Source organism: Lactiplantibacillus mudanjiangensis, from assembly GCF_005405385.1.
Classification (GTDB): Bacteria; Bacillota; Bacilli; order Lactobacillales; family Lactobacillaceae; genus Lactiplantibacillus; species Lactiplantibacillus mudanjiangensis.
Genome location: NZ_BJDY01000003.1, coordinates 634,387 through 692,057, shown reverse-complemented (window position 1 = coordinate 692,057; position 57,671 = coordinate 634,387). Strand labels below are relative to the sequence as shown.

The 57,671-nt window shown below is 42.9% G+C and carries 48 protein-coding genes and 1 other annotated feature (2 of these 49 only partly in view); of the genes, 11 read left to right on the top strand and 37 right to left on the bottom strand.

Annotated features, from left to right (window positions below; genetic code table 11):
- Positions 1 to 564: the 3' portion of an HD domain-containing protein gene (locus FFM84_RS07980; RefSeq protein ID WP_130844143.1), read on the top strand. 756 nt of this gene lie to the left of the window's left edge; only the last 564 of its 1,320 coding nucleotides appear in the window; its start codon lies off the left edge, out of view; its stop codon occupies positions 562 to 564.
- Positions 565 to 577: 13 nt separating this feature from the next.
- Entirely contained in the window at positions 578 to 1,387 is an 810-nt protein-coding gene (gene yidA / locus FFM84_RS07975; protein WP_130844144.1) for a sugar-phosphatase, read from the top strand.
- Between the two features lie 89 nt (positions 1,388 to 1,476).
- Here yidA and FFM84_RS07970 read toward each other — a convergent pair whose 3' ends face one another.
- The 7 genes from FFM84_RS07970 to FFM84_RS07940 form a co-directional block, all read right to left on the bottom strand.
- Positions 1,477 to 2,472: a hypothetical protein gene (locus tag FFM84_RS07970; protein ID WP_130844145.1), complete on the bottom strand. Its 996-nt coding sequence runs from the start codon at positions 2,470 to 2,472 to the stop codon at positions 1,477 to 1,479.
- Positions 2,473 to 2,543: 71 nt separating this feature from the next.
- The gene (locus tag FFM84_RS07965; RefSeq protein ID WP_130844146.1) at positions 2,544 to 3,566 is read right to left on the bottom strand and encodes a YdcF family protein; all 1,023 of its coding nucleotides are present in this window, start codon (positions 3,564 to 3,566) and stop codon (positions 2,544 to 2,546) included.
- 136 nt (positions 3,567 to 3,702) lie between these two features.
- Positions 3,703 to 4,683, bottom strand: coding sequence for a ribose-phosphate diphosphokinase (locus FFM84_RS07960; RefSeq protein ID WP_130844147.1), 981 nt, complete (start codon positions 4,681 to 4,683; stop codon positions 3,703 to 3,705).
- An 813-nt stretch (positions 4,684 to 5,496) separates the two neighbouring features.
- Positions 5,497 to 6,879 carry a bifunctional UDP-N-acetylglucosamine diphosphorylase/glucosamine-1-phosphate N-acetyltransferase GlmU gene (gene glmU, locus FFM84_RS07955; protein WP_130844148.1) on the bottom strand — a complete coding sequence of 461 codons (1,383 nt, stop codon included), beginning with the start codon at positions 6,877 to 6,879 and terminating at the stop codon, positions 5,497 to 5,499.
- 112 nt (positions 6,880 to 6,991) lie between these two features.
- Positions 6,992 to 7,828 (bottom strand): pur operon repressor, encoded by an 837-nt coding sequence (gene purR / locus FFM84_RS07950; protein ID WP_130844149.1) that lies wholly within the window; start codon positions 7,826 to 7,828, stop codon positions 6,992 to 6,994.
- A 227-nt stretch (positions 7,829 to 8,055) separates the two neighbouring features.
- Positions 8,056 to 8,853: a metal ABC transporter permease gene (locus tag FFM84_RS07945; RefSeq protein WP_130844150.1), complete on the bottom strand. Its 798-nt coding sequence runs from the start codon at positions 8,851 to 8,853 to the stop codon at positions 8,056 to 8,058.
- Positions 8,846 to 9,538 (bottom strand): metal ABC transporter ATP-binding protein, encoded by a 693-nt coding sequence (locus tag FFM84_RS07940; RefSeq protein ID WP_130844151.1) that lies wholly within the window; start codon positions 9,536 to 9,538, stop codon positions 8,846 to 8,848. Before FFM84_RS07940 ends, FFM84_RS07945 begins: the two co-directional genes overlap by 8 nt.
- Before the next feature lie 199 nt (positions 9,539 to 9,737).
- On the opposite strand from FFM84_RS07940, the gene FFM84_RS07935 reads away from it, so the two are divergent.
- The gene (locus tag FFM84_RS07935) at positions 9,738 to 9,926 is read left to right on the top strand and encodes a hypothetical protein (RefSeq protein WP_130844152.1); all 189 of its coding nucleotides are present in this window, start codon (positions 9,738 to 9,740) and stop codon (positions 9,924 to 9,926) included.
- 257 nt (positions 9,927 to 10,183) lie between these two features.
- Here the strand turns inward: FFM84_RS07935 and FFM84_RS07930 are convergent, their stop codons facing one another.
- From FFM84_RS07930 to FFM84_RS07855, 16 genes are all read right to left on the bottom strand, one after another.
- On the bottom strand, positions 10,184 to 11,131 hold the full coding sequence (locus FFM84_RS07930) for an alpha/beta hydrolase (protein ID WP_130844153.1): 948 nt from the start codon (positions 11,129 to 11,131) through the stop codon (positions 10,184 to 10,186).
- A 126-nt stretch (positions 11,132 to 11,257) separates the two neighbouring features.
- Positions 11,258 to 12,124 (bottom strand): 4-(cytidine 5'-diphospho)-2-C-methyl-D-erythritol kinase, encoded by an 867-nt coding sequence (ispE, locus tag FFM84_RS07925; RefSeq protein WP_130844154.1) that lies wholly within the window; start codon positions 12,122 to 12,124, stop codon positions 11,258 to 11,260.
- A gap of 285 nt (positions 12,125 to 12,409) precedes the next feature.
- The gene (locus tag FFM84_RS07920; protein WP_024623954.1) at positions 12,410 to 12,661 is read right to left on the bottom strand and encodes a Veg family protein; all 252 of its coding nucleotides are present in this window, start codon (positions 12,659 to 12,661) and stop codon (positions 12,410 to 12,412) included.
- Between the two features lie 106 nt (positions 12,662 to 12,767).
- Positions 12,768 to 13,655, bottom strand: coding sequence for a 16S rRNA (adenine(1518)-N(6)/adenine(1519)-N(6))-dimethyltransferase RsmA (gene rsmA, locus FFM84_RS07915; RefSeq protein WP_130844155.1), 888 nt, complete (start codon positions 13,653 to 13,655; stop codon positions 12,768 to 12,770).
- A gap of 4 nt (positions 13,656 to 13,659) precedes the next feature.
- The gene (gene rnmV / locus FFM84_RS07910) at positions 13,660 to 14,220 is read right to left on the bottom strand and encodes a ribonuclease M5 (RefSeq protein ID WP_130844734.1); all 561 of its coding nucleotides are present in this window, start codon (positions 14,218 to 14,220) and stop codon (positions 13,660 to 13,662) included.
- Positions 14,207 to 14,983 carry a TatD family hydrolase gene (locus FFM84_RS07905; RefSeq protein WP_130844156.1) on the bottom strand — a complete coding sequence of 259 codons (777 nt, stop codon included), beginning with the start codon at positions 14,981 to 14,983 and terminating at the stop codon, positions 14,207 to 14,209. Before FFM84_RS07905 ends, rnmV begins: the two co-directional genes overlap by 14 nt.
- Before the next feature lie 116 nt (positions 14,984 to 15,099).
- Positions 15,100 to 16,188, bottom strand: coding sequence for a PTS sugar transporter subunit IIC (locus FFM84_RS07900; protein ID WP_130844157.1), 1,089 nt, complete (start codon positions 16,186 to 16,188; stop codon positions 15,100 to 15,102).
- 589 nt (positions 16,189 to 16,777) lie between these two features.
- Positions 16,778 to 18,832, bottom strand: coding sequence for a methionine--tRNA ligase (gene metG, locus FFM84_RS07895; RefSeq protein ID WP_130844158.1), 2,055 nt, complete (start codon positions 18,830 to 18,832; stop codon positions 16,778 to 16,780).
- A gap of 770 nt (positions 18,833 to 19,602) precedes the next feature.
- Positions 19,603 to 20,445 (bottom strand): DUF72 domain-containing protein, encoded by an 843-nt coding sequence (locus FFM84_RS07890; RefSeq protein ID WP_130844159.1) that lies wholly within the window; start codon positions 20,443 to 20,445, stop codon positions 19,603 to 19,605.
- A complete protein-coding gene (locus FFM84_RS07885; protein WP_130844160.1) occupies positions 20,442 to 21,143 on the bottom strand; it encodes an NAD-dependent protein deacylase in 702 nt (233 codons plus the stop codon). The genes FFM84_RS07890 and FFM84_RS07885 overlap by 4 nt, the downstream gene beginning before the upstream one ends.
- 175 nt (positions 21,144 to 21,318) lie before the next feature.
- A complete protein-coding gene (locus tag FFM84_RS07880) occupies positions 21,319 to 22,278 on the bottom strand; it encodes an IpaB/EvcA family protein (protein ID WP_130844161.1) in 960 nt (319 codons plus the stop codon).
- Positions 22,279 to 22,280: 2 nt separating this feature from the next.
- Positions 22,281 to 23,549 carry a hydroxymethylglutaryl-CoA reductase, degradative gene (locus FFM84_RS07875; protein ID WP_130844162.1) on the bottom strand — a complete coding sequence of 423 codons (1,269 nt, stop codon included), beginning with the start codon at positions 23,547 to 23,549 and terminating at the stop codon, positions 22,281 to 22,283.
- A gap of 28 nt (positions 23,550 to 23,577) precedes the next feature.
- Positions 23,578 to 24,495: a Ppx/GppA family phosphatase gene (locus FFM84_RS07870; protein ID WP_130844735.1), complete on the bottom strand. Its 918-nt coding sequence runs from the start codon at positions 24,493 to 24,495 to the stop codon at positions 23,578 to 23,580.
- Positions 24,496 to 24,611: 116 nt separating this feature from the next.
- Entirely contained in the window at positions 24,612 to 25,607 is a 996-nt protein-coding gene (locus FFM84_RS07865) for a tRNA dihydrouridine synthase (protein WP_130844163.1), read from the bottom strand.
- Positions 25,608 to 26,200: 593 nt separating this feature from the next.
- The gene (gene trpS / locus FFM84_RS07860; RefSeq protein ID WP_130844164.1) at positions 26,201 to 27,220 is read right to left on the bottom strand and encodes a tryptophan--tRNA ligase; all 1,020 of its coding nucleotides are present in this window, start codon (positions 27,218 to 27,220) and stop codon (positions 26,201 to 26,203) included.
- Between the two features lie 385 nt (positions 27,221 to 27,605).
- Positions 27,606 to 28,382, bottom strand: coding sequence for a carbon-nitrogen family hydrolase (locus FFM84_RS07855; protein ID WP_130844165.1), 777 nt, complete (start codon positions 28,380 to 28,382; stop codon positions 27,606 to 27,608).
- A 352-nt stretch (positions 28,383 to 28,734) separates the two neighbouring features.
- Between FFM84_RS07855 and helD the strand changes: the two genes are divergently transcribed.
- Entirely contained in the window at positions 28,735 to 31,044 is a 2,310-nt protein-coding gene (helD, locus tag FFM84_RS07850; RefSeq protein WP_130844166.1) for an RNA polymerase recycling motor HelD, read from the top strand.
- 495 nt (positions 31,045 to 31,539) lie between these two features.
- On the opposite strand, the gene FFM84_RS07845 is transcribed toward helD, so the two are convergent.
- From FFM84_RS07845 to FFM84_RS07835, 3 genes are all read right to left on the bottom strand, one after another.
- Positions 31,540 to 32,715: a cation:proton antiporter gene (locus FFM84_RS07845; protein ID WP_130844167.1), complete on the bottom strand. Its 1,176-nt coding sequence runs from the start codon at positions 32,713 to 32,715 to the stop codon at positions 31,540 to 31,542.
- Between the two features lie 45 nt (positions 32,716 to 32,760).
- Positions 32,761 to 34,137, bottom strand: a complete 1,377-nt coding sequence (gene brnQ / locus FFM84_RS07840) for a branched-chain amino acid transport system II carrier protein (protein WP_165450281.1) — start codon at positions 34,135 to 34,137, stop codon at positions 32,761 to 32,763.
- 149 nt (positions 34,138 to 34,286) lie between these two features.
- Positions 34,287 to 34,665: a binding site (T-box leader), on the bottom strand.
- Positions 34,666 to 34,723: 58 nt separating this feature from the next.
- A complete protein-coding gene (locus tag FFM84_RS07835) occupies positions 34,724 to 35,551 on the bottom strand; it encodes a Cof-type HAD-IIB family hydrolase (protein WP_130844169.1) in 828 nt (275 codons plus the stop codon).
- Between the two features lie 124 nt (positions 35,552 to 35,675).
- On the opposite strand from FFM84_RS07835, the gene FFM84_RS07830 reads away from it, so the two are divergent.
- The 4 genes from FFM84_RS07830 to FFM84_RS07815 all read left to right on the top strand — a co-directional run bounded on the left by FFM84_RS07830 (position 35,676) and on the right by FFM84_RS07815 (position 39,212).
- Positions 35,676 to 36,548 (top strand): AraC family transcriptional regulator, encoded by an 873-nt coding sequence (locus tag FFM84_RS07830; protein ID WP_130844736.1) that lies wholly within the window; start codon positions 35,676 to 35,678, stop codon positions 36,546 to 36,548.
- 93 nt (positions 36,549 to 36,641) lie between these two features.
- Entirely contained in the window at positions 36,642 to 37,439 is a 798-nt protein-coding gene (locus FFM84_RS07825; RefSeq protein ID WP_130844170.1) for a Cof-type HAD-IIB family hydrolase, read from the top strand.
- Complete coding sequence (locus tag FFM84_RS07820; RefSeq protein WP_130844171.1) at positions 37,436 to 38,605, top strand: MFS transporter; 1,170 nt, start codon at positions 37,436 to 37,438, stop codon at positions 38,603 to 38,605. The genes FFM84_RS07825 and FFM84_RS07820 overlap by 4 nt, the downstream gene beginning before the upstream one ends.
- The gene (locus FFM84_RS07815) at positions 38,592 to 39,212 is read left to right on the top strand and encodes a sugar O-acetyltransferase (RefSeq protein ID WP_130844172.1); all 621 of its coding nucleotides are present in this window, start codon (positions 38,592 to 38,594) and stop codon (positions 39,210 to 39,212) included. The genes FFM84_RS07820 and FFM84_RS07815 overlap by 14 nt, the downstream gene beginning before the upstream one ends.
- A 600-nt stretch (positions 39,213 to 39,812) precedes the next feature.
- On the opposite strand, the gene FFM84_RS07810 is transcribed toward FFM84_RS07815, so the two are convergent.
- Positions 39,813 to 41,024 carry a neutral/alkaline non-lysosomal ceramidase N-terminal domain-containing protein gene (locus FFM84_RS07810; RefSeq protein ID WP_130844173.1) on the bottom strand — a complete coding sequence of 404 codons (1,212 nt, stop codon included), beginning with the start codon at positions 41,022 to 41,024 and terminating at the stop codon, positions 39,813 to 39,815.
- A 142-nt stretch (positions 41,025 to 41,166) separates the two neighbouring features.
- On the opposite strand from FFM84_RS07810, the gene FFM84_RS07805 reads away from it, so the two are divergent.
- Positions 41,167 to 42,513: a PTS sugar transporter subunit IIC gene (locus FFM84_RS07805; protein ID WP_130844174.1), complete on the top strand. Its 1,347-nt coding sequence runs from the start codon at positions 41,167 to 41,169 to the stop codon at positions 42,511 to 42,513.
- Between the two features lie 79 nt (positions 42,514 to 42,592).
- Entirely contained in the window at positions 42,593 to 43,372 is a 780-nt protein-coding gene (locus tag FFM84_RS07800; RefSeq protein ID WP_130844175.1) for a MurR/RpiR family transcriptional regulator, read from the top strand.
- Positions 43,373 to 43,483: 111 nt separating this feature from the next.
- Here FFM84_RS07800 and FFM84_RS07795 read toward each other — a convergent pair whose 3' ends face one another.
- The 10 genes from FFM84_RS07795 to FFM84_RS07750 all read right to left on the bottom strand — a co-directional run bounded on the left by FFM84_RS07795 (position 43,484) and on the right by FFM84_RS07750 (position 56,602).
- Positions 43,484 to 43,795, bottom strand: coding sequence for a hypothetical protein (locus FFM84_RS07795; protein WP_130844176.1), 312 nt, complete (start codon positions 43,793 to 43,795; stop codon positions 43,484 to 43,486).
- Between the two features lie 29 nt (positions 43,796 to 43,824).
- Complete coding sequence (locus FFM84_RS07790; protein WP_130844177.1) at positions 43,825 to 44,439, bottom strand: hypothetical protein; 615 nt, start codon at positions 44,437 to 44,439, stop codon at positions 43,825 to 43,827.
- 43 nt (positions 44,440 to 44,482) lie between these two features.
- Entirely contained in the window at positions 44,483 to 45,691 is a 1,209-nt protein-coding gene (locus FFM84_RS07785) for a hypothetical protein (RefSeq protein WP_130844178.1), read from the bottom strand.
- 34 nt (positions 45,692 to 45,725) lie between these two features.
- Entirely contained in the window at positions 45,726 to 46,169 is a 444-nt protein-coding gene (locus tag FFM84_RS07780) for a hypothetical protein (protein ID WP_130844179.1), read from the bottom strand.
- Between the two features lie 406 nt (positions 46,170 to 46,575).
- Entirely contained in the window at positions 46,576 to 47,427 is an 852-nt protein-coding gene (locus tag FFM84_RS07775; RefSeq protein ID WP_130844180.1) for a hypothetical protein, read from the bottom strand.
- A gap of 210 nt (positions 47,428 to 47,637) precedes the next feature.
- Entirely contained in the window at positions 47,638 to 48,861 is a 1,224-nt protein-coding gene (locus FFM84_RS07770) for a hypothetical protein (RefSeq protein ID WP_130844181.1), read from the bottom strand.
- Positions 48,862 to 48,990: 129 nt separating this feature from the next.
- On the bottom strand, positions 48,991 to 50,214 hold the full coding sequence (locus tag FFM84_RS07765) for a hypothetical protein (RefSeq protein WP_130844182.1): 1,224 nt from the start codon (positions 50,212 to 50,214) through the stop codon (positions 48,991 to 48,993).
- A gap of 129 nt (positions 50,215 to 50,343) precedes the next feature.
- Complete coding sequence (locus FFM84_RS07760; RefSeq protein ID WP_130844183.1) at positions 50,344 to 51,564, bottom strand: hypothetical protein; 1,221 nt, start codon at positions 51,562 to 51,564, stop codon at positions 50,344 to 50,346.
- Between the two features lie 15 nt (positions 51,565 to 51,579).
- A complete protein-coding gene (locus FFM84_RS07755; RefSeq protein ID WP_130844184.1) occupies positions 51,580 to 52,953 on the bottom strand; it encodes a hypothetical protein in 1,374 nt (457 codons plus the stop codon).
- Positions 52,946 to 56,602 carry a MucBP domain-containing protein gene (locus FFM84_RS07750; protein ID WP_130844185.1) on the bottom strand — a complete coding sequence of 1,219 codons (3,657 nt, stop codon included), beginning with the start codon at positions 56,600 to 56,602 and terminating at the stop codon, positions 52,946 to 52,948. The genes FFM84_RS07755 and FFM84_RS07750 overlap by 8 nt, the downstream gene beginning before the upstream one ends.
- A gap of 314 nt (positions 56,603 to 56,916) precedes the next feature.
- On the opposite strand from FFM84_RS07750, the gene FFM84_RS07745 reads away from it, so the two are divergent.
- A protein-coding gene (locus FFM84_RS07745) for an Rgg/GadR/MutR family transcriptional regulator (protein WP_130844186.1) crosses the window boundary here: on the top strand, positions 56,917 to 57,671 show its 5' portion. Its footprint extends 136 nt past the window's final position; 755 of the gene's 891 nt are visible here — the first part of the coding sequence; it begins with the start codon at positions 56,917 to 56,919; its stop codon lies beyond the right edge, outside the window.

The window sequence follows — 57,671 nt, the reverse complement described above, 5'->3', positions numbered from 1 at the left end:
GACTTGTACCAAAGTCATTCAGTTGACGCTGAAGCCACCCCGCACATGTTATTGCCTTTTTTCAATAATAACTTTACGTTGCAAGATTATTTACGGCTTGATGATGGCGTCTTGAATACGTACTTCAATCATTGGCGTGACAGCAAAGATTCGATTCTCGCCGACTTAGCGACTCGTTTCTTAGATCGTCGGCCTTTAAAATCAGCGCGCATTGACAACACCACCAGTCAACTCGTCCCAGAACTACAAGCGCTCATTGAAAAAGCCGGCTTTAACAGTCATTACTATACCGACATTAATGACAGTTATGATTTACCATACGATGCTTATGATCCAAAGATGAAGAAACCCCGGACTCAAATCGAATTAATGCAAGAAGACGGTTCACTTGTCGAACTCTCTACCGTTAGTGATTTGGTCCACGCAATCACTGGCAAAGTCTCCGGTGATCAACGCTTCTTCTTCCCTAAGGAAATGTTAAATGGCAGTGAACAAGTCGACTTATTCGAGGCTATCTACCAAACTTTTCAGCACCACATTCAAAATGATCGGTTAATTATTTAGGAGGATTTTTTACATGTCAGTCAAACTTATCGCCATTGATATGGATGGCACCCTACTCAACGAACACAGTGAACTCAACCCCGCCACCATCGACGCGATTCAAGCTGCGCGTGACCAAGGGATTAAAGTGGTCATTTGTACCGGTCGCCCACTAAGTGGTGTGAGCCCATTTTTAAAGCAACTCAACATTAACGGCGACGATGAATACGCGATTACGTTCAATGGGTCCATGGCCCAAACAACCAGTGGGCGCATCATTACCAGTCACACCTTAACCCATGAAGACTACATCGATATTGAGGCCTTGAGCCGTAAACTCAATATTCATTGTCACGTAGAAAGTGAAGACCACATCTACACGGCTAACCGCAATATTAGCCCCTACACGGTTGGTGAAAGTGCCTTGGTTAACATGCCAATTCGTTACCGGGCACCTGGCGACATGCGGGTCGACATGCCAGTTGTTAAGTGTATGTTTATCGACAAGCCAGAACTTTTAGCAGTAGCTAAAGATCAGTTGCCACAAGCCTTCCGCGATAAATACTATATCGTCCAATCCGCACCTTACTTCTTGGAATTCATGAACCCTAACGCTAGCAAAGGCGCTGCGCTAAAAGACTTAGCCGAACGATTAAATCTTACGGCCGATGAAGTCATGGCAATTGGCGATCAAGGCAATGATTTGAGCATGCTTAAATACGCCACCAACAGTGTCGCCATGGGCAATGCCATTCCACAAGCCAAGGCTTTGGCCAAATACGAAACCAAAACCAATGTTGAAGACGGGGTTGCGCACGCCATTCGGACTTGGGCTTTAGCTTAACAAGCGTGTATCCACACTTACTCTAAGCAAAAAGGGTTAATTCAGAATTTCAAATTCCGAATTAACCCTTTTTGTATACAAACTTATACTTATTCAAATTCACCAGTTGAGCTATTTTGTTTCGTCACTCGACCACTGGTTGGATAATAACGATAGATATCCGTCAAGTTCGTTACATCCGTGTCTTCACTATCATGCATGACTTCAATTTGATAATACTTATCCGTTTGCTTGATGACATTGAATTGATCATCTTGTGCAAAACTAACTCCAGCGGCAGCCCGGAAGTTGCTTAACACTTGCTTGGTCGTTAAAGTGCTGGTACTGGTGCTACTAGTCGAACTCGTGGCATCACTGGTGGCCGTACTACTGCTATCGGCACTGCTACTGTCACTAGTGCTGGACGCACTCGACGAACTAGTAGAACTGCTGGTCGTTGTACTCGACGAACTACTGTCACTTTCAGTCACCGTTGAGCTTTCACTGCCCGAACTCGTTGACTGCGAAGCTTCATAATTCATAATGGCTTGCTTCATCGCCAGTGTTTTCTTTTGTAACTGCTTAATGACCGGATGACTCGCCGGAATTTTATCCAGCTTGTCGATATTGGTTTTAGCAGCGGTCAAATCGTGAACACTCAATTCATCACGAGCCGTATTATAATAACTATTGGCTTGTTTAACTTGCTGATATTCCTTTATTAACGCGGTTTTGGCCGCATTAAAAGATGCATCCGTTGATGCTTGATAATTCGATAACGTATTAAAATACGTCTTGGCAACGCTGAGTTGATTTTTATTCAAAGCGGTCGCGGCTTTTTGATAGTGATGCAACCCAGTTAATAAATTTTTAACGGTTGTATTACTCGTATCCGCAGTCTTTAACGTTTTAATCGCAGCATTGATTTGTCGATGTGAAATTTGTTGATCTGCCTTGGTTAAAATTTTGGCTGTGCCACTGGTCGCAACTGATGAGGTCGGATTATTACTCGTTCCGTTCGTCATTTTTGCACAGCCTGCTAGGGTAAATAGTCCAATAAAGAGGACTATCAAAACCCCAAAATGTGGTCGACGCGCATTATCCACGGCGAATCCCTCCCTTTTAACGCTTTCCATTATACCATAACCAAAATTTTTTCCTGATGACCGTCAATTCATTAGATTATTTTAAAAATCATGGCCACATACCACAGCGTCAATCCCACGACAGCGGCGAGATTCGCCCAGCGATACATGACGATTAATGCTAAATACTCACGAAAAACCGCAAAGGGCAAATAGTACCACGGTGTTCGGGCACCATACCCATAGACATTTAACCGTAGTTGACGTGCAATGATATTGGCCCGTAATACATGATAATCACTCGTCACCATCATTGCTTGATAGAACGGTTGTTGTTTAACCAGAATCGTATGTGTAAATTTTAAATTTTCAGCCGTTGATGTCGACCGATTCTCTTCCACAATCACATCTAGCGGCAATCCCAATGCGACTAAATAATGCCGCATGGCCGTGCTTTCGGGCACAACCTCGTCAGCACCTTGCCCACCAGAAACAACCATTTTAATCGGCTGATGCTGTTTAACACGCTGCTGATGATAAAGCTTGGCAGCTGCTTTTAAGCGATAGCTCAATGTTCGCGTTGGTCGACCATCAGGCATTAATCCTGCTCCTAACACAATAATCGCGTCAAGTTGTGGTCGCCGTCCTAACCGCGTCGTGCCACAAGCAACCAAATAGGCTAAGAAGCCAAACGTAAAATACGCCGTCAACAATAGCGCTAAGCCCAATAGTTTCCACAACCAAGCCCATCGCCAACTCAACGCATTAATCGCCGATAACCCTAACATTAAGACTAATAAAACGCCAACGATCGCTAACAACGTGTAATGCAGATGCCAGCCTTCTTTACGTAACAGACGATAACTATAACGCACAAAACTAACCGCGACCACTAAAATGATCACTGGTAAAACCAAATAGGCCACTACTTTTAAGCCAACAATGACGAATTGCCAAAACGGACTCGCTTGCGCACTGACGGACCGATAGCCAGCCAAAGCTAGGCCAATCAGCGCTGCCAATAGCAAATGCCCTGTCAGCCAGCGGCGACGATCGGTCAATTGTAACGTCACCGCGCTCACCAAGGCGAGACTTCCCCAATAAAACCAATTCAATTATGGCACCTTCTCTGTACAACGACTTTCACTTATATTATACGCAAAACCCTAAACCGATACCAATGCTCAGTTTGCTGGGATAGTAAAACACGCCTAGCAGGCAAAGCCTACTAGGCGTGTGATCCGAACCAACTTAGTTTTCTTCGTTATGGAAACGATTCTTGAACAATGGACTAACTGGTTTATTTTCGTGGATGAACTTAATGGCTTGACCCATTAATTGACCAACGGAAACTTGGACGATTTTTTCGATTTGTTTTTCAGCTGGTAACGCGATTGAATCTGTGACAATCAACTTCTTGATTGGTGACTTTTCAATCCGTTCGATCGCTGGTCCTGAAAGGACTGGATGCGTACAACTAGCATAAACTTCGGTTGCACCAGCATCCATTAAGGCTTGTGCCCCTAAGGTAATGGTCCCAGCGGTATCAATCATATCATCGATCATGATGGCCCGCTTGCCTTTGACATCCCCGATAATATTCATGACTTCAGCCACATTGGCACGTGGCCGACGTTTGTCGATAATCGCGATCGGTACTTTTAACAATTCTGCTAATTTCCGAGCCCGCGTCACACCACCATGGTCAGGTGAGACCACGACAGCATTTTCATCTAAATGATGGGTTAAGAAGTAGTCAGCCAACAGTGGCGCACCCATTAAATGATCCAAAGGAATATCAAAGAAACCTTGGATTTGAGCAGCATGCAAGTCCAATGCTAGAACTCGTGTAGCACCAGCCGTTTCAAGCATATTAGCGACTAACTTAGCGGTGATTGGTTCCCGTGAACGAGCTTTACGATCTTGACGGGCATACCCATAGTAAGGAATAACCACGTTAATGGTCTTAGCACTCGCGCGCCGTAATGCATCAATCATGATCAATAATTCCATTAAGTTGTCATTAACCGGAGCGGAAGTTGATTGAATGATGTACACTTGGTCACCACGAATACTTTCCTCAATGTTAATGCGAATTTCGCCATCACTAAAACGATCAACTGAGGTCTTACCTAGTTTAACCCCAACGGCTTCAGCGATCTTTTCTGCCAATGGTTTATTTGAATTCAAAGCAAAAATCTTTAACTTTGGATCAAAATACTGTTCTGACATAATTTCCTCCATTCGAAAATTTATTACTTCTTAAATAATATGCATTTTAGCGTTGAAAATCAAGTCCCTTTAGCAGTTAGAAATTGCGTCAGACTGGGCTAGGAGCGGATACTTCGGGTTTTGTGCGCCCTTAACTTTTAAATATTAAAGTTTCGTGAGCTTGGCTTGTCAACTAAAACGCTTGACCTGTGAGCCCCATGGGATGTAAATGGTACCGGTAACAAGCGCTAATTGAACCAATTCATTTACATCAGCCGACAAAAACCGAACATTAAGTCATAACTTCCTCAACAACGACAAAGTTAGCACAGCTTGCCGCCTGTCGTTCGCCCAATTTGGGCCGGAACGCTGTGGGCGGACTGGTCAAGCCTAAGTGCGGTCTTGACCATCGTTTTGAACTGCCCAACCCGCGTTTCAAAAACGCCAGTCTCTAAGCGATAAATCGCTAAGAGACTCCCACGGCTGGGCCCAATTGGACTCACTTTCGGCTATGATAATGACTAACTTAGTCTAATAGCGACAAGAGCCTAACCGGAGCTACCCAGTGATGGCGCCAGCTGTGAGCACCTCGTTAGTCCGGACGTTTTTCCGGGCTTACGAGGTGGACGACTTTTAAGCCTAGCGGTTTTCGCTAGGCTTAAAAGCGAAGTGGAAGCCCGATCTTTGGCTGGAACTGTTCCCCACAGCAGGCAGAATCACTGGTTAGCGCAGGTGCTAACTAAAGTCATCACTAGTAAGCAGGTATACTCACAAGGCGTGATCTTTAACTGACAAAAAAACGTTTGAGCCAAATAGCTCAAACGTTCAAAAATCTTATTCGTTTTCAGGTTCGTGTGGTAAACGACCCCAGAAATCTGGTTTATTTGTTTGTCGTGCGCGGGCAATCGCCATGTCATGGAAGTTAACATCATCGGTGATTGTTGACCCAGCAGCGATAAAGGAATGATCGGCCACTTCAACTGGCGCAATAATGTTTGAGTTACTCCCAACAAACGCGGAATCACCCACATTGGTATGATGTTTATTGACACCGTCATAGTTGACGAAGACCACGCCACAACCAACATTGATGTCTTTGCCTAAAGTGGCATCACCAACGTAAGTTAAATGACCAACCTTAGTCCGGTCGCCAATCTTAGCCTTCTTCACTTCCACAAAGTTACCTAAGTGAACGTGTTCGCCAATTTCAGCTTGGGGCCGTAAATGACTGTAAGGGCCAATGTTACTATCAGCATGCATGATAGAGTCTTCTAAGAAGGACGACGTGACCGTCACCCGATCTTCAATCGTCATATCATGAATTTCAGAATGGGCCCCGATGAAACAATCTTCACCAATGGTCGTCTTCCCTTTAATTAACACACCAGGTTCGATAATCGTATCCGCGCCAATCTTAACACCAGCATCGATATACGTATCGGCTGGGTTGATGATTGAAACCCCGTCTTCCATGTGTTGGGCGTTAATCCGTTGTTGCATCACTTTGGTAGCTTGTGCCAAAGCGGCCCGCGTATTAACCCCCATGGATTCATCGAAATCGTCCATCCGATAAGCGGCCACGATATCGCCTTGGTCCTTCATGATTTGAATCACGTCGGTCAAGTAATATTCACCTTGAGCATTATCGTTGGTCACTTGATGTAATGCCTTAAATAAGGCCTGGTTGTCAAAACAGTAAACCCCAGTATTGATTTCGTGAATTTCTTGTTCTTCTTTTGAAGCATCTTTTTGTTCCACGATCTTTTCAACAATACCCAAATGATTGCGAACAATCCGACCATAGCCTTGTGGATCAGGCGCTTCAGATGTCAAAATCGTCCCAGCAGCTTTTTTAGCTTGATGATATTCAAATAATTCTTCAAGGGTTTCAGCCCGAAATAGTGGTGTGTCACCACTAATAATCAAGGTCATCCCATCTTGGTCTTTCAATAATGGTTCAGCTTGTAACACGGCGTGGCCGGTCCCGAGTTGTTCGGTCTGAGCGGCATACTTGGTGCGGTCACCTAACGCGGCTTCCACATCTTTAGCGCCATGGCCAACGATCGTCACGATGTTATCCATCGAAACAGCTTCAACTTGGGTCAAAACATGATCGACCATCGACTTGCCACAAACCTGATGTAACACTTTGACTAACTTGGATTTCATCCGCGTCCCTTTACCAGCGGCGAGGATAATTGCATTTTTAGTGGTCATAATAAAAAGAACTCCTTAGTCTTCAGATATTTTAATGATACCAGAGATTACGACCCGTGTCGCAACCGATGCTAACATTTCACTGACATGTGCCCAAAGACAATCGGTCTAGCTAAACTTCGGCGCCAAAAACCGTTTCTAAATAATTTCCAGGAACGACTTTAATCGCCTTTTCGTTATCATTAACGTTCGTAACTCGCAATAATGACGTATAGTCGTCGATCAAACGGTTACCCGTAAAGGCAGCTTCCGCAAAGACGGTAATCCCAATCAAATTGGCATCGAATTCTTCGATCAAGGTCTTCATTCCGTTGATCGTCCCGCCACCCTTCATGAAGTCATCGACGATTAAGACGTTGGCGCCTTCGCTCAGGCTACGCTTAGATAATTCCATCTTCTTAATCCGTTCTGAAGACCCGGACACGTAGTTGACACTGACCGTTGAGCCTTCGGTGATTTTGGAATCGTTACGTACGATCACAAATGGCACGTTTAAGTAAGTCGCGACACTTTGCGCAATCGGAATCCCTTTCGTGGCCACCGTCATTACAGCATCGATCTTTTGGTTCAAGTATTGCGTGGCAATGACCCGACCCACTTGCCGTAAAATTTCTGGTTGGCCTAAAATATCTGATAAGTAAATATACCCACCAGGCAAGACCCGGCTCTTATCCGCTACTAAATCGGTCATTTCATCAATGAACGTTTGCGCTTCTTCTTTTAAAATATAAGGGATAAATCGCGCACCACCGGCAGCGCCCGGAATCGTTTCTAAGATCCCAGTGCCACGCATTTGGAACGTGCGCTTTAAGATCGTTAAATCTTCACTAATGGAAGATTTAGCGGATTCATAGCGTTCCGCAAAAAATGTTAACGAAACTAACGCATGCGGGCGTTCCAATAAATAACGTGTCATATCGATTAAACGTTCGCTTCTACGTACTTTCATATTGCCACCTCTACCTAAATCATCTTTTTTAAAGTCCATGCAAAATGATAACACAAACGTTCGGAAATTAGCTAGACTTTTACAATCTTTTTACGAAACAATCGGAATTTCTTAACATTTCGTCTTGAATTTGGCTTTAAACAGCTGCGACTATCCCGAAATTGAGAACATTCGTTTAACAGGCCACAAAAAAAGACGTCGACATGCGTCAACGTCTTGTCACTAATTTAACTGCCAACACTCAAACGTTGGTACCCCAAAGCGGCAAAGTAGAAAATACATTCAATCGCGGCAATGAAGAAACTGACAGGTAGGTTCGTCACATAACTCAAGTATAAACCTAGCCAGACGCCAACTAACGCAAATAAAATGGACAAACCAATCATTTTGCTAACGGTGTGCACGAAGTATCGCGCCGCGGCGGCAGGTAACGTCAATAAGATGAAAATTAATAATGAGCCGACAATTTGCGCCGCAACACTAACACTCATCGCCACTAAGACTAAGAACACCACCGAAATGGCCGTGGTCCAAAGCCCACTCACGCGCGCCCCAATGGCATCAAACGAATCAAACTTCAGTGGTCGATACAATCCCAGCATCACAAGCAAGACAATGCCGGATAAGACTGCCACCCGAATCACATCGGCTTGGGCGATCCCAATCACACTCCCAAATAAAATACTGGTGGCATAACTGGATGTCTGATTGGACAGCGATAAGAACAGAATCCCTAACCCAATAAACAACGCTGAAATCGCTGAGATTGAGGCTTCACGCCGAGACTGTTTGACACTCATCTGCCCGACAATCACCGAACTAATCACCGTAAAAATCAGCATTCCGGATAAGGCGGTCCAGCCCATAAAGATCCCAAAGGCCGCCCCGGCAAACCCAATTTCAGATAACGTGTGAGTCAAAAACGATAAATTCCGGGCAATGACAAATACCCCGATCGTCCCACAAATAATGGCAATAAACGTCCCCGCTAAATAGGCGTGACGCATAAACGCTAAACTAAACATCACTGACCTCCTTCAACTGCTCAATCGACATCCCAGCCATAGTGCCATATTCTTGTTGGCCTGGTCGTAACGCCAAGAAATGATCAGCGTATTTTTGCGCTAATGGCAAATCATGGGTAATGAACAAGACCGTAATATTGCTGGTCTGATTGAGATTTTGAACAAGATCTAATAATTCATATTTCATTTCATTATCCAAACTAGCCGTGGATTCATCCAAAATCAGTAACTGTGGTTCTTCCACAATTGCTTGGGCCAAATATGCCCGTTGCTTCTCACCACCGGAAGCCATTCCGAGTGGTCGTTGTTTGATCTTTTTCACGTTGGTCACACTCATCGCAGTGTTGACTTGTCGGTGCTCCGCCTTCGTTAACCACGGTAACCAGCCGCGAATGTTTAAACCAACAAAATCTTCAATCGTTAATGGATATTCTTGATCCAAATTCCGAAATTGTGGCACATAACCAATTTTAGTCGCCTTTTTGCTAGGGTAATAGTTAATCGACCCGCTAGTTGGCTTCACTAAACCTAATAAAGCCCGAATCAGCGTCGTTTTACCGACCCCATTTTCACCGATGACCGTCAAAAAATCACCTTGATTAATCGTAAAGTTCAAATCTTTAAAAACTGGATTATTTGGAAACGCAATTGCTAAATGTTGGACGGCAATTAAGGGTTCCGTCATAATTTGGCCCCCATCTCTCTTTTAAAAGTAAATAGTAATGATTACTGTTTTAGTTTACCTGATTTAAATAGATTGTCAATAGGCCGCTTAAATTGCCTTTTCGCCTGAAAGATAAAAAAATAAATTTTCAATTATGCCTAGTTCTAGCGATCACCCTATGATAGGTTTTCATTAACCACTGCTGAAAGGAGGAGTTACCTTGAAATTCTGGCGGCATTTTCAAGCGATTCGACTCAGCCCAATCCTCAAAGATTTAACTTGGCTTAGCTTCATTGCTCTAGGCCTAACGATCATCGGCAGAATTACCTTTTCACCAATTGGACATTATTTTCCATTCGCGTTAATCGCCAGCATCGGCTTTGGATGTCTATATTTATGGCGACATTAAAGGCCAAAAAATACCCTTGTTAACTGCGATAACAAACAGTTAACAAGGGTATTTCTGCTTAATGTTTAAAGTTAATAATGCCTCCACATTGGGCTCGGCGTTTTTGAAACGCGATTTTGACATTTCAAAACGACAGTCCAGACCGCTTTTTGGCCGGTCCGTCCACAACATTCCGGCTCAATGTGGGAAAACGTCAGGCGGCAAGCGTGACACTTGTCACATCAACGTTAATTGTAACCATATAACGTGCAATCTTTTTATTTAAGCAATCCAACTTGCTCCGTCAAAAACTCATTAACCACTGCTTGATACCGATCTGGATGGGTCCGAATCGCTTCCACATGCCCGGCTTCGGCATCAATATACAAGCCTTTTTGTTGCGTGAGTTGATCATACAGTAAGTGCGCATTCTTCACCGGTACCGTTTGATCATGCGTCCCATGAATAATCAGAATTGGTAACCCACTAGCTTCGGCTTGTTCCAAGTTACGACCATCGTTGAACGCATACCCTGCACTACTACGGGCTAACCGATTGGCCATTGGCATAATCAACCCAGCTGGCAACTTGAACTTATGACTAATCCGATACTTCGCTTCGGCCCGCAAACTTGCGTAACCACTATCTTCAATAATCGCTCGCACATTATGTGGCAACGGTTCACCACTCGTGGCCATCACGGTTGCAGCCCCCATCGAAATCCCCATCAACACAATTTCGACATCTGATCCTAATTGTTCTAACGCCATCGCCACCCAGCGCTGATAATCCAAACGATCCAACCAGCCGTAGCCAATTGTATGTCCTTCACTATCGCCAAACGCCCGTGCATCAGGCATTAAGACATCATAACCTAAACTCATAAAAATCCGTGCATAGGGCACCATCTGTTCGCGAGAATGGTTTAACCCATGTGCAAGAATCGCTAAGCGACCACCAGCATGCGGGTTCGGGATGTAAGTCGCAACGAGATTCAAGCCGTCAAAAGACTGCATTAACCATTGTTGTTTGAATTGTTTGTCATACCAGAAATTTTCGATTTCCGTATTTTCATCCCGGGATAAAGCCTTGCCGCGTTCTTTTTGATCGTCAGTGACGTGCATCGCCAATTTGTACGCGATTGCCCCGCCAATCAACGAGCCAGCATAAGTCGTCACCCCGACCACCCCGGCTAATTTCAAACCCAGCTTCGTTGCGTTCTTCATCTTAACCACCTCACTTCTTAGTCTTAATTTAACCATAATCTACCTTATTTGTGCACGGAACACGATTGAATTTGTGCTTTTTTAACGAAAAAAGGACGTTCAACCTGATTGTTGACCGTCCTTAACTTACCGATCGGCCAAGTTAACTGGCCGAACTAAATAAACTTCTTTGCAAAATCCTTTAAGCGAATTATACACACGTTGCGCTCGTGACAACTTACGGCATACCCCAAAAACAGTCGGTCCCGTCCCACTCATCTGCGCGGCATCAGCACCAAACGTCAATAACTGGCGTTTGATTTGCATAATTTCTGGATAACGTTTCGCCGTGATGGGTTCCAAGACATTGCCCATATTGGTAAAAATCTGCTGCGAATCACCCGCTTGAATCCCCGCTAACAACTGATCAATATCTGGATGCGTTGCTAATTGATCGTAATCCACTTGCCGTAAAATATTGGGCGTTGAGACACTAATCTTAGGTTTAGCCAGCACAATCCATAACGGTGGTAACTTTGGTAATGGGGTGACCACTTCGCCTTTACCAGTCACGTGTGCGGTTTGACTGTAGACGCAATATGGCACATCCGAATCGATTTGCAAACCTAACTTGGCTAGCGTTTTTAAATCCAGATTCAGTTCCCACATTCGGTTGAGACCACGCAACACCGCCGCCGCATCCGATGACCCACCACCTAAGCCGGCTGCTACTGGGATGGCCTTATGAATTTTAATTTTAACACCACTACGAATATGGTAACGATGCTTCAATAAACTAACGGCCTGAAAGGCTAAGTTACGGCGATCATTGGGCAAAAAGCCACTGTCGGTTGCCACTTCAATCCGATTAGCCGTGATGGTCTCTAATTGAACATAATCCGCTAAATCTACGGAGGTCATCACCATATTCCACTCTTTATCGCCGTTGCGATGTTCAAACAAGGTATCCAAACCAAGATTGATCTTTGCTGGCGCTTTTTCCACGATTTGCACGCGTCTCACCCTCTTTGATGATTTTGGGACAAAACCCAAATTCGTTTTTGCATCTCCGAATGTTTATAGTCAAAACGTGCAATAAAAGACTGCTCCCTCCGCTTAGCTACGGCATACAAACGATTGAAAATACACAATCATTTGTATTCCTAGGCTATGCTCGGTAGCAACTCGTCTTTTATCCCACTCTCGTTTAGGTTACTTTGCCTTTAATTATACTAATATGAGGGCAAAATAAAAAGACCTTGCTGGGGGTCTTAATATTGAGAATCCGCACTAGGCGAATTAAGCTTCAGTTGTTTCGTCTTCAAAGGCGATTTGAACATTCTTAGTTAACACATCGGTATAACTGTAAGAAACTCGTTCAAATGAGTTTTCTTGTTGGTCTAAGTCCACCACAAACACAGAACGGTAGGTTTCTTTTAAAGTACCATGACGTTCAGTGGTCTTTTTGCGGCCCGCTTGAGCAACGACTTTCATCCGTTGTCCGATCCGGGAATCGAGCTTATCCTTAATTGCAGCTAGTGAAATTGGCATTCAGAATCCTCCTCGTGATGAAATAACTATACTAGCTTTTCATAAAAAAGTCAATATTATATCACAAGGTTTTCTGATGTGCAACTCTTTTCACGACAATAATTGACTAAAGTAACTCACTGGCATGTAGGGCGTCGGTTAAGGTAATAAATTCGTCCACAGTCAATCGTTCTGCACGAATCTTAGGATCGATTTCAGCCTGATCTAACGCCGCTTGGATCGCCGTTTTAGTTTCCGGTAACTTACCAAATAGACTCTGTAAATTGTTCCACAGATTCTTCCGCCGATGCGCAAATCCGGCTTTAACAACCTTGAAAAAGGCCGCTTCGTCAAATGGCACGTGTGTCCGTGGTGGTAAGGCCGTTAACTTAACAATCGCTGAATCCACGTTTGGTGCTGGCACAAAAACAGTCCGTGGGACGATCATTGCCAGTTCCGCGGCCATCCGGTATTGCACCGCAATCGTCAAGGCCCCATACGCTTTGGTACCTGGTTCAGCAGCTAGCCGGTCCGCAACTTCTTTTTGCATCATGACCACGATATTTTCAAACTTCACACTACCAGCCAACACATTCATCAAGATTGGCGTCGTGATGTAATAAGGCAAGTTGGCCACTAACTTCAATGGCCGATCAGGTTCTAAATGAGTTGCAATCATCTCAGGTAAATCAACCTTCAAAATATCTTGATTGATAATATCGATATTATCATAATCAAATAACGTTTCTTCCAAGATTGGCAATAACCGATCATCAATTTCAAACGCCAACACGTGATGTCCTGCTCGCGCTAAATATTCCGTTAACGCCCCAATCCCAGGGCCAATTTCGATGACATTATCATTTTGACCAATATCAGCGGTCGCGACAATGTTGTGTAACACGTTTTGATCAGTTAAAAAGTTTTGTCCCAAGCTCTTCTTTACACGTAACCCATAGGCGTTCATAATCGCCTGGGTTCGAGCTGGATTCGCAATATCTAAGTCTTTACTCATTCATTTACTCCTCAGTCGTTAGTTGATCAACCGCTTGCCAAAAATCAGCCGGTTGAATCTGAAATAGTTGTAGTCGCTTAGGTAACTGTTTACCATTGACATAGCCAATCTTCAACAGTTCTCCCAATTGCTCACGCCGTTTTCGCGCAGCTGGACCGGCAAGTAGTCCGGCTTTAATGAGATCAGCTCGACTAATTAGTTCCGGTGCTGTCGCAGGGTTTTCAGTATACAGGTTCGCCAAAGCCGCTTGAATAGCAGCTGGACTCGCATGTTCCACACCTAAACTGCCACCAGCTTTGGTAGGCACACCCGCATCACGCGGTAAAAAGGCATGTTGAACCCCAGGCACGTTTTTCGAAATGGTCTTGCGAATCCGTTCCCCCGAATAATCGGGATCGGTAAACACGATCACCCCACGACTTGCTTGAAGCCGTTTAATTTGCGCTAACGTTTGGTCACTAATCGCCGAGCCATTGGTTTCGATGGTGTCCGCATTAACAGCCAATGCTAGGCGTTTCGTGTCGTCCTTGCCTTCGACGACAATCACTTCTTTAATCTTCTTCAATCTTAAATAAGTCCTCTGCATTTTGATAAGTTTGTGCGGCAATCGCTTCCGGCGTGGTTTCACGCAGTTTGGCAACTGCTTCGACCACGTAACGAGTATACCCTGGTTCATTTTGCTTGCCACGATAAGGTTCCGGCGTCAAATATGGGGCATCCGTTTCAACCATTAGGCTTTCAAGTGGCGTCTGCTTAACGGATTCATGAACCTCATCCGCGTGTTTAAAGGAAGCAACGCCACTGTAAGAGATGTGCATGCCTAAATCTAAGAAGCGTTTCAACCATTCTGGATCACCATTAAAACTGTGCATCACGCCACCGGTATCACGAATATCGGCCGCCTTCAAAATCTTGTACGTATCTTCAAACGCATCACGATTATGCACTGAAATGGGAAGACCCATGTCTTTGGCAATCGCCACTTGGCGCGCAAAGATTTTTCGTTGCACGTCTTGTGGTGATGTATCCCAATGATAGTCTAACCCAATTTCGCCTAATGCCACAACTTCTGGTAATTGGAGTTGGTCAATTAAGACCGTTTCGGTGGCTGTCGTATAATTCTTGGAATCTTCAGGATGCCAACCAACAATGGCCACGAGTTCTGGATAAGTTTGCGCCAACTTAATGGCGTCGGCGTTCAATTGGGTATTTGACCCCACGATCGCCATCCGCACAACATCTAAGTCGCGTGCCTGTGCTAAATATTGCGGCACATTTTCAATAAATTCTTCACTATTTAAATGGGTATGGGAATCAAAAATCCGCATGTTGCAAACCCCTCTCTAACTTTGACACTCAATTTGTTATCTTAATTGATTTTAACATGCTTCGCAAGGCAATAAAAATCAGCACCCATCCGTTTTGGTTGGGTGCTGATTTTAAGTTAAACGATTTCCAATTGTAATTGTTGTGATTCGACCCAGTTTGCAGCCAGCAAGACGCGGTAAAGCACTAACGAGATCACGGCAGGTAAGACGACACCTACTAACATGAAAACCCCAAAGCGACCAAGATTGGTTGACGCTAACGTAAGTGGCGCAATCAACGAGTTCAACCCTAATCCTGCTAATTTGTAAGTCGTGGAAAAATTGAACACAATCGTCGCAATCGGGGCGCAAACAACAGCCGCGACCATTGGTGGAATCGCCAATCGTGGATTGACTAGCAAATTTGGAAACTGGACTTTCGGTGTGATAATCCCTTGAGCAATATTGGCACCCAAATTATTCTGCCGATAAGACATCACCGTAAATCCTACGAATTGGGCAGTCGTGCCAATCAAGGCAGCTCCTGATGAAACGGGGTCTAACATCACCGCTACGGCCAACGCCGCCGATGAAGCCGGTGTCATCAAGAAGAGCGCCCAAGCTAAGGAAACCGCCATTGAGCCTAACAATGGATTCACCTTCATCGAAGCGGCAATGAACTGGCTCAACCAAACCAACGCAGGGGTGGTAACTGCCGCTAACCCTAATCCAGTGACGGCGCCAACAAATGTGGCCGCTAATGGCACTAACATCATATCTAGTGGCGTTTTACCGGTTAAGTAATTTCCGACTAAGACGGCAACTAAGCCTGCTGCCACCGCTGAAATGGGTTGGCCCGTAGTAAAAATCGAACTTTGCGCGGCTTGCGCTAATGTATGTCCAGTGGCGGTCACACCATTGGTTGATGATTGTGAAAAGAACACGGCGTTGGCCCCCACAGTTGATGAAATCATGGCACTAAACGTCACTAATGTATTGCTATGTAACATGGTCGCAATTGCGACCCCGAATGCCGGACCTAATAAAACTTGGGCGATGGTACCGACTTGATATAATGCTGACCAGTGCAGCATCGTTGCAAAAGATTGTAAGAGTAAGCCGATGCCTAAACAAACTAAAATCGCATTGGAAACTCCGGCTGAGACTTGATAGACGTAATCTTTAGTCGTCATTTTATGTGTTGGTGCAGTTGTCGTTTCTGTCATCTATGTGTGCCCTCCGTTTTATTAATTAGAATTAGATTAAATATATGTGAGAATGTTTATTATTAAACCATGAACAACCCTCAGTGTCAACCTTGAAAAACAGCTTTTTCATAGTCGTCTCCGGTTGCTGGCGATTTCAGTCGCTGCGAGGACCGGCTCAAGCCAAAAACCGGTCTTGAGCCTCGACTTGTTCCTTGACCAACCGCGTCAATGAACAAGATCGTCCGTGGTGTAAGCTCGGAACCCCACCGAACTAACGCCACTTCTACAGCCACTTCATCACTAGCAACCTCCGACTAATTCGCAATTAACTCAAACTGCCACCATGCTAATTAAAAAAATACCAACTTATTTAGCCGACCGTTCGTTCAATCTGGCCCAGCCGTGGGGGCTCTTGCGGTTTTTGCTTAGAGCCAGGCGTTTTTGAAACGCGACCTTTGCGGTTCAAAACGAAGGGACAGACCGCACTATGGCTGGCCCTGTCCGCCCACAGCGTTCCGGCCTAGATTGAACGAACGGTCGGCGGCAATCAACACACACTCCAAACAAAAAAGAACCAATCCGTTAAGATTGATTCTTCCAATAAATTCTATGAAATTAATGACCCGTTAACTAAACTTTCAGGTACTGTGATTAATTGGACTTCACCATCATGTTCAGCTGAAAGTAACATACCTTGGCTCATTTCACCGCGCATCTTGCGTGGTTTCAAGTTACCAACAATGACAACTTTCTTACCGATCAAAGCTTCTGGTTCTGGATACCACTTTGCAATCCCCGAAAGGATTTGACGATGATCCGCATCACCAGCGTCTAGGCGGAATTGTAAGAGCTTATCAGCACCCTTAACTTTTTGCACCGCAATGACTTCGGCAACTTTTAGTTCAACTTTATCAAAATCATCGATCTTGATTTCGTCTTTAGTCACATTGAGTTCTGTTTCGGCAGGGTCCCATTCACCTTCAACTTCAACTGCATGTTTGGCAGCTTCCATTGCGGCGCGACCTTTCTTCTTGTCGGAAGTAGTCATTTGGCCCTTCAAAAATTCGATTTCTTTTTCCATATCAACCCGTGGGAAGATTGGCGTCCCTTTAGCAACGACTTGCGTATTAGCTGGTAAATCAGCCATCTTTAAGTCAACTAAGGTTAAGGCAGCTTCGTCCAAACCTAATTGTTCAAAGATTGCCTTTGGCGCATGGGTCATCACTGGGCTGATCAAGCTAGCAATCACTCGTAAACTAGCTGCTAAATGAGCCATGACACTGGCTAATTGATCTGCATCGGCAGCCGCGTCACTCTTAGCTAATTGCCAAGGCGCCGTTTCATCGATGTACTTGTTAGTCCGGCTAACGAGCTTCCAAACTTCAGCGAGTGCATCAGATAAGTGCAATTGATCCATGTACCCATCATAGTTTTCAATCGTTTCAGCCGCAACGGCTTCTAACGTTGTATCAAATGGCGTTACCCCAGATTTGAAGGCTGGTACTTGGCCGTCTTCATACTTGTTAATCATCGCTACAGTCCGATTTAACAAGTTACCAAGGTCATTAGCTAGGTCGTAGTTTACCCGCGCCACAAAATCTTCTGGTGTGAATAAGCCATCGTTACCGTAAGGCATAGCGCGCACTAAATAGTACCGTAAGGCGTCTAAACCGTAGTGTTCCACTAAGGTTTCTGGATAGATGACGTTACCTTTAGACTTCGACATCTTCCCGTCTTTCATGAGTAACCATCCATGACCAAAGACCGTCTTAGGTAGTGGTAAACCAAGCGCATGCAAAATAATTGGCCAGTAAATCGTATGGAAACGCACGATTTCTTTACCAACCATTTGGACGTTAGCAGGCCAGAACTTGTCCATCAAGGCTTCATCGTCGCCAGTCGCGTAACCTAAAGCGGTGATATAGTTGATCAACGCATCCAACCACACATAAACAACGTGTTTTGGATTGTTCTTAACTTGCACACCCCAAGTAAAACTCGTCCGTGAAACGGCTAAGTCTTCCAAACCAGGCTTGATGAAGTTGTTAATCATTTCCGTCATCCGGTTAGCGGGTTGGATGAAGTCTGGATGTGTTTGATAGTAGTCTAACAACCAGTCAGCATACTTGCCCATCTTAAAGAAGTAAGATTGTTCCTTAACGAGTTCGACTTCGTGACCACTAGGGGCTTTCCCACCGATTACTTTACCGTCATCATCGCGGTAAACTTCGGCCAATTGCGTTTCAGTGAAATATTCTTCATCATCAACGGAGTACCAGCCTTCGTAGTCGCCTAAATAAATATCGCCTTGCTTGAGCAAGCGATCGAAGATTTCTTGAACAGCATGTTCATGATAATCATCGGTCGTCCGAATAAACTTATCGTTTGAGATTTCAAGCAATTGCCATAATTCTTTGATTTGCTTAGCCATCCCATCAACGTAAGTCTTCGGATCAGTGTTTAACTTTTCAGCTTTTTCTTCAATTTTAAGACCGTGTTCATCGGTCCCGGTTAAGAAGAAAACGTCGTAACCTTTGGCCCGTTTGTAACGTGCCAAAGTATCACACGCAATCGTTGTGTATGAGTTACCGATGTGTAATTTACCCGATGGATAATAAATCGGCGTGGTAATGTAATAAGTTGGTTTCTTCGTTTCTACCATGACTTTAATTCCCTTCAAACATGCTTAATTAGCTTATTCTATCATTTTAGTTAGATTCTTTCTCATTGTATCATACTTCCAATCAGGATTTCAGGTCGCTAACTCAATGTTAACAACGAAATGACTTAAACTAGTTAATCTCGATTCCTAACCTTATTTGTTCACAATAAAAAAGTACTAATCGACCTTATTTAGTCCGACTAGTACAAGTTTAATATCCATTTCTAAGGATTGAAAAATAATTATGGCGATAAAAACCGCACCAGGCCTGAGCTATGCTAAATTGGTCACCTACGCCAGTCAGCGATTCTGCCGGCTGTGGGGACCGGTTCCAGCCAAAATGCGGGCTTCCACCTCGCTTTTGAGCCTAGCCTAAACCGCTAGTCTCAAAAGTCGTCCACATCGTAAAGTCCGAGAAAATCACTCGGACTAACGATGTCGTCACGGCCGGCGCCATCACTAACTAACTCCGGTTATTATGCGGATGCTAATTAATTATAATCACTATTATAACCGAGAGTGAGTCCACATTGAGCCCAGCCGTGGGAGCTCTTAGCGATTTACCGCTTAGAGATTGGCGTTTTTGAAACACGGGCTTAGTGGTTCAAAACGACGGTTCAGACCGTTTTTTGGCTGAACCGGTCCGCCCACAGCGTTCCGGCTCAAGGTGGGCGAGCAGCAGGTGGCAAGCAAGACTATTTTTTATCGATGAACCCTTGCCATATCAACGATTATTGCTTAAAAGTATCTTTCAATCTTTAGGCTATTTTCTAAAACAAGTCTAATTGTTGCGGACCAAGATCACCAAACGACACACCTAGCATCTGTTTTAGGGCCAACGCATTATCGGCCGCATCGCCACCAGAATTATTATTGAAGATCACACAAACTTCCTCGGCTTGTGACTGCAGTTTTTCAACAACTGCTTTAAATTCAGCCAGTTCGGTCTCATTATACCGATACAACGTCCGTTGCCCACGCCAACCTTTGCCTTTGGTCGACCAGCCTTTTTGATTGCGCCCATGTAACCGCAAAATGGCTAACTTGGGACTCGTTACAACCGATTCAAAAGTCACCCCGTCATTTAGCGCATGGGGTTCATCAACGACAACATGCACAATTCCAAGGTCACGCAAAAAATCAAAAACTGCATCTTTAACGCCAGCTTCGTACCAACTCTGATTCCGAAACTCGACCGCAATCGGTACGCCAGGTAACCATTGCACCATTCGTTGTAAGTAATGAAAGTTCCGTGTTGACCGTTCAAAAAACGGTGGAAATTGGAATAGTACCGCTTTTAATTGCCCATGTTGTGTCAACGGCTTGAGCATCGCACGATAATCTCGATACGCGGCTTTTAACGCGTCCATGGAAATGCCATCCTCGTAAGTATCGTGCAAAGTCATCGTTTGGTTGGCTTTCAAAATAAATTGAAATTTATCTGGAACTTCCTTTTGCCATTTTTCAACCGTACTGACTTTGGGAATCCCATAAAACGGCGTATCGACTTCGACGACAGGCAATACACCTGAATATTCAGTTAAGGTTAACTTGTCAGTCCCCCCTAACAAACTAGGGTGTTCCGTCCAAGTTGTTAAGCCAATGGTTATCATCCCCGCGTCACCCCTTCAAAAAATTCAACAGCATTCTGCTGCACCATGTCGAAGTCAATCGGTAAATGCAAGACTTCTTCATTAATCGCCATCACCTTTGCGGCCGGATTACGATAATCTAGCAACCCCGCAAACGGATAAACCCGCATGGACGTTCCACAAATCACCACTAAATCCGCTTGCTTTAATAATGCCAGTGCCTGATCAACATTCTGCTGTTTGATACCTTCATCATATAACACAACATTTGGCCGCAAATAACCATGATCTTGCTCATGATATGGTGATTTTAAATAGTCTGACCAAGCAACAGTTTGACCACAGGTTGTGCAATAGATTTGATATAAATTGCCATGAAATTCAACTAAGTTTTCAGTTTTAGCAACCCCATACAAATTATCAATATTTTGGGTAATGACGCCGGCCCGTCCTTGTTGCGTTAACTGAGCCATGACCGTATGAATGACGTTTGGCCGCGCATCAGGATAATACAAGTTATCCTTGAGATACTGATAAAATCCCAGTGGATCACTTTCTAAATACGCATGGCTCAAGTAATATTCAGCGTTATGATGCTCAGTATACAAGCCATTTTTCGAGCGGTAATCTGGAATGCCAGATGGCGTTGAGACCCCAGCTCCAGTCATAAAAACAATATGTTGAGCAGCCAATAAGGTTTGTTGCGCAGTGGTTAGCATGATTTGGAAACCTCCTTTGATTTAGATTGTTGGCGGCAAATTTGGTTACGCCTTTTGAAACGTGTTCTGGTGGGCAGTTCCCTCCGCTTAGCTACGCTAGTCAACTAGCCGGAAAAACCACCAGCTAATTGACTAGCTAGGCTAATGCTCAGAAACTCCCGCCCACCATCACACTCTAACGAATCGTAAATGGCATATTCAATCTTGCAAACAAATCCTTCACGTTCATGCCATAAAGTTCCTTGAAAAAGTCATCGCTATCTTTTTCTGCTGGCGCTGGTAAGACGAAGGCATTTTGCCGATCGTTCTTATTCAAGCCGATAAAGGCCCGCGTTTGTTGTTCAGTTTCAATCATTTCTGAATGGTAAATATCGAATAATTGACGAACTTCTAGCCGTTGTTGCCGATCACTTAGAACACTTTGCATCGTCACAAACTCACTGCCGTGTAACAATGGCAAGTCCCAAGCTAACATCTGATCATCAAACGCCTTGAACAACTTCACAACCGTCCGCCGCATGGCAAATGGGGTTTCGATTGGTTTGGCCGCAATAATTTCATACAATTTCTGGGCAGCTGTCCATGACTTAGGAAAATCAGCGGTCACTTTAGCCAACCGATCTTTCGTGAGCTCACCACCAAAGAACACCAATAAGTCGGTCAACGTCAATAACCGTAACGTCATCATGGCATCATCTTGGTTGGGATCTTCAGGATCAATCGTTGCGTACAAGCCTTTAAAGTATAAATCCTCGATATCCGCATCAATCAAGTCATGATCGCGTTGATTCTTCACGATTAACACATGGGCTACCGCATCGTAAAGTTCCGTGGCAATCGCCATTAACTGTTCATCTAACTTTTCGTTGTTCGTCGTTAAGTTAAATGTCATTTGTGGAAACCCTTGGAGTAATAACAATAGGTGCATGACCTCATGTGAAGCCGTGTAACTTGGCGCAGTTACGTCGCTTACATGCACTTCAATATCGCCATTTTGCATGAGTTGTGTTGCTTGATCATGACGGACATAGCCGGATTTTTGATCACCGAGGGTCACGGTCACATTACCTGGGAAAAGTGAATTGGTTGCTGCTAATAAATCCGTTACTTGTTGATTTAATTTAGGTTCAGTCATCGTTAATTTTCATCCTTTGTTTGCCGTAATCTGGCAATGAGTTGTTGGGTTGTCACTAAATCTTGATGCGTCGCTTGTTCTAATTGTTGTAAAATTACCGGTAATTCAGCCGGTGTTGCGCCCGCCGCTAGTGCCAAAGATTTCAATTGTAAGTGCATGTGTCCTTGTTGAATCCCGGTCGTTACTAACGCTCGTAACGCCGCTAAGTTCTGTGCAAGGCCAACCGCCGCAATCACTTGCGCCAGTTCTGGTGCCGTTGGGTTACCTAATAACTTATGATTAAGTTGCGCTAGTTCGTTGATCTTAATTGACCCACCGACCACACCGACTGGCATCGGCAACGTCAACTGACCGGTTAATGTCGTCCCATCAGTCGTCCAGGTGCTTAACCCGCGATATTGACCATCGCGAGCCGCATACGCATGAGCGCCACTTTCAATCGCCCGCCAGTCATTACCAGTGGCGATTGCCACCGCATCAATGCCATTCATGATACCTTTGTTATGCGTTGTAGCCCGATACACATCGAGTTGAGCCACCGCACTAGCCGCCGCAATCTTCTGGGCAACTAATTGCCCATCATAGCGTCCCGCTTGTAGTAACGCCACCGGCAACTCACATTTGGCCGTGACTAAACTAGCAGTTGCATAGTTCGACAAGATGCTCATTAACGGATTCGTTTTCGTTAACACGCCAATGGCTTTGGCAACGGCCTCTAGCATGGTGTTTAACATATTTGCACCCATCGCTGCTTGCACATCGACGTACAAATCCACCGATAAATAGCCTTGACCAAGCTGGCGAACCCGCAATTGCCGGGCGCCACCACCGCGTTGTTTCAAGCTTGGATGTGCTTTGTCCGCCACCGTTAACAACCGCGCCGCTTGTTCCTCAATCAACGCCGCGGTAGCGGTTGGATCAGTTAATTGTTCAAGCACAATTTGACCAATCATCTCGCGCTTCGTGGCCGTCGTTTGAAAGCCACCACCGCGCTTCACAATTTTGGCCCCATTACTAGCTGCCGCAATCACGGAAGGTTCTTCGGTGACCATCGGCACAATATAAGGCTGGTCGTTGATAATAAAGTTCACCGCTAGCCCCATTGGCAACGGATAATCCGTTAAATAATTTTCAATAATATCATGATGTTTGGGCACATAATACTGCTTAAATAACGCCGTTTCAACCGACGTTAATTGGGCAGCTTGGGTCACAATGGCCGTCCGTTCAGCCCAATCTTTTTGATAAAAATGGCGAAAGTCTGCCGTCATATCATCAGTCCTATCTTTAAAAATCCTATTAATGGTCTAAATATTCTGAAATAATTCCTTCACGCACGCCACTTTCCGAGAAAACGACTCGATCGCTGTCGAGCATTTGGAGTAACGTGACCAGCGGTAACATCCCACCGACAATAATATCGGCCCGGCCATATTCCATCCCTGAAATATCTTGCCGGCCTTGCCGAGAGCGGGTTAAAAAGTCTAAAAACGTATGATAAACGGTCTCGGTTTTTAAGCGATAACCGTGGATATCTTCGACTTTTAGCTTCTGTTGACGGCGACGATTAATCCGAGCGAGCGTCCGGTTAGCACCACCGAGTAAAATAATCGGATAATGCAGCGCTTCACTGAGCCACCAAACATCGGCTAAGCGGTTGCGTAAAAACATCTGCGCGCGAAATAAATTCGCTGACGGCACGACATCATCTAATTCAAACTGTTCTGATAGCGTCACCGCCCCAAATGGCACACTAATCAAGTGCTCCGCTTGGCCCCCTTTGACCAGAATCAATTCACAACTAGCCCCACCAGTATCTAAAATCAAGCAATCATTAATCACCAACGAATTGGCAACCCCTAAATAATCATAACGTGCTTCATCATCACCAGATAAGACTTTCAAATCCAAGCCAACTTCAGTTTTAACTTTCGCCAAAAATTCTGCTTGATTCTTGGCCATCCGTACTGCAGCCGTGGTAATCCCAATCACATCCGTATTGGGCATGCGCTGATAAATCTTTTTAAACGCTAGTAAAGCTTTAATCGTGCGATCAATCGCATGTGGCTGTAAAACGTGTTCCGCGCCCATGCCTTCTGACAGGCGGGTGTCTTCTTTGACCCGCTTAATTTCTTCCACGGTGCCATTGGCGTGGAGCCGACTCACTGCCATCCGGGCTGAATTTGATCCGAGATCTACAATTGCTAAATTTTTCATCATCGTCCGCTCGCTTTTCATTTAGGGTAGTTTGGTTTTATTTTACCATTATTCATGGAGCGTGGGCACTAAGCCGTCGTCAAATGAAAAAAGGCCCGAGCAACTTGCTCCGGACCCTACTTCGTTAATGGTGATGCTTGTAAAATTTTGCGCACGTCATCGGTGGATTTGGCATCCATCATTTGATTGCGTAAATCAGTTGCGCCTAGTTCTGGTCGCGCATAAATTTTAAAGAATCGTTTTAATGATGGAAAACGAGGCACATCATAACGTTGGGAAAAATCATCAAATAAATCCAGCTGATAGTCAAGTAAACTTAACAATTCGGCTAATGAGTGTGACTGTGGTTGCCGTTCAAAAGCAAACGGACTCGCAAATACGCCACGCCCAATCATAATCCCGTCTAGCCCGGGATGTGCTTTGGCTATAGCGACCCCTGCAGCGTAATTTTCAATGTCACCATTAATCTGTAATAATGTCGCTGGTGCCAGTTCATCGCGCATTTTAATCAACTCATCAATCACTTCTAGGTGCGCGGGCACTTTACTCATTTCTTGTTTCGTCCGCAAATGTACCGTTAAAACCGCGACTTGTTGTTGCAACAGCGTTGGAATCCAGTCACGAAATTCCGCTAACTGACTGTAACCTAGTCGCGTTTTGACACTAACTGGTAAGCCCGCGGTTTTGGCCGCCGCAATTACGTCACTGGCCCACTGGGGATTGCGAATGAGGTCACTGCCACCATGATTTTTAATCACCGTACCATCGGGGCAACCCATGTTAATATCAATTGCTTGATAACCTTGTTGTTTCACCGCTTGCGCAGCTGTCGCAAAATCTTCAGCAACATTGCCCCACAACTGCACAACTGGCATTTGAGGTTCAGCGGGCGCCACATATAACCGCCCATGCACGGGGAACTTCACCGTTGGATCAGTAATGCCTTTGGCGTAGACGAACTCCGTAAAAAACGCATCCGGTGTGGCCGCACGCGTAATCACCTGCCGAAAGACCGTATTACTGACCGCTTCCATCGGCGCCATCGTGAAAAATGGTCGCTGTTCGGCCCGAGCCGTTGCCGCAATTTTTTGCCAATAAGTTAATTCAGACACGAGTTGATCTCCCTCTATTCCGTATAATCGTGTTTTTAGTTTAGCATGAAACCAGGTCCTCCCCAAACAAAAAGCGTGATCCAGGTACGGACCACACATTATTGGCGGACTATTAATATAAAGTAATAATTAAGATACGGCCTTACGTCATTGAATTTCAACCATCTTGTTTTAGCTACAACGTTCCTATGTGATTAGTACGTTGTTTGACCCCTTTGCCATGATGGAAAGGGTGTGTTGCTTTTGTATTCTACACCTTCATCCTTGGCCGTGACTATCATTGGTGGCGTAATTGCGGGCGTCGTTGTTGCGATCTTCACTAAATGACTTAACCGACGGTAGTCTTCAAGCAACACAAAAAGGGAACCTCATCTTGGCGGACAAGTTCCCTTTTTAGGTGTTGTTTTGTATTCCATACTTTCAACTGCAAGTATAACTAGTAAATGAATAATTTCAAAAATTTGAATTTCATTTTTGAAATTTTAGATTTCTAGAAAGTTGATTTTTACAGGGCGTCAATTGGTTTATACTCCACAACCAATCGAGGCAATTAACCTAACAGTTATTAAAATGTTTTCTTTTAACTTAGCTAATTATTTTGCGAAATAGTTAATCCCAATAGCAGCTTGCATTTCAGCCCATGTTTGGTCAGCGACCACGTTGGCTTTAGCGGTCCCAGCTTCTAAGATACGTAAGACTTGAGCAGGATCAGCTTCATAGATCGCACGCCGTTCACGGATCGGACGTAGCACACCATCTAACACGTCAATCAAGTAACGCTTAATCTTGACATCACCGAGACCACCATGTTGATATTGCGCCTTTAAGTCTGCGATCTTAGCCGTATCTTCACCGAAGATATCTAAGTAGGTGAAGACCGTATTACCTTCAACCTTACCTGGATCTTCCACATGAATATGATCAGGATCGGTATACATTGACATGACTTTCTTTTGAACCGTATCAGCATCGTCGGCTAAATAGATCGCATTGCCTAATGACTTGCTCATCTTAGCGTTGCCATCTAAACCAGGAATCCGACCTAATCCTTTTGGTGGGAAATACCCTTCTGGTTCAACTAAGACATCTTGTTCATAAGTCTTATTGAAGCTCCGCACAATTTCGCGGGTTTGTTCCAACATTGGTGCTTGGTCGTCGCCAACTGGCACAGTTGTGGCTTTAAACGCCGTAATATCAGCGGCTTGGCTTACCGGGTAAACGAAGAACCCAGCTGGGACACTTTCACCAAACGCCTTTTGCTTAATTTCAGTTTTAACAGTTGGATTACGGTTCAACCGTGAAACAGTCACCAAGTTCAAGAATTGGTTCATCATATCCGTTAATGCCGGGATTTGTGACTGTACTAAAATTGTTGATTTTTCAGGATCAATCCCCACTGCCAAATAATCCATTGCCACTTGTAATAAACTCTTGCGAATTTTTTCAGGATCATGCGCATTATCAGTTAACGCTTGGTTATCCGCGATCATGATGTATGACTCATAATCACCCGTATTTTGTAAAGCCACGCGGTTACGCAATGATCCCACATAATGGCCAATATGCAGTTGACCAGTTGGGCGGTCACCGGTTAAAAGTACTTTTTTTGTCATGTTAAAACATCCTTTCAGTCTGGTTGATGTCAGGCCACTAAAAAAGCGCCCCATCAACTATGCAATAGTCAATTAGGACGCATTACCGTGGTACCACCTAAATTGCAGAAACTGTTTCTGCCACTCATTCTGCCGATAAGGGTGGGTTCCCGGTTTGCACCGAATCTCCAAAAAGCCAATTCAGTTGCCCGTCCGTGCTTGCAGCTAATACACGGTCTCTGTTCGGTGGGCGCCCTACTTTTCTTTTCTTCAACGATTAATTATTCCTAGTGTAAGCGTTACGCGGAGTGGTGTCAAAAGTTAATTTTAATGATTTTTGTCGATTTCGTTAAAGTCATTGGGATTTTTAAATTTTCAATGATTTTTTCAATTTTGATAAAAATCATTAATACAACTCTACGCGTCGATCCGCAAACACTGGCATACTGCTCCGGACTTTCGCCACTTGGGTCAAATCAAGATCAGTGGTCACCACGGTCGCTTGGTCCCCGGCATCGGTTACCACCTGCCCGAGTGGATCAATCACCAACGATTGCCCACCAAAGTCATTATCAGGATCACTGCCGACGCGATTAACCGCCACGACATACGCCTGATTTTCAATCGCTCGCGCTTGTAACAAGATTCTCCATTGTGGCAACCGCACTGTCGGCCATTCAGCGGAGACAAAGATCACTTTGGGGCCTTGCGCCGCTTGCTTACGCAACCACTCGGGAAAACGAATATCGTAACAAATCACGCCCATCGCCGGTACCCCATCTAATTGGAAGATATTTTCAGTCTGTCCCGCCGTGATATATTGATCTTCCTGCATTAAGCCAAACCGATGGACTTTGTCATATTGGCTAAGAACCTTCCCGGTGCGATCAACAACCAACATTTCATTATAATAGTAATTTTCTCGGGCTACTGCCACAGAGCCACCGACAATATTGAGTTGATACTGTTGTGCCAAATCGATTAAAAACTGGCGTGTCCGTTGACCATCGACATCAGCCAACTGATCGAGATCAGTTAACGCATAGCCAGTATTCCACATCTCAGGTAACACCAACACTGATGCGCCTTGCTGTGATGCTTGTTTGACCGCGGTTGCTACCCGCTGATAATTCGTCGCTGGATCACCAAACTTAATGTCAAATTGTGCTAAAGCCACTTGCATTTTGCCACCACCGTTTCGTTAGAATTTAAAGGTCGAAAAACACCTATAATATTGAAGCACTTATCAATATAGTCACCTCCGCCAGTCAGTGATTCTGCCGGCTGTGGGGACCGGTTTCAAGGCGGGCGAACGGTAGGTGGCAAAATGGTGAATACTCGCCATATCAATATTTATTACCAACTAAATAGCTTCCAACCTTTAAAGAATGATTAAAATCATCTTAGAACACAATGGCAATCGTTGCAAGCAACATTTTTTCGCCTAATCGCAACCGCTTTGATTGACAGCGCCCCTAAATCCGCCTAAAATTGTTCAAGCAATTTAGCGGAAACTTAGACTGGAGGCTGGTAGTTTGTCAACACCAAATGACGCACAACAACAAGAACAGCAACGGGTGGATGCTGTCATCGAGCAAATCAAAGCTCGCGCCGAACAAACTGATCATTTAGTGGCCAAAGCTCACTATGAAACTGATGTGATCCAGAAGAATTATGGTGATAACAACTCGGTCAATACGTTTGAAGTTGATGACCGGATTGAAACCAACGCCGAACTCCAACAACAAAAGCAAATGGTCGAACGGGCCGTGGAATCCGAAGCCATTTTAAAACGCCAAGTCGGTGTCTTAAAAGATCTGCGTAACTCCCCATACTTTGGCCGCATCGATATTCAAGACGATCCTGATGATGATGCCGAACAGCTCTATATTGGGACGGCCTCATTTGTCGATGATCAACAAAACTTCTTAGTCTACGACTGGCGCGCGCCAATTTCGTCAGTCTACTATAATGGCACGCTCGGTCAGGTCGATTACGACACGCCAGCGGGCAAACAAACAACTGAGTTATTGAAAAAACGGCAATTTCAAATTGAACATGGCGAAATTAAAAATATGTTCGATACTAACGAAACTGTTGGTGATGAAATTTTGCAATCCGTCCTCGGTGAACAAAATGATGCCTACATGCAAAACATCGTCGCAACGATTCAAAAAGAACAAAATGACATCATTCGTGATACTTATAGTGATTTACTGGTCGTGCAAGGTGTCGCGGGTTCCGGGAAAACATCCGCTATTTTACAGCGGATTGCCTTTCTGCTCTACCATTCACGCGCTTCACTCGAAGCTGATCAAATGGTCCTTTTCTCACCGAACCGCTTGTTCAGTCACTATATTTCAGAAGTGCTACCGAGTTTAGGGGAACGTAATATGCGGCAAGTCACATTAGCCGAATTTTTAAGTGCCCGTTTCCAAGGGTTGAGCGTCCAAAGTTTATTTGAACGTTATGAAGTCGATCAACAAGCCGATGCCACTGATCGTGCCGTACGTGACTTTCAAGAAGGCGCCAGCTTCATGACGCAAGTAAGCGATTATTGTCACCAACTGCCAGCTAACGAATTACGGTTCACTAATATCGTCTTTAATGGCGAAACGTTCTTCTCACGTGCAGAAATCACAGCGATTGCGACTGCTTTACCAGCGGCGATGCAACCAGCAGATCGGTTCTTATCGATTAAAAACACGTTGATCAAACGCTTAAAACGGCGGATCGACCAAGAAGCTGAAGCCGACTGGGTCCATGAACAAATCGATCAAATGAGCGATGAAACGTATCATGACTTACTCGGTGACAAACGTCGCGGGGATTTCCAATCGATGGATGATGAAGTCTTCTATATTGGGAAACAAATCGTCACCAAGCGACTCCGGCAAGTTTACGACGCCATTTATAACGGTTATTTCTTAGATACCTATGAACAATATAACGACTTTTTAAGTCAGACCACTTATCCGGCCACGATTACCGCGGAAACTTGGCAAACACGACTCCAACAGTTCCAAGCTGGGATCGAGTATCATCGCATCGCCTTGATTGACTGTGCCCCACTCTTGTTACTACGCGACATTTTAACCGGCAGTGGTGAGAATCGACGGATGCAATACATCTTTGTCGATGAAATGCAGGACTACTCATTAGCGCAATTACTTTATATCAAACATGCCTTTCCGTTAGCCAAGTTCACTTTACTTGGTGACAGTGAGCAAGCCTTATTTAAAGGGATTGAAGCGCCCAAGCAACTATTAGAACGGTTGCGTGATGCCTTCCAGGTCCGCCGCGTAAACTTAATTACGTTGAATAAGAGTTACCGTTCGACGATGCAAATTACCAACTTTGCCAAAGCCTTATTACCTGATGGTGACCAAATTCAAGCGTTCACGCGTGAAGGGGCTTTGCCAAAAGTCATGATTCGTTACGGTGAAGATCAGGCGTTACAAGGCTTACTCAGCGAAGTGACCCATCAACTGACCACCACACATACCGTGGCGGTATTGACCCGGAACTTAGCTGAAAGCAAACAAGTCTACCAATACTTGAAACACCACACTGTAGCAACGTTAATGGCGGACAGTGATCGAACGATGCCTCAAGGCGTGATTGTCTTACCAATCTACCTCGCCAAAGGGTTGGAATTTGATTCAGTAATTGCCTACAATATTTCAGCAGAAAACTACCCTGATCAAGATTCAGTCGGTCTGCTCTACACGATTGCCTCACGAGCCATGCATCACTTAACGTTACTCAGTATCGGTGATGTGTCGCCACTGATCGCACATTTAGATCCAACGTTATTTACGATTGAACATCAGGTTCGTGTTTAGGTCAGTAATTGCCGCCTCCGATAGCCAGTGATTCTGCCTGCTATGTGGACCGGTTTCAGCCCAAAAAGCGGGCTTCCACCTCGCTTGGAAGCCCAGCCGAAACCGCTAGTCTCCCAAGTCGTCCACGTCATAAGTCCGGAAAAACCATCCGGACTAACGACGTTATCATAGCTGGCGCCATCTCTGACTATCTACGGCTATATCAGCTGTGAGCGAGTCCAATTTGAGCCCAGCCGTGGGCGTCTCTAAGCGGTTTACCGCTTAGAGACTGGCGCTTTTGAAACGTGGGTTTTGCGGTTCAAAACGAAGCTCAAGACCGCTTTTTGGCTTGAGCTGTCTCCCCACAGCGTTCCGGCTCGAATTGGACGAACGGTCAGCGACAATGTTCAGTTAACCGAATAGCAACCTAAAAAGCCTCCGTCAAATTTTGACGGAGGCTTATTTGTATTATGTGTAACCGGCTAACCGGTTAAAATTAACGCTATGTGTTCGTGATTAAGCAGACTTGTCGCTGACCATTAGCTTCGGTGCACGATGAATCGCGTCTTTTAACATGAATGGCGCAATCATCGTCACTAAAATGATGACCAGAATAACATCCGAATAGTAATCACTCGATAACAAGTGCGCTGAAAACCCAATCTGAGCCGTAATCAAGGCCATTTCACCGCGAGAAATCATTCCCGCACCCACAACATAGTTACTCCGGCCACTAAACCCATTCAACCGAGCACCCAAGCCGCAACCAACCAATTTGGTCACTACCCCTAGAATTGTCATCACAACAATGAATGGGAACGACTGCCAGAACCCTTTAAAGGTCATGTTCAAGCCAACGCTAGCAAAGAACAACGGTATAAACATCGTATACCCCACCGGTTCAATGCTAATATCCACTTGCGTTTGATAATCGGTTTGCGCAATTGCTACACCCGCGAAGAATGCCCCAATTGCCCCACTCAAGCCGACCAGATTAGCCAGCCAAGCCATCGCCAAACAAATAATGATCGCCATAATCGTTGGGCTGGCCGACATTAACAAATGATCACTTAACCGCATTAGGATTGGCGCGCCCCATTTGATCACGACAAATACGCCTACAAAGAACGCGACTTGTTCCAACAAAACCAAGCCAAGATTCGTTTGGCTGACACCGCTCGTCTGACCCATCATTGAAATCATGATACTGAGTAAAATGACGCCAATAATATCATCCGCTACAGCAGCACCCAGAATTGTGGCACCTTCTTTGGTATCCAGCGCTTTAAACTCTTTTAACACTTCAACTGAAATGGAAACCGATGTGGCTGAAAAGATCACGCCAATGAATAACGCTTCAAACCAGCTGAATTGGAACAAGCGGCTGACCAACCCCATCACGACCACCGGGAAAATCACACCGATAATTGCCACAATAATGGCTGGTCTTAAATATTTACGCAAAAGCGTCAGATTACTTTCTAAACCACCGATAAACATTAAGACCACCACGCCAATATCAGCGAATGTTTGCACCAAATGATTGAGCTGAATCACATTGAAGACGGCTGGTCCTAACAAAACACCAACTAAGATTTCACCAATCACCGCCGGTATCCCCAGCCGATGAGCGAAGTGCCCTGCCAAAGTGGTGGCAATAATCAATAAACATAATGGCCCTAAGAAATTCACAAACATCATCCTTTAAAAAGTTATGTGCTTTCTATGATACACCTTCTACGCCTGGTCGCCTTTTAACTGCCGACCTAAGATAAACCGGCGAATCGCATACCAGCTTAGCCCAATCATTAAGCCGATCAACGCCGGTACCACCCAATCCATGCCTAACTTGGCCATTGGTAAATACTTGGCATCAAGGACTAACAACCATTGCGCCCAACCTTGACGGGTAATCACAGCTGGCGCGGCGCCTAACGCATCAAAAGCGGCTGGAATTAACGTTAACGCTGTCGTCCACCGATAAACAATCGGGTCCTTTTGAAATAACGGCGAAGCAATCGACAAGATAATCAAGGTAATTGCTAGTGGATAAAGGAACATTAACATCGGTGTTGACCATGCAATAATCGCATCTAAGCCAATATTGGCAATTAAGAATGACGCCCCACAAGCCAAGCGATTCCAGGCCAGATAACTAATCTTAGGAAACTTCGCATGTAATGCTTCTGAAAACGATGACGCTAAACCAACTGAAGTGGTTAAACAAGTTAACGTCGCCATAATCGCTAAAATGATCGCTCCGGGAACCCCCATAAACGCATTGGCAATCTGTGAAAAGGCAATCCCGCCATCAGTTGAGATCTTAAAATGAGTCAATGACGTGGCCCCTAGCCAGATCAAACCAAGATAAATCGCAGCTTCTAACGTAATACTTAACAAACTTGATTTAGCCGCAGTTTTGGCAATATCATTGGCATCATGTTGGCCGAGACTTCGAATGGTGGTGACCACCGCAATCCCAAAGAGCAATGCCGCTAATGCATCCATCGTATTGTACCCTTGCAAGAAGCCATTTAAGAACGCATCGCTTTGATACGCCGCAGTCGTCGCCGTCGCGTGCGCCGAACCTAATGGGTGGGTAAACGCAATCCCGAAAATAATGGCTAATAAGATTAAGAATGCTGGATTGAGTAATTTACCAATCGTATCAATGATCTTGGTAGGTTTGCGCGATACCCAGTACGTGATCGCAAAGAAGATCAAGGAGTAGATAAGCAAGAATAACGGTGCTTGACTGGCACTCACATGGCTAGCAATTCCAATTTGAAATGGGGTTGTGGCCGTCCGTGGCGTTGCAAACAATGGGCCAAGGGTGGCACAAGTTAAGACCATAAAGATAGTTGCGTATCGTTTACCGATTGGTCGCGCTAACTCATAAATGCCGGAACTGCGGGTGACACTAATCGCAATAATACCGAGCAACGGTAATAACGTCCCCGTCAACAAGAAGCCGACCCCCGCCGTTAACCAATGGGCCCCGGCTAATTGACCTAAATGAATCGGAAAGATCAGATTACCGGCACCAAAGAACATGCCGAATAGCATTGAGCCGATGATGAGATAATGTTTGAAAGATAATTTTTGTGTTTGCATAAGTGGTTCCTCCTCAGAATTGTGCGTAACTGTCGCCATTGATCTAATCTCAACGTCACTCGACTTAACCCACCATTACTCGTTGCTAACTGCACACCCTTCAACTCCCTTCATGCCAAATAAAAAACGCGTCCTCTGAAAAATTAATTTCAAAGGACGCGCTCGCGTGGTACCACCTTAGTTCGTGATGGACTCACGTCACATCACCTCATCGCGTACGGTAGATCGGCAGGTTTGATTTAGCTTGCCGAAACGTGTGATTAATACCAGTTACCGGTGCTTGCTACGAATTAGCCCCAATGTCAAACCCGCATTAGGCCTAATCCTAGGCAACGCACGGGTAACTACCCGGTATTAATCACACTCTACGATACGTTTGCACGATAATGGGTGCCACCAGTTAACACTGACTTACGTTCGCATTAACCGTTCACGGATTACTTTCAACCAGACGCCTTGACTGACTTGCAGCGGCCGTCAGCTTTCTAAACAATTTGTCTGCTTTACTCTTCCGATCATCACGATTTGATCTCATTTATTTTTAATGTTTGTAATCATAAACTCATTTTAAATAACTGTCAACCTTTTATTTGACCGGTGCGGGAATTAACTTAAATTCAGTAAAGGCTTGAGCAATCCCACCTTCATCATTTGTCGCCGTCACATAATCGGCTTGTCCCTTAGCCACTGGGTTACCATTGCCCATGGCGACCGCAGTGCCTGCAAAGGCAAACATCGGTAAATCATTACGTTCATCGCCAATCGCCATAATATCACTGGCTGGTAAATTTAGTTTCTTGGCTAACTCGCGTAAGGCTTGCCCCTTATTCACGACCGGATTCAATACTTCTAAGAAATTGGCCGCGGCCCGCACAACGTATAGGTCATCCCCAAACGTTGACCGAACAGTCGGTTCAATGGCATCAAGTTCTTCGGCCGTACCACCAAAAACGCCTTTGGTAATTTCAAAGTCAGCGGGCAATTCATCCGGCGTCCGAATCAATAGCCCGGCCGAATTTTCCCAAGCTTGGACCACCGTGATCGGATTCACATCTCGATCCGCCGTATAAATCACGCTATGCGTATCCAAGACGTTAAAACCGGCCTGATGCGCTTGCGCAAACGTGGTCAATTCTCGGTATTGTTGATTAGTCACGAGGTGTTTTGCCAAAACTTCACCGGCAACGGTGGCCGTAATCGCACCATTGTAAGTGATTACGTATTGATCGTCACCACTAATTCCTAATTGATCTAAGAATGGTTGGACTCCAGCTAGTGGCCGACCAGAACATAGCACAACCTTCACGCCTTGCGCTAACGCCGCTTTAACCGCGGTAATGGTACTCGAACTTAATTTTCCCTTTGAATTTAATAACGTATCATCGACATCGATGGCAACTAATTGAATTGACATTATCTTTTGACCTTCCTCTCTAAAAACGGTTACAATTAAGTTTATCAGTTTACCACCCAAACTATGGGTCAATATTAAAAGCAATTAGGGTCATTTTTCACACCCTGATTTTGAGGTGACAACTTTGCAAATCCAACACGAAACGGTGCAGTCCATGCCCCGCCTACCGTTTAAATATTATGAACATGATCCCAAAACATCGATCGATGTCGCGCCGCATTGGCATCAAGGGATCGAACTAAACTACTTAGTCGCTGGCGGGCCGCTAAAGTTCGTTACCGATGGACAAACGACCGAATACCAGCCTGGCGACGTTTGGGCCACTAATCGGCGCAGCGTGCACAGCGCCAGCGGTGATCCCGATCAAGCTTGGGATGAGTTTGGCCTTATCATTGATGACGACTACTTGCTCAGTCAATTACCAGCCAGTGCCAATTGGCAGTTAACATTAACCGCGCCAGCCGAGCAAACGCCACAACCAACTAGTTATGCCCGCGTGCGCGATCAGTTAATTGCGATTCACGACTTACTTCATCAAGGCGTCACCGATGATATTCGCTTGCTAGTGCTGAGCCACTTTTTTCAACTACTAGTGGAACTCGATCAACACTTTACCATTGCGAGCGATGATCAAAGTGTTAATCCCAACCAGTCATTGACCGATCTGATCATGACGACGATTAATGACCACTATGCTGAACCCATTACTGGCGCCACCTTGGCCGAACAATATCACGTTTCACTGACCACCTTGAATCAGCAGTTCAACACGAATCTCCAAATGTCAGTCAATCGCTATTTGCGTTTAGTCCGGTTAATGAATGCACGGCGTTTACTTTTATCCACGGACACCAAGGTTGATTATATCGCTGTGCAATGTGGGTTCACCAACGCTAAAACGTTGAATCGCAACTTCAAGGCATGGAAAGGCCTCACACCAACCGATTACCGTCAGGCCTATCAACGCTATCACAAAATTGATACCAGTTGCCTTTAAAATTGTCCCCTAAAACACTTTTACGCATGCTAAACTACGCTCAGTTAATCCGAACTAAGCGTTTTTAGTTTGAAAAATAAAGGAGTTTTACTGATGATTAAATTAATTGCAACCGATATGGATGGGACCTTTTTACGCCACGACATGACTTATGATGAAGACAAGTTCGCCGCGATTCATGACCAACTCAAACAACAAGGCATTCGTTGGGTGGTCGCTAGCGGGAATCAATATTACCAATTGAAATCCTTCTTCACCAAATATCCAGATACCATTTATGTCGCTGAAAACGGCGCCTACATTCGCGACTTAAAACAAACTTATGCTGCACATACGTTTAACCCGGCGGTGGTCGCGCAAATTTTACCGAAATTGCAAGCGATTCCAGATCTGCAACTCACGGTTTGTGGCTTGCGGCGCGCGTATGTCCTAACCACTGAAGATCCTGTCCATGTGGCTGACGTCAATCGCTACTATCCAGAATTAGCCGCCGTTGACAGCTTTGATGATATCGATGATAAAGTGCTAAAATTTGCGATCACTTGCCCAGTCGAACGGACCATGGAAATTGTGGACCAACTCCGTGAAGAACTCGTTGGTTTAGCAGTTCCAACTAGTAGTGGTCATGGTGACATTGATGTGATCCAGATTGGCACACACAAAGCCGCTGGGTTGCAAGAACTCGGGGATATTTTAGGCATTGGCCTCAATGAGATGTGTGCCTTTGGCGATGGTGGTAACGATCTTGAAATGATTCGTGAAGTCGGCTTAGGTGTCGCGATGCAAAATGCCCAACCAGACGTTAAAGCAGTCGCTGACGATCAAACCACCGATAATGAAAGCCAAGGCGTCTTAGCCTTTATGGCCGACTTGCTGGTCGCACCACAATGAGCACGCCCAGTAAACTCACCACGGCCAGCATTTTAAGTCTCTCCTTTGTGAGTGGCGTTACCACCGTGATTACGGGGATTATCCCCCAATTGAGTCAGCAGTTTCCCAACGTGACCCCGACCTTAATTGAATGGGTCGTCACGAGTGCTAACTTGAGTGCCTTATTAACGTTGCTCTTGAATCCCCGCTTAACGCAACGATTTGGCAGTCGACAAGTGGTGATCAGTGGTCTGTTACTCGGTGCCATTGCCGGGGTCATCCCGTTAGTCTTAACGAACTTTGCGTTACTCATGCTCAGTCGTATTATTCTCGGCTTCGGGATTGGCTTGTTTTCACCTCACGCCATTGGCCTGATTGCCCATACGTATCAAGGCGACTTGCGCGCCCGGTTGCTCGGTTATCAAACGGGGTTGTCCGCGCTGGGCAATGCGGTATTACTCGTCTTAGCGGGTTGGTTAGTGGTGATCAGTTGGCGGGCCGTCTTCTTGCTTTACTTATTGTTAGGCGCGGTCGCTTTGTTGGCCATTCCCGCCTTACCTGCAACTAAAGACGCTGAACCCGTGGCACATCAAGCTGCTAGTTTACCAGCTTCGCGTTGGGTCTTATTAGCGTTAACCTTTGTCACCTATTTGTTGATTTGGGGCGTTCAACTGAAATTACCAACTTTGTTCACTGAACGCCACTTTGGCAATGCCAGCGTGATGAACCTCACCTTGGCTGCAATGAATCTCGGCGGTCTCGTGGCTGGGTTCACCTTTGGCCGACTGCACCACCACTTGCATCGCTATACCTTAATGCTCGGTTACGCCGGTGCCGCCGTGTCGGTACTCATCTTGTGGCGGACGCAACAACCCTTGCTCGGCATTGTCGCTGCCATTTTCTTCAACTTCATCTACTCGTACACCGGCCCGTATCTCGTGTTTACGAGCCAAGCCAACTTAACCGGTAATCAAATTGACACGATGAGTAGTCGCATCACGATTGCGACCATCATCAGTGCCTTCTTCGCCCCACTTGTCTGGAACGGGCTTGGACAATTAGGCGGTGCCACGTTGACGACAAATGTCTTAGGTTGGATTGCGGGCAGTTTATCGTTACTTACACTGTTGACCGGGCTTTGGGCCTGGCAAACCTCGAAAGGACACTTAACTCATGTCAAATCTTGAAAAAATGCATACCGGTGATCTCTATTTACCCGATGATCCCGAAATTGAAGTCCAGCAAAAACACTATTTAGATCAGCTCTATGATTACAACCACACACGTCCTAGTGAACCGGAAAAACAACAAGCTTTGTTGCAAGAAATGTTCGCTGAAATCGGCCCCAACTGTTACTTGGAACCGCCATTTCACGCTAACATGGGGGCGCATCACGTCCACTTTGGCGCAAATGTGTATGCCAACTTTAACTTAACAATGGTCGATGATACGCATATCTATATTGGCGATCATACCATGATTGGCCCGAACGTTACCTTAGCGACGGCTGGACATCCGATCTGGCCCAGCTTGCGGGAACAAAATTATCAATACAATATGCCCGTCCACATCGGTCGAAACTGTTGGCTCGGTGCTAGCGTTGTCGTTTTACCTGGCGTGACGGTTGGCGATAACGTCGTCATTGGCGCCGGGAGTATCGTCACGAAAGACTTGCCAGATAACGTTGTGGCGGTTGGGAACCCTTGTCACGTCTTAAGAACCGTTGGCGAACATGATCGCGAATATTACTTTAAGGATCGGAAGATTGATCCGGCTTTGTTTAACGAAGATTAACGCTAGGTATGCTAAAAGTCCTATATATAGTTAAAGCAACAAATAACTATATATAGGACTTTTTATTATGATTACCTAAATTAGCACTAATCGTTAATATGGCAAGCATATCATAATTTAAAATAGACTGACTTGCCACCTGCCATTCACCCACATTGAGCCGGAACGCTGTGGGTGGACCGGTTCAGCCAAAAAGGCAGTCTGAACCATCGTTTTGAACCACCCAAACCGTGTTTCAAAAGCGCCAGTCTCTAAGCGATAAATTGCTAAGAGACTCCCACGGCTGGGCTCAATGTGTGCTCACTCTCGGTTATATTAATGATTACAAACTTGATTGATATCCGTAATCTAATCGGAGTCAGCCAACGATGGTGTCGGCTATAAAAACATCGTTAGTCCAGATGATTTTTGAAACTAGCGATGCTAGGTCCGAAAGCTAGGTGGAAGCCCGTACTCAGACCAATATTGATATGGATTATGTCACCATATTTAATTTTCAGCCTTTAGACGATTAAATTTCTAGAAAAATGAAAATAGCTGAATCACGGATAAACACATCTTAAAGCTATTCATATCGCTGACTAACTTGTGATGACTGGTTTATTTAGTCGTAACTCCAGCAATAATTCTATTAACAAACTCGTCGGCCATACCCTTTAAAAAGACGCTGTTTGAGCTTTCAAAATATTGACCAAATTTCTTTTCATCAACCGAGTAGCCCCGATAATCGTTGGCCAAAGTGATTAACAAAGTTGGCTTAGAGTCAATATTACGGAGCCGTTGACCAAGTGCATAAACAAGTTCACCAGGATAAGTAATCACGCGCAAGTCATCAAAGTCCCAAATAAATGCCTTCGTTTGAAAATGGGTATGTCCTAAATACCGAATATGCGTATATGTTGAAACAAACCCAGCATATTTTTCTTTGTCTGACCCAACGGCTTGCTCATATCTGCTTGTTAAATGATGATACAATGCAGTCGCTTGTGGGTTAGTCATTGGATCATATGCACACTCATAGGAAATTTGTTTCAAGCTAAAATTATTAAAACAAATTGGCAGCTCTAATACCGGCTTTCGAACTGACTTAACGATTAACTTTGCCAAGCGCTCAACTTCTGCAAATGTACTAGCCTGTCGCGTATAACGCGTACTTGTATCACCACAATCGGTTAAAGCAATAAATGGCGTTATCCCAAAAGTCTGTTGATAATCACGTCGCAGCTGACTGATCAAATCACCAGAGATTGCCAAATTCTGTGCGTTTAAAACCGTTGGATGGCTAGCTAATAGAAAGATACTGCCATATAACTGATTTGCGTGTAAAAAACGTACTTCGACTAACTGATTATTATAGGCAAACATTGGGTTGTTCCGGTTACCATAGACCTTATCAGCTACCGGTGATTTAGTCAAAACGGCCGTAACTCCCTGCAACATCGTCATTGCTTGGGCTACTGCTTGCAAGGCCTGCTGCGTTATTAATTGCCAGTATGTTTCTGAAACTTCTGCATTATCTAGTAATAAATCAGATACGACTGGGCCTGAATGCGTATGATTAGCTGAAATAATAATCTGCGATGCTGGTAATTGATAAATTTCACTTAAACGCCGTTTAATCCGATCAGCACGAAAACCAGGCACTACCACAATATCCATTGAAATCAATACCACCGTTGTCGATGCGTGTTTGATGACACTAGCAGCAACGTACAAATCGTCATGAATACTTTGGGCATATCTGGACTGGTAGCCTTCCATTTGGACACCAACGGTCGGTGTTATTTTTGCCATTCCAAATCCGTATTCCATTATATAAGCCCCCTTTAAAAATATTCAAATTCATCATAGCACAAAAAAACCATTTTGATAAATTTATTTAATTTAAAAATAAATTTGATATTTATATCATCACGTGTCATAATGTAACCGTATTCAATAAGGAGGGTTAAAAATGAAGAACAATAAATTCTTTGAGGGATTCGAAAATTTTATGACCGCGAAAATTGTTCCAGTCGCTAATAAAATTTCTAATCAACGTCACCTGGCTGCTTTGCGGGATGGTTTGACTAACTTAGTGCCATTTACCGTTATTGGTGGGATTGCCTTAATGTTAGCCAATCCGCCAGTTAACAATCAGTTGGTGAAACCAACAAACTGGTTTAATGATTTTTTGTTAATGTGGATGAGTTGGGCTAAGACTAATTACAACTTATTAACTATCCCATTCAACTTATCAATCGGTATTATTTCAGTTTATGTCGTTTTAGGCGTTTCTTACCGTTTAGCTCAATCATATAAAATGGCTGCTTTACCAAATGCGTTAGTCGCTTTGATGACTTTCTTTGCAATTGCCACACCACCGGCAACGCTTGGTAAAAAATTGATTATTGATACGGCTGGTTTGGGATCAAATACCATGTTTGCGGCAATTATTGTGGCATTGCTAGTCATTGAAGTGAATCGTTTTTTAATTACGCATAATATGACAATTAAGATGCCTAATAGTGTCCCACCGGCTGTGGCCGCACCTTTCCAGGTTCTATTGCCATTATTAGTTAACTTAATTTTATTTCTAGGAATTAATGGGGCTTTAGAGGCAACCTTACATACTGGGCTGGCAAATGCCATATTTGCTATCTTCCAGCCTCTGATGAAGGCCGGCTCTTCACTATTATCAATGACAATATTAGTTGAAATTGCCTTAATATTCTGGTTCTTTGGGATTCACGGCGACAACATGATTAGTGCAGTCACCACGCCAATTTGGACTGCAGCACTTGTCCAAAACCTACAAGAATATTCTAACCACGAACCTTTAACTAATATTTATGCTGGTAACTTTACCTTTATTTTTGGTGAGGCTATTGTTTACTTCTGCATTATGGTCAGCATGTTACTCTTTGCCAAATCGCCACAACTTAAATCGTTATCACATTTTGCTTGGCCGGCAACTTTGTTCAATATTAATGAACCGCAAGTTTTCGGGGTACCGACAGTGATGAACCTGTTCACCTTTATTCCAAGTTTTATCTGCCTGCTCATTGATATGCCAATCGCTTACTACGCCACCGTTTGGGGCTTTATGGGAAAAACTGCTATGAGTATTCCTTGGACCTTACCAGCACCACTATATGCCATCATCTCAACGCTTGACTGGCATGCTGGGATCGTCTGGCTAGTAGAATTTATTATTGATTTAATCATCATTGCGCCATTTATGATCGCATACGACCGCAATTTATTAAAACAAAATGCGGAAGAAACTAAAAAAGAAAGTACAGTTAATACTGCAGAATAAATAAAAAAATGGACTAGATGTTTATCCAGTCCATTTTTTTGATTATAATTGGTTGAGATTACGTTTGGAGTGAAACAATATGGATTTAGAGAAAAAAATTGGGATTTACTATACGACTCTCACCAAAAGTGAAAAGAAAGTCTACCAAGCCGTTCTAAATAATCCCCAAGTTATTCTATCCGAAACAATTCAAGAGGTCGCAACTGCTTACGATGTTTCTGTAGCCTCAATCCAGCGATTTATTAAAAAAATTGATTACCGCGGCTTTCCTGAATTTAGGTTAGCCGTTGAAGAATGGCTCCATGAGCAAGATACTGAACCTAACCAGCATTCCCAGTCTAAACTTCAACAAATTGTAGGCGCTTATACCACAACACTCAATTTACTGAGTCAAGTAGACATTGAAACTGAGATGGATAAACTAGTTGCCGATATGCATCAAACCGAAATAATTAAGTCACTAGGGATTGGTAATACTGCCCTATCAGCTGAACAATTAACTTATTCAATGTATTCTGAAGATAAATTTATTGAAGTCGTTGATTCAGATATCAAAATTGACTATTTAGTGAACGCACTAAAGCCTGGAATGTTACTAATTATATTCTCTGTAACTGGATCAACTACCACCTACTTAAAACTCATGCAAGCCGCCAAGGAAAAGCAAATTACGGTCTATTTGATTACAATGAATCAGGATTCAAAATTACTATCATTGACCAATCATCAATTTATCTTGCCTTCGACTTATGTCCACAATAATCGGCAGACAGTGCATATGGTCGACAATCGAACAATTTTATATTGCTTTGCAGAAGTCATCTCATACTACTACTCGACATCTGAAAATAAACATTAGTGGTTTTCAAAAGGTGACTCTATTCTGACTAACCCCGAACGATGTCATTTAACGAAGATTAACGCTAAAATGCCCCCACTAGTTAACTTGCTAGCGGGGGCATTTTCGTGGTCAGGCACTTGGAACATCGTTTACAGCTAAGTGAAAAATCAAGAACCGATAAACGGTGAACGTGTTGACATAGTAACTGCTATCCGATGACATATAACGCTTGGGATAAATTGTATAGGTGGCTTCGCCAATGATTAGTCCTTGGCGTTGTTGTTGGTCAAATACCGGATGTGCTTTAACTGCCATCGTCACCTGTCCAGCCGCTAACATCCGCATCCGTACCGTTGTTTTGGGTGAACAGGTTAGTAATAATATAAGAACTAAGATTGGACCGCCGATGCGCCAGCCGAGTTGCTTTTTGGTTAATTTCATTAATGGTTTCCTCTATTCGATTTAATGACCTAATCCATCCTGAAAAAATGATACAAATAAATTGGCCCAAACTTGTCTAAATCCAAACTTGCCGGCTTGGTCCCTAATTCATCGGCCATCGAATAAATCTTAGGATGTGTGGCGGCGGCCGTATCATCCTGTACGGTCACCGATGCTTGCATAGCTTTGATAGGGTCGCTTATGGCCGCGTAAACCCAGCGACTCGTCCATTGACTATTCGTTAGACCTAACCCAAATAACACCAGCAGTACCATTAAAACTTGATACAATCGCTTCAATTTGATTTCGGGATAAAGATGTTGATACAAGGCCCCCGCAACTAGACAACTGTTGCCGATAATTGCCGGCCAGCCAAAAACGATCCAGTAACCCCACCAAAATGGTGCCATGGCAACGCTAGCAATTAATAGCGTTAGTGTAATCCAACCAAATAACCACCGTCGTTCACTTACTAGCCAAGCTATCCCAGCGATAACAATCCCAATATATGGCAAGATTATCCAAATAACTTCAAGGGGAACTTCTGCATTAGATTCATTAAAAATATAATTACGATATCCCCAACCGATTAATAGTCCAAGCCAGACAAGTAGGCAAATTACTGAATTGACTATTTTCCGCATCTTTAATCACCTTATTTTTTGATTGACTAGTTACCATTCAAGACTATTGCAGTCGTTTGACTGAATAACCGTAGATATCTTTACCAAGATCAGTTTTAAATTGGGCTTTACCATCTCGTCTAATTGTAATTACAGAAAATGCAGCAATATTATCTATCCGTAATCTAACTAGCTTCTCCTTACTCCTCGGATAAAAATAAATTGTTGCCCATGGTACATTAGCAACAATGTGCTTTGCACGATAATGAGTTTTCAATTTATGCTGATCAGTGATTACCTTCCATGGTTTTTGCAGGTAACTGTAAACAACCAACTTAATAGGCCTTCCATTGTGCAAATTAATTTGCACGGCTCGGTTATCCATTCCAATTGCTAATAAACGAACTAATTCTCCCTGCTTATTTGTAACCGTATATACACGTTGTTGTAGTAACACCGAATCATCTTTATTACGTTTTTTCGGTAGTAAACTGCTCTTCTGAACTTGTTGTGCCATTTTTTCCGAAGATTTAGGCTTTAGTAACTTTTTGCCCGGATCAACATAGTTTCCTTGAACTAAATCTTGATCACTTGCATATACCCAACCTAACTTACGTGTTTTAGATTCCAAATAAACGTAGCGCTCACCATTGGTCTTAATAATTTCCTTAGTTGCATACAACTGCTCGTTAACAAACTTGTCTAACACATGTACGACATACGTATAGTAAGCAGTATTGTACGGACGATTCCAAGCCGAACGAATATACGGCTTAGCAATGTAATACGGCACTTTCGGTAGCGTCCGCTCAGACTTAATTGGACTTTTCTGTTGCATATCAGTTGCCTTAACGTAACCCGCATTATCGTAGTAATCAAAATCCGAATCGTCTTTAGCATCTAATTCTCCCAAACCACCCGATTGATACAATCGCAAATGATAAATTGTACCGCCTTTGCTAGTTTGATAAACCTTATCAACACCAAATATATGACCTTCTTCGGTTGAATAATCCGAATACTCACCACCGGTAGTGCCAAATTCTTTAAGGCTCCGATAGAATTTCATCTTCTTATTCACCATCTGATAGGGCATATTGTAATCATGTTTCTTGCTAGAAATGATCTTACCAATACGCGGATTCACTTTAGGTTTAGCACGTTTTTTGCTAATGCTATTTGCAGTCGCCTTTTGCTTTGCCGCTGACGGTGAGTTGCACCCCGAAACTAGCAATGCGACTAACATTGCAACCAAAATAGTCCCCTTTTTCATCTTTCAGCCCCCACCAACCTTTTTTATCGTGACTTTACATTTTGTCTAAATAATCAGCCAGGCTGAATTTATAAACTAACTTGAGGTGCTTAGCCTTATTAATTTTGAAGACTTTTAATTTTTCGTGGGCCGTAGAATACAAGGTTAATTTTGTTGGCCGATGTTTCGTTCTCAATTTAAAATAACCATGCTTAATCTTGGCCTTTTTCCCATTACCCACAACATAACCAGCACTTGCATTAAAGTTAACAGTATTAGTAATCGTTTGCTTGGTTTCTGTGACTGTTATTCTTGAGAACCCAGTGGCCATTTGACGCATTTCTGTGAGTTGTTTTTTCGAGAGCTGACTCTTCTTAAATACTTCGACCCCGTAGATCGAGACATGCCCGTCAACCATGGCAGCTTTCGCATCAACAACGGTTAGGAGCATCATGCAACTTAAAAATACTACAAAGACGGTAGCTAATTTAGTTTTCATACTTTTCCCCTTAAAAATTCCTTTTAATAATGACTCAACGAATAAGTAATCACATTTTTATAAGCATGAGTCTCAAAATCAGCAGTTCCATCACGATGAATGACAATTGAGGCAGCACCATCATAACCAGTGGCTTTGATAGTTACTAATTTAGTCTGACTCTTTGGATAAAAAGTTGTTTTAATTGCCGTGCTTCAACTCCAACTTTGCCATTGCGTGCAGTATAGCTAGTCGTTAACTTTTTAGAATCAGTAATAACTTTCCAAGCATTACGGCGATAGCTATAGTTAATTAGCTTTGCAGGTTTACCATTTTGAAAGTTAATTTGGATAGGCCGATTGTCCATCGTCATTGCTAACAACCGAACAATCTGTCCCTGCGCATTACGAACAACATAAAGTCGCTGCTACGTTGATAAACTGTCATTAACCCCAACCCGGTTACCCGTTGACTTCGTACTTTGTTCTTGTTCAGTCATCTTTTCAGTTGACTGAGGATTTAATAATTGAGTTCCCGGATCAGTATAAGTTCCTTGCACCAAGTTACGCTGTCCTTTATAGACCCAACCCAAATTTTTATTTGCCGTCCGTAGATATAAATAATGAGCACCATTATATCTAACAAGTTCTTTAGTCGCATAAAGTTGCGTCCTCGTATAGCGATCAAAAACATGTGTTACATAAGTCCGATGCTTCGTCATGACTGGTGCATTCCAAATAGCATGCAACCATGGATTAGCCACATAATAGGGCACGTTGTTAAGCTGCCATTGTTGTTTAACTGGGTAAAATCGTGTAAGATCACTTGGCTTTACATAGCCACCATTGGAATACCACTTATATTCAGCCATGCGATCCTTGGAGATTTTATTAAGAAAGCCATCATCTTGATAAATCATGACATGATAAAAGATCCCCTTAGTCGTTTTATAAGTTCTAAAAATCGCTAAAGTACTATGTTTATCGGTAGGATAGTCTGAAACAATTGAGGACTTCTTACCATATCCTTGCAAGGTGCGATAAAATTTACCTTTTTTGTTGGTGAACTTGAATGTGGCGCCATCTAGATTACCTTTAGTGCTAGAAATGACTTTTCCGACCTTCGGATTGTATTTCGGTTTTTTCTTAGTCGTCTTCTTTTTCACAACTTTTTTAGTGGTACTTGAACTGGCTGAAACCTTAGCCGAATGATTATTCTGTCCACATCCCGAAACTAACAATGCGACTAACATTGCAGTCAAAATAGTCCCCTGTTTCATCTTTCAGCCCCCCGCTGATACTTTTGAATCTAATACCTTTACTTTATAAATTTTATTATAGACTTAAAACACTAGCGTAATAGTTAAGCATCGTTTAAGATCAGCTATGGCAATTAATCACAAAAAACAATGCTATGTGTAAGCTTTCGAGTCCACACATAGCATTGATTAATTAAACATTATTCTCTTAATATTTTAGGTTCAGTAACACTAATCAAAGTCAGAAATTGGATACGTATTTAGTTGCTTTGGAATAACTGTCGCAAACTTTACATTACCATTGCGATAAATCGTTGTTGTCGCATACGCATCCCAACCAACAGTCATAACTTGAACTAACTTTTTACTTTTAGTTGAATAAAATTTCGTGCTTGTATTATCATCATTATTATAAGTGTTGTCAGCAGTATAATGTGTCCGCAATTTCTTTTTATTCGTAATCGTTTTCCAAGGTTTCCGGAAATACGAATAATTAATTAATTTTGTTGCCTGACCATTTTTGAACGTAATTTTGGTCGGTCGATTATCATTTCCGATTACCAATACCCGAATAATTTTATGTTTCTTATTACGAACAATATAAGCACGTTGCTGCATCGAGATACTGTCATTTTTTGAGACAAGGTTGTTTGTTGATTTCTTGCTCTGAACATGAGTCTTCTTCGTTTCGCCCTTTTTCAACGTTAGTAATTGTTTGCTAACATCACGATACTTACCAGCAACAAGGACCTTCGGCGATTTGTAAATCCACCCTAATTTTCTACCCTTAGCGGTTTCCAAATAAATATAGTGTGACCCATTATGTTTAACAGCTTCTTTAGTCGCATAAAGTTGTGTTGTTGTCAACCGATCCAATACGTGACTAATATACGTGTAATGTACTGTATAAGGAGGTCGATTCCAAATACGATGACTATATGGCTTTGCTATATAGTACGGTTGCTTTTTTTGATAAGTCCATTCCGAGGTGATTGGGTTAAAGCGTTTCATATCACTTGCTTTAACGTAGCCCAGGTCTCCCCAAAACTTAATGAATTTTGAATTAGAAGGGTGTCTTTTATTATCAAGCCCATTTGATTGATATTCAACGACGTGATAAAACGTACCTTTTTCCGTTGTATATTTTTCTGAAATACCAAAGGTATCCGCCTTTTCGTTTATATAATCCGAAATTTTCCCGGATTTTTTCCCAAATTGATTTAAATTGCGATAAAATTTGACTTTCTTATTAGCCATTTTATAAGCAATGTCTAAATCACCTTTTTCGGTGGACAAGGTTTTCCCAACTAATGGATTAACCTTTTCAACAACTTTTGAACTTGATTGCGAAGACTTTGAACTAGCTTTTACTTGACTGCTTTGGTTATTACTGGAACACCCCGCAGAAACTATCCCCGTAACTAGTGCTAATATTAATAATGCTCTCTTTGACATATTCCCGTCCCTCTTTACTAACAAAATAGGATGGTAAGTTCTCGGCAAACAGCGATTGAGAGCTTGCCATCCAACAAGTAATACGAACCTATATTTATCTTTTGAGGCTTATTTCATTTCAAACAAACACTAATCAAAATCGGAAATTGGATACGTCATTAAGTCTTTAGGAACATTAGTAGAAAATTTAGCACGACCATTGCGATAAATCATCGTTGTCGCTTCTGTATCAACGCCAACGGTCATTACCCGCACTAACTTCTTACTCTTAGCCGAATAGAACTTTGTAATTGGGTAATTATCGTCATTATCTATATAATTGGCCGTATAATGCGTACGCAATTTCTTTTTATTCGTAGTTGACATCCACGGTTTACGAGAATACGTGTAACTCATTACCTTTGTCGCCTGGCCATTTTTAAATGTAATCTTAGTCGGCCGGTTATCACTTCCAATTATTAACACACGAATAATCTTATGCTTCTTATTACGAACAATATAGGCACGTTGCTGTAACGAAACACTATCGTTTGTTGATACGCGATTAGTTGTGGAATTCTTGCTTTGTTTGTAAGACTTTTTAGTCTCACCTTTTTTCAACTTTAGCAATTGCTTGCTGGCATCTCGATACTTGCCGGCAATAAGTGATTTTGGCGATTTATAAACCCAGCCTAACTTTCTGCCTTTGGCCGTTTCTAGATAAACATAGTGTAAGCCATTATGTTTTACCGCTTCTTTAGTTGCATATAATTGGGTTGTTGAAAGCCGATCAAAAACATGGGTAATATACGTATAGTGCACCGTATACTCTGGTTTGTTCCAAATATGATGCAGATATGGATTGGCAACATAATACGGTTGTTTCTTTTGATAACTCCATTCAGAAGTAATCGGATTAAACTGTTTCATATCACTTGCTTTCACATAACCCAGATCACCCCAGAATTTTATAAAATTCGAATCGGAAGGGTATTTTTTGTTATCAAATCCATTTGATTGATATTCAACAAGGTGATAGTACGTGCCTTTTTCCGTTGTATATTTTTCTGCAACACCAAAGGTACTTCCCTTTTCTGTTACATACTCAGAAATTTGTCCCGATTTTGTTCCAAACTGCTTTAAATTTCGATAAAATTTGACTTTCTTATTAGCCATTTTATAGGCAACATCTAAATCACCTTTTTTCGTGGACAAAGTTTTTCCAACTAATGGATTAACTTTTTCCGCAACTTTTGAACTTGATTGTGAAACCTTCGAACTAGCTTTGATTTGATTACTCTGTTTATTAGTAGAACATCCCGCAGAAACAATCCCCGTAACTAGCGCTAATATTAGCAATGCTCTTTTTGACATATCCCCATCCCTCTTCATCAACAAAATAGGATGGTGAGTTCTCAACAAACAGCGATTGAGAACTTACCATCCAACAAGCAATACGAACCTATACTTAGTTTTTAAAGCTTATTTCATTTCAAGCAAATACTAATCAAAATCAGAAATTGGATACGTATTTAAATCTTTTGGCATATTAGTTGCAAACTTAACACGACCATTCCTGTAAATTGTAGTTGTCGCATTTGCATCTATACCAACAGTCATAACCTGAACCAACTTTTTACTCTTAGTTGAGTAAAATTTGGTTTCTGTATAAGCGTCATTATTATATATGTTATCGGCCGTATAATGTGTGCGTAGCTTCTTTTTATTCGTTATTGTTTTCCACGGTTTTCCAAAATATGAATAATTAATTAGTTGTGTTGACTGACCATGTTTAAACATTATTTTAGTCGGTCGATTATCGTTTCCAATAACCAGTACTCGAACAATTTGATGTTTTTTATTACGAACAATATAGGCACGTTGTTGTAATGACGCACTACCATTTCTAGACACACGGTTGCCCGTTGACTTTTTACTTTGAATATGAGATTTCTTAGTTTCACCATTTCTTAGATTTAGCAACCGTTTGCTAATATTCTGATACTTACCAGAAACAAGTACTTTAGGTGATTTGTAAATCCAACCTAATTTTCTACCCTTAGCGGTTTCCAAATAGATATAGTGTGACCCATTATATTTTATAGCTTCTTTAGTTGCATAGAGTTGTGTTGTCGTTAACCGATCAAGAACATGATTGATATACGTGTAATGTACTGTATAAGATGGCCGATTCCAAATACGATGACCATATGGTTTCGCTATATAATACGGTTGCTTTTTTTGATAGGTCCACTCAGATGTAATTGGCTTAAAGCGTTTCATGTCACTTGCTTTAACATAACCGCTATCGCCCCAAAATTTAATAAAATCCGAATTAGAAGGATAACGACTATTATTTAAACCATTTGACTGATATAAAACAAGACGATAATATGTTCCTTTTTCCGTCGTATACTTTTCTGCAATTCCAAAAGTATGTCCCTTCTCGGTTTCATACTCAGAAATTTGCCCAGATTTTTTCCCAAACTCTTTTAAATTACGATAAAACTTAACCTTTTTATTTGCCATTCTGTAAGCAACATCTAAATTACCTTTTTCTGTTGATAAAGTTTTTCCGACCAATGGGTTAATATTTTCAACAACATTCGAACTTGAATGTGTTGTTGAGCTGGCTTTTACATTATTGTTCTGTTTACTAGTGGAACACCCTGCAGACATAATACCCGTAACAACGGCTAATATTAAAAACATCCTTTTTGACATATTTACGTCCCCCTACTACCTTACAGCTTTATTCGATTTCGCTACCTCAGCAAACCTATTCATAACTAAATACCCTTTACCACCACTTCGAATTCCCATCCCCTCTGATTCACGATAAACATTTGACTTTAAGACCGTAAAATTTAACTCTTTAAGCTTCATTTTATGGTTTAACTTTTTAACAGGAATTGACATGAATGCATTATCATAAATTAAAAATAATTTATTTTTAGATCCACTATAAGCTAACCCTTGATTTTGTGATCCAATTGCCCGAGTTACTCTCTGTACCATTGAGATGGAAGAAATTTTAGTACCTTTTTTATTGAATTTTCCACGATATATAATCGTATTTCGTCCATAAGAATTTTTATATGCACCGAACTTAGAACCTGGTTTATATCCTTTTTTAGTATACTCCCCCATTCTTTTTTTGATATCCTTTTTATTTGTAGCTACTTTATCCTTGTAAGCTCGTGAAAAATAAAAATTTCCAGCTTTATCAAACGTCAAATCATGCATTTGTAGATATGCTTTCGTATACGTTTTAGGGAAGAACCAAAACCATATTTTCGTTTTTCTTTCTCTAATATTAAGTGTCCAAGTTTTTACTGGTTTTAATTTTGTCAAACTGATCTTTTGAAATTTAAAAGGATGCGAAGTCTTATTATTATCTTTTTTCAAACTATAAGCGGCATTATATAAATGCTTATCATGTGGATTAAACGAGAAACTTTGACCGTGTCCTGTATAAAATTTTGGCCCTAACGTAACGGCTGAATAAATTTTATAGTTATAGCTACTTAAATGCTTATGGGCAGCACGTTGTAGTTTTCCTCGTTTTTTCTGTCCACTCTTCGAATTAGACAATGGATATATATATTTACGTGCCTTTTGCAACCCTCGAACTACTTTATCATATTTACCATTTTTATTGATCAACTTATCTAATTTAGATAGATCATACCTAACGATTCGACCCTTGCGTTTATTACCATTATGTCGGAAAGACATTTGTACATACATATATTTCTTGTAAATAACCACCCCCTGTGGCTCACCGTACTTACCAATATATTTAATCTTATTATACTTATATTTATGAGTACCATTAACAGGTTTACCATCAGCTAAAAATCCATATCTTGAAAACATATAATGAATTCCTTTTTCAGTTGTTCCTAAATAGTTTGCTTTTGTTCCATTTACAGGTACTGAATCATAATGCTTTCCCCGTGGTCGAAACCATTTCTTAGTAATAGAAATCGTGTTCACCTTTTTTGGTGTTTTTGCCTGTATATTGACCGTAGTTGCCTCGGCCCCCAACGGTAATAGCGTGATCCCCACCATTGTTAAGGCAGCCACCTTCATCCATTGCTTGTTAATCATTATTTTCCCCTCCGCGTTTCATGACAAAACTCAACATCCAACTTAACAACAAACCAAGGGCCCCTAAAAATGTCATTTCCCGACTATGACTTTCCCCAGTTTGTGGCAAATTCGTTAAACTTTGTTTCTTTGAGTTTGCATTAGTTGTTGATAAGTTTTGTCCTTTTGACCCTGTATTACTTGTGGCAGTTGAAGATGCCAATTTCGTATGATTATTATCAGATTGACTAACTGACACACTATGTTCAGTTAACCATTCCGCTTGTTTCTTAACTGACAAGCCCGCGAAACTAGTTGGAATGGAGACGTTTTGACGCAATTGATAATAAGTCGTCTTCACTAATTTTCCTTGTCGATTATAGCTTGCTACTTGCCAATGATTCCCGTTAACTCTGGTCAACACTTTTCTACCAATGACCTTGCCACTTTCAGCTGCGCTAGCGGCTGGTTCATCATCATAGTTTTGATCCCGATATTGTCCATAAAGTAACGTTTCAGCACTAACCACTTTATGATGTTTAACTGTCGCAACCGTCGTGCTTGCTAAGGTCCCGCCAATCGTTAGGCTTTGAGCATAAGCTTTGCCGTTGCCCAGTTTATTAACGACAACTTCTTCACTAGTCAATGCACCATATTTTGTTCCCGTAAACGTCCACTTTGACTGACCAATTTTAATTGTTGCTGCTTTGGTTAACTTGAAGTTCTGTTTACTATAAACGACTTTTCCTTTGGCGTTCATGACCTTGATAATGACATTATCTGGATCAGTATCGTCATAAACTGTGGTATAGCCATTAGGCCAAGTCTGCGTTGCTTTTCGATAACTGTACTCACCATCTAAGGCATAAACACTGGTTGATAAGCCCTTAACCGCGGTATTCGTATCAATATATTGCTTGATTGTTTCACCATCGGCACTGATGGTGGCACGATCAGCAACCGGCACCTTGTTACTGTTTAGATGAGCAATAGTAATCGCTCCAGCTTTAGAAATTGATACCCGTACCTTTTCGCCAGTATTAGTTGTAATCGTCACGGATTGTCCTTTGCCTACTGTAGCTTGTTGATGGAACGTACTAATATCAATATCATCATCCATCGTCCCGACTAAATATTGACCATCCGGCTTCACTTGCACAACCGTCATATCCTCATTAACATCTGGATGTACTTGCATCACACCAATGAGTTTATCCAACCCGTTAAAGACTGGAATCGTGTGTGAACCATCATAGTTATCATAATTCTGATTCCAAGGTTGTTTGTAGTGCAACGTAATTGTCGTGTCATCTAACGGGAAGTTTCCTTGTAATACACTAGATGACCCTGAATAAATTTCTGTCCATTGTGGCAGATCCAACGGTTTAATTTGGAAGCTATCATTGTAATAGCCTGTAATCGTCCGGTACTTACCTAGTCCCAGTTCGTCATCAAGATTATTCTTGTAATTATCAATATCTTTAACCCGTAACGTGATCTGCTTAGCTTGGTAATGGAAGACCACTGGGCTATTGATAAAGCTATAAACACCAGTCGGATTGTCACTATTAACCAAGTTATAACCCGTTAACGTTAATTGACTATTGGTGGCATCATAGCCAGTGCCATATTGCCCTGTAAGCGTTGCACTTGGCGCAATTTGTTTGCCATTTTGGTCCACGTAAGTCACTGGAATATCAATGATGATTGGCGCATAGTCGTACATTGCCTCAATATTGCCAGTTGTCATCGTCCCACTAGTGTTCGTTTGCTTAGCTAACGTATAACCGGTAACTTGTTGCGCCTTAGTCTGATACTTACTCCCCGCAATCACCCGCGTCTTCGTATCAGCGGCCAACTTCGTGGTTGTTCCTTGAATGTAATAGTGCGTTGTTACATAGTGCTTTTGATCAGCCGTGGTCGTTACGGTATTAGACGCCTGACTATCCCCATCAATTGTCGTTAAGATTGACATTTTAAGAGTTTGCACACTATCGGTTTGATCGGCATTAACTTGGGCGGTAATCGTATAATAATGTCCATAAAAATCTGCATTACCCAAGTAATCGGCGTTCACCGTTAATTTCAAGTTGGACCCGCTTGATTGATTCGTGAAGTACTGCGTCACATCTTGACCGGTTTCATTAGTGACTTTGATGTTTTTCAAAGTGACATTAGTTGGCAAGTTTCCTGTGAAGGTGACGTTCTTGTAATAGAATTGTTCCCATTCATCAGGAATCGTTTGCTTAAAGTTATATTGATAAGTGGTTTCACCATCTTTAAGACTGTTTTGCTTAACATTGGTTTGATCACTATCCGTAGTCGTTGCAGTTGGCGCAATTACTGCGGTTGCCAATGGCTTTTGAGGCACGTAGTTAACGCCCCAGACGGTCATCTTAGTTGGGGTATCTTTCCCATTACTGTAACGGAACGTTAATGACCCTTGATTCGAATACGTGAACGTCAACATCGCATATTCATCACTAGCATCACTATTCACTTTAGGTGATGAGATGATTGTATAGTCGTTTTTGTTAGAATAGCGTAACCAGTTATCGACTTGACCAGTCGTTGGATCTTCACTCGTTGGCACATAAGCCGTATCTAGCTTATTCCATTGATCACCTGAGATTGCGACCGTTTGAGCACCATCAATATCCGTCAACGTCATAATTCCGGACACGGCTTCTTCTTTACCGGTATCACTACGAACGAATTGATACTTCACATCAACCCAACCGGCACCTGGGAAGTTGGTATAAATCATATTCGTATAGGTTTCGACATACGCATCACTGATATCAGACAAGCGGCCCCAATCGGTAAAGAGAATGTTCATATCCATCCCATTACCATCGGCGTCATAGCCAACATTTGTGTACTTAAAGCCAACTTGGCCCTTGGTTGCGGTCACCAGATCAGTCGCAATCGTATTTGGCTTATCCGTCGACATTTCAGTCCCGATAACCGAAGCGGTTGTGGTACCGCTACCATTAAACTTCGGAATGAAGGCATACTTGCCACTTAACTTATCATCAGTCTTTGGCACCACCGCTTTAGGATTGTCCGTAATTGGTTTTGCGTTATCGTAATCGCCTACACCAGTCCCCGTGGTCGTATCTTGATTGGCTTTTGTATCAGTGTTGGTATTGGTTTTACCAGTTGATTCATCGTTAGTGTTAGTAGTGTCATCACTGTTATCATCGTTGGTTGTGGTCGAATCATCATTCGTATCGGTTGTGCCACTATCATCGGTGCTATCAGCATCGTCATCATTGATGTCCGCACTGGCTGGTTTGATCGCTGATTGTTGTTTGTCTTGGTTCGTTGATTGATCAGTTGCATCCGTCGTACCATCAGTTTTGGCTGGCGTAGTTGCGGCTGGTGTCTGTACTGCATCACTAGTCGTGGTGGTTTGATCAGTTGTGGCATTTTGATCTTTGTCATTTCCGGCTTGTTTATCGGCTGCTGGTTGACTACTATCAGTCGTCGCTTGTTTGGCTACGACCGTGCTATCGGTCGCTGCCGTGGCTGCACTAACAGTTTGGTTCGGCAATAGGCTTAACCCTAGACTAGCCCCAAACATCGTCATCCCCGCAAAAACCCAAAAGCGACCTTTTTTGTACATTTTATAATGTAAACTAACTTGTTCCGTTGGCAACTTATTCAAAAATAACCCCTCCTAAAATAATCGATCAGTCGCTAATGCGATTAATCGCCCCGTTATCCAATAAATTTTCTTGACGTTAACTATTCACGCCTGTTATATTAATATGTCTGCCGTTTACTTAACAAAAAAGGTACCATCATAAATCGACAGTACCTATAAATAACCGGTTAGAATGCTAAAATAATCCAAGCCCACATAGTTACACCCCCTAAACAATTACTGTTTAGGTCAGTGTAATTTTGTCAGGATTATTAATCTGGAAGTGTCTTGCCATTAAGACACTTTTGCCACATCTTTTTGGAGGATAACTTATTTTGAATGATATCGGTGCCACACTTGAACAGATTCGGATAATGAAGGGGATTACCGTCACTAGTATCGCTAAAGGTTCGAACTACTCGCGAACCAATTATTACAAACTCATCCGTACTAATGACGCGGATATGATGACCAAAACGTTCTTTGCGATGTTAGATCAATTGACTGTAACCCTAGATGAGTTTGAATACATCAAAGCTCATAATCAATTACCGCCATTCGAACGTTGGACTAGAGACATGCAACAAGCTTTTAATAATCCTAAGTTTTCAACAACCGATAAAGTCATGGCACTTCAACAAATTAAACAACAAGCACAAGCCGAATATGAGGAAAGCCATATCACCAAGTTTCGGCATTTAGTCATCATGGTCGATCTCTTTATGAATCGGTTACAAGCTAGCCCAATGGGACCGGCGCTAAAGAAAGAGGCCGCTGAGATCAGCAAATATTTAGCCAAGGTGAATACGTGGACTCATTACGACATTGTGTTGTTCAGTAACACAATGTTCGCGATTCCTGATGCGATTCAAACGAGTCTTTTACACAGTGTCTTCAAGAATAAAGACAATTATCAAGACTATCCGGCATTGATTTCTGAGATCTTCATGTTTACGACTAACTTGGTTATTCTGGGTGTCCAACGCCATCAACCCCATCAAGTTCACGATCGTGTTATGAACCTTAAACAATTAACCTTACAACCAGATGCCGCTTTAGAACGGATCATCTTACAGTTCTGCGAAGGCCT

Bases quoted from the DNA above. Each gene is read 5' to 3' on its own strand.
- yidA (WP_130844144.1), top strand. From the start codon at position 578: ATGTCAGTCAAACTTATCGCCATTGATATGGATGGCACCCTACTCAAC.
- FFM84_RS07960 (WP_130844147.1), bottom strand. From the start codon at position 4,683: ATGTCAGAACAGTATTTTGATCCAAAGTTAAAGATTTTTGCTTTGAAT.
- glmU (WP_130844148.1), bottom strand. From the start codon at position 6,879: ATGACCACTAAAAATGCAATTATCCTCGCCGCTGGTAAAGGGACGCGG.
- purR (WP_130844149.1), bottom strand. From the start codon at position 7,828: ATGAAAGTACGTAGAAGCGAACGTTTAATCGATATGACACGTTATTTA.
- FFM84_RS07945 (WP_130844150.1), bottom strand. From the start codon at position 8,853: ATGTTTAGTTTAGCGTTTATGCGTCACGCCTATTTAGCGGGGACGTTT.
- FFM84_RS07940 (WP_130844151.1), bottom strand. From the start codon at position 9,538: ATGACGGAACCCTTAATTGCCGTCCAACATTTAGCAATTGCGTTTCCA.
- FFM84_RS07930 (WP_130844153.1), bottom strand. From the start codon at position 11,131: ATGAAGAACGCAACGAAGCTGGGTTTGAAATTAGCCGGGGTGGTCGGG.
- FFM84_RS07920 (WP_024623954.1), bottom strand. From the start codon at position 12,661: ATGCCAATTTCACTAGCTGCAATTAAGGATAAGCTCGATTCCCGGATC.
- rsmA (WP_130844155.1), bottom strand. From the start codon at position 13,655: ATGAGTAAAGACTTAGATATTGCGAATCCAGCTCGAACCCAGGCGATT.
- FFM84_RS07905 (WP_130844156.1), bottom strand. From the start codon at position 14,983: ATGCGGATTTTTGATTCCCATACCCATTTAAATAGTGAAGAATTTATT.
- FFM84_RS07900 (WP_130844157.1), bottom strand. From the start codon at position 16,188: ATGACAGAAACGACAACTGCACCAACACATAAAATGACGACTAAAGAT.
- metG (WP_130844158.1), bottom strand. From the start codon at position 18,832: ATGGTAGAAACGAAGAAACCAACTTATTACATTACCACGCCGATTTAT.
- FFM84_RS07890 (WP_130844159.1), bottom strand. From the start codon at position 20,445: ATGATAACCATTGGCTTAACAACTTGGACGGAACACCCTAGTTTGTTA.
- FFM84_RS07885 (WP_130844160.1), bottom strand. From the start codon at position 21,143: ATGCTAACCACTGCGCAACAAACCTTATTGGCTGCTCAACATATTGTT.
- FFM84_RS07880 (WP_130844161.1), bottom strand. From the start codon at position 22,278: ATGACTGAACCTAAATTAAATCAACAAGTAACGGATTTATTAGCAGCA.
- FFM84_RS07875 (WP_130844162.1), bottom strand. From the start codon at position 23,549: ATGACGGCAGACTTTCGCCATTTTTATCAAAAAGATTGGGCTGAACGG.
- FFM84_RS07870 (WP_130844735.1), bottom strand. From the start codon at position 24,495: ATGAAAAATTTAGCAATTGTAGATCTCGGATCAAATTCAGCCCGGATG.
- trpS (WP_130844164.1), bottom strand. From the start codon at position 27,220: ATGACAAAAAAAGTACTTTTAACCGGTGACCGCCCAACTGGTCAACTG.
- FFM84_RS07855 (WP_130844165.1), bottom strand. From the start codon at position 28,382: ATGCAAGTGGCTTTAGCACAATTTGACATTAAGTTTGGTGATCCAGCG.
- brnQ (WP_165450281.1), bottom strand. From the start codon at position 34,137: ATGCAAACACAAAAATTATCTTTCAAACATTATCTCATCATCGGCTCA.
- FFM84_RS07835 (WP_130844169.1), bottom strand. From the start codon at position 35,551: ATGTCAATTCAATTAGTTGCCATCGATGTCGATGATACGTTATTAAAT.
- FFM84_RS07825 (WP_130844170.1), top strand. From the start codon at position 36,642: ATGATTAAATTAATTGCAACCGATATGGATGGGACCTTTTTACGCCAC.
- FFM84_RS07820 (WP_130844171.1), top strand. From the start codon at position 37,436: ATGAGCACGCCCAGTAAACTCACCACGGCCAGCATTTTAAGTCTCTCC.
- FFM84_RS07815 (WP_130844172.1), top strand. From the start codon at position 38,592: ATGTCAAATCTTGAAAAAATGCATACCGGTGATCTCTATTTACCCGAT.
- FFM84_RS07810 (WP_130844173.1), bottom strand. From the start codon at position 41,024: ATGGAATACGGATTTGGAATGGCAAAAATAACACCGACCGTTGGTGTC.
- FFM84_RS07805 (WP_130844174.1), top strand. From the start codon at position 41,167: ATGAAGAACAATAAATTCTTTGAGGGATTCGAAAATTTTATGACCGCG.
- FFM84_RS07800 (WP_130844175.1), top strand. From the start codon at position 42,593: ATGGATTTAGAGAAAAAAATTGGGATTTACTATACGACTCTCACCAAA.
- FFM84_RS07795 (WP_130844176.1), bottom strand. From the start codon at position 43,795: ATGAAATTAACCAAAAAGCAACTCGGCTGGCGCATCGGCGGTCCAATC.
- FFM84_RS07790 (WP_130844177.1), bottom strand. From the start codon at position 44,439: ATGCGGAAAATAGTCAATTCAGTAATTTGCCTACTTGTCTGGCTTGGA.
- FFM84_RS07785 (WP_130844178.1), bottom strand. From the start codon at position 45,691: ATGAAAAAGGGGACTATTTTGGTTGCAATGTTAGTCGCATTGCTAGTT.
- FFM84_RS07780 (WP_130844179.1), bottom strand. From the start codon at position 46,169: ATGAAAACTAAATTAGCTACCGTCTTTGTAGTATTTTTAAGTTGCATG.
- FFM84_RS07775 (WP_130844180.1), bottom strand. From the start codon at position 47,427: ATGAAACAGGGGACTATTTTGACTGCAATGTTAGTCGCATTGTTAGTT.
- FFM84_RS07770 (WP_130844181.1), bottom strand. From the start codon at position 48,861: ATGTCAAAGAGAGCATTATTAATATTAGCACTAGTTACGGGGATAGTT.
- FFM84_RS07765 (WP_130844182.1), bottom strand. From the start codon at position 50,214: ATGTCAAAAAGAGCATTGCTAATATTAGCGCTAGTTACGGGGATTGTT.
- FFM84_RS07760 (WP_130844183.1), bottom strand. From the start codon at position 51,564: ATGTCAAAAAGGATGTTTTTAATATTAGCCGTTGTTACGGGTATTATG.
- FFM84_RS07755 (WP_130844184.1), bottom strand. From the start codon at position 52,953: ATGATTAACAAGCAATGGATGAAGGTGGCTGCCTTAACAATGGTGGGG.